The 44,365-nt window shown below is 64.8% G+C and carries 35 protein-coding genes and 1 pseudogene (1 of these 36 only partly in view); 28 read left to right on the forward strand and 8 right to left on the reverse strand.

What is annotated here, in order from left to right; translation table 11 throughout:
• Together dapD and dapC are read right to left on the reverse strand one after the other, a co-directional pair.
• Positions 1-439, reverse strand: partial view of a 2,3,4,5-tetrahydropyridine-2,6-dicarboxylate N-succinyltransferase gene (gene dapD / locus C9I57_RS16275; RefSeq protein ID WP_107151670.1) — the 5' portion only. It extends 389 nt beyond the left edge of the window; the window shows 439 of its 828 coding nt (coding positions 1-439); it begins with the start codon at positions 437-439; the stop codon falls past the left edge of the window.
• A gap of 81 nt (positions 440-520) precedes the next feature.
• On the reverse strand, positions 521-1,720 hold the full coding sequence (gene dapC / locus C9I57_RS16280) for a succinyldiaminopimelate transaminase (protein ID WP_107151747.1): 1,200 nt from the start codon (positions 1,718-1,720) through the stop codon (positions 521-523).
• A 199-nt stretch (positions 1,721-1,919) separates the two neighbouring features.
• Here dapC and smc point away from each other — a divergent pair, with 199 nt between their 5' ends.
• The 4 genes from smc to def all read left to right on the forward strand — a co-directional run bounded on the left by smc (position 1,920) and on the right by def (position 9,424).
• A complete protein-coding gene (smc, locus tag C9I57_RS16285) occupies positions 1,920-5,438 on the forward strand; it encodes a chromosome segregation protein SMC (RefSeq protein ID WP_107151748.1) in 3,519 nt (1,172 codons plus the stop codon).
• An 88-nt stretch (positions 5,439-5,526) separates the two neighbouring features.
• On the forward strand, positions 5,527-6,765 hold the full coding sequence (locus C9I57_RS16290; protein ID WP_107151671.1) for a cell division protein ZipA C-terminal FtsZ-binding domain-containing protein: 1,239 nt from the start codon (positions 5,527-5,529) through the stop codon (positions 6,763-6,765).
• Positions 6,766-6,845: 80 nt separating this feature from the next.
• Positions 6,846-8,894 carry an NAD-dependent DNA ligase LigA gene (gene ligA / locus C9I57_RS16295; protein ID WP_107151672.1) on the forward strand — a complete coding sequence of 683 codons (2,049 nt, stop codon included), beginning with the start codon at positions 6,846-6,848 and terminating at the stop codon, positions 8,892-8,894.
• Positions 8,891-9,424: a peptide deformylase gene (def, locus tag C9I57_RS16300; RefSeq protein ID WP_026230327.1), complete on the forward strand. Its 534-nt coding sequence runs from the start codon at positions 8,891-8,893 to the stop codon at positions 9,422-9,424. The genes ligA and def overlap by 4 nt, the downstream gene beginning before the upstream one ends.
• Positions 9,425-9,562: 138 nt before the next feature.
• On the opposite strand, the gene C9I57_RS16305 is transcribed toward def, so the two are convergent.
• From C9I57_RS16305 to map, 3 genes are all read right to left on the reverse strand, one after another.
• Positions 9,563-11,179, reverse strand: coding sequence for a pseudouridine synthase (locus C9I57_RS16305; protein ID WP_107151673.1), 1,617 nt, complete (start codon positions 11,177-11,179; stop codon positions 9,563-9,565).
• A 73-nt stretch (positions 11,180-11,252) separates the two neighbouring features.
• Positions 11,253-13,823, reverse strand: a complete 2,571-nt coding sequence (locus C9I57_RS16310) for a [protein-PII] uridylyltransferase (protein ID WP_107151674.1) — start codon at positions 13,821-13,823, stop codon at positions 11,253-11,255.
• A gap of 8 nt (positions 13,824-13,831) precedes the next feature.
• The gene (gene map, locus C9I57_RS16315) at positions 13,832-14,638 is read right to left on the reverse strand and encodes a type I methionyl aminopeptidase (protein ID WP_107151675.1); all 807 of its coding nucleotides are present in this window, start codon (positions 14,636-14,638) and stop codon (positions 13,832-13,834) included.
• A gap of 417 nt (positions 14,639-15,055) precedes the next feature.
• On the opposite strand from map, the gene rpsB reads away from it, so the two are divergent.
• The 16 genes and pseudogenes from rpsB (at position 15,056) to C9I57_RS16395 (ending at position 31,156) form a co-directional block, all read left to right on the forward strand.
• On the forward strand, positions 15,056-15,805 hold the full coding sequence (gene rpsB, locus C9I57_RS16320; protein WP_018444198.1) for a 30S ribosomal protein S2: 750 nt from the start codon (positions 15,056-15,058) through the stop codon (positions 15,803-15,805).
• 83 nt (positions 15,806-15,888) lie between these two features.
• Complete coding sequence (gene tsf / locus C9I57_RS16325; RefSeq protein ID WP_107151676.1) at positions 15,889-16,770, forward strand: translation elongation factor Ts; 882 nt, start codon at positions 15,889-15,891, stop codon at positions 16,768-16,770.
• Between the two features lie 293 nt (positions 16,771-17,063).
• Entirely contained in the window at positions 17,064-17,777 is a 714-nt protein-coding gene (gene pyrH / locus C9I57_RS16330; RefSeq protein ID WP_107151677.1) for a UMP kinase, read from the forward strand.
• Positions 17,778-17,870: 93 nt separating this feature from the next.
• Complete coding sequence (gene frr, locus C9I57_RS16335; protein ID WP_026230331.1) at positions 17,871-18,431, forward strand: ribosome recycling factor; 561 nt, start codon at positions 17,871-17,873, stop codon at positions 18,429-18,431.
• A 67-nt stretch (positions 18,432-18,498) separates the two neighbouring features.
• Complete coding sequence (uppS, locus tag C9I57_RS16340) at positions 18,499-19,281, forward strand: polyprenyl diphosphate synthase (RefSeq protein WP_107151678.1); 783 nt, start codon at positions 18,499-18,501, stop codon at positions 19,279-19,281.
• On the forward strand, positions 19,275-20,096 hold the full coding sequence (locus C9I57_RS16345) for a phosphatidate cytidylyltransferase (RefSeq protein ID WP_107151679.1): 822 nt from the start codon (positions 19,275-19,277) through the stop codon (positions 20,094-20,096). The genes uppS and C9I57_RS16345 overlap by 7 nt, the downstream gene beginning before the upstream one ends.
• A gap of 66 nt (positions 20,097-20,162) precedes the next feature.
• Positions 20,163-21,401, forward strand: coding sequence for a 1-deoxy-D-xylulose-5-phosphate reductoisomerase (locus tag C9I57_RS16350; protein WP_107151680.1), 1,239 nt, complete (start codon positions 20,163-20,165; stop codon positions 21,399-21,401).
• 7 nt (positions 21,402-21,408) lie between these two features.
• The gene (gene rseP, locus C9I57_RS16355; RefSeq protein ID WP_107151681.1) at positions 21,409-22,785 is read left to right on the forward strand and encodes an RIP metalloprotease RseP; all 1,377 of its coding nucleotides are present in this window, start codon (positions 21,409-21,411) and stop codon (positions 22,783-22,785) included.
• A gap of 71 nt (positions 22,786-22,856) precedes the next feature.
• Entirely contained in the window at positions 22,857-25,160 is a 2,304-nt protein-coding gene (gene bamA / locus C9I57_RS16360; RefSeq protein WP_107151682.1) for an outer membrane protein assembly factor BamA, read from the forward strand.
• A gap of 34 nt (positions 25,161-25,194) precedes the next feature.
• Positions 25,195-25,734, forward strand: a complete 540-nt coding sequence (locus tag C9I57_RS16365) for an OmpH family outer membrane protein (RefSeq protein ID WP_181321858.1) — start codon at positions 25,195-25,197, stop codon at positions 25,732-25,734.
• A gap of 20 nt (positions 25,735-25,754) precedes the next feature.
• Entirely contained in the window at positions 25,755-26,828 is a 1,074-nt protein-coding gene (lpxD, locus tag C9I57_RS16370) for a UDP-3-O-(3-hydroxymyristoyl)glucosamine N-acyltransferase (protein ID WP_107151684.1), read from the forward strand.
• An 81-nt stretch (positions 26,829-26,909) separates the two neighbouring features.
• Complete coding sequence (fabZ, locus tag C9I57_RS16375) at positions 26,910-27,371, forward strand: 3-hydroxyacyl-ACP dehydratase FabZ (protein WP_018444209.1); 462 nt, start codon at positions 26,910-26,912, stop codon at positions 27,369-27,371.
• Between the two features lie 16 nt (positions 27,372-27,387).
• Positions 27,388-28,176: an acyl-ACP--UDP-N-acetylglucosamine O-acyltransferase gene (lpxA, locus tag C9I57_RS16380; protein ID WP_107151685.1), complete on the forward strand. Its 789-nt coding sequence runs from the start codon at positions 27,388-27,390 to the stop codon at positions 28,174-28,176.
• Positions 28,177-29,346 carry a lipid-A-disaccharide synthase gene (lpxB, locus tag C9I57_RS16385; protein WP_107151686.1) on the forward strand — a complete coding sequence of 390 codons (1,170 nt, stop codon included), beginning with the start codon at positions 28,177-28,179 and terminating at the stop codon, positions 29,344-29,346.
• 128 nt (positions 29,347-29,474) lie between these two features.
• Positions 29,475-30,191 (forward strand): annotated as a pseudogene (gene rnhB / locus C9I57_RS16390) (ribonuclease HII); the annotation flags it as partial.
• Positions 30,192-30,376: 185 nt separating this feature from the next.
• The gene (locus C9I57_RS16395; protein WP_107151687.1) at positions 30,377-31,156 is read left to right on the forward strand and encodes a TrmH family RNA methyltransferase; all 780 of its coding nucleotides are present in this window, start codon (positions 30,377-30,379) and stop codon (positions 31,154-31,156) included.
• A gap of 31 nt (positions 31,157-31,187) precedes the next feature.
• On the opposite strand, the gene ppsR is transcribed toward C9I57_RS16395, so the two are convergent.
• Positions 31,188-32,006, reverse strand: coding sequence for a posphoenolpyruvate synthetase regulatory kinase/phosphorylase PpsR (ppsR, locus tag C9I57_RS16400; protein WP_107151688.1), 819 nt, complete (start codon positions 32,004-32,006; stop codon positions 31,188-31,190).
• Positions 32,007-32,261: 255 nt separating this feature from the next.
• Between ppsR and ppsA the strand changes: the two genes are divergently transcribed.
• The 3 genes from ppsA to C9I57_RS16415 all read left to right on the forward strand — a co-directional run bounded on the left by ppsA (position 32,262) and on the right by C9I57_RS16415 (position 36,253).
• A complete protein-coding gene (gene ppsA, locus C9I57_RS16405; protein ID WP_107151689.1) occupies positions 32,262-34,670 on the forward strand; it encodes a phosphoenolpyruvate synthase in 2,409 nt (802 codons plus the stop codon).
• A gap of 168 nt (positions 34,671-34,838) precedes the next feature.
• Positions 34,839-35,309, forward strand: a complete 471-nt coding sequence (locus C9I57_RS16410; RefSeq protein ID WP_107151690.1) for an NfeD family protein — start codon at positions 34,839-34,841, stop codon at positions 35,307-35,309.
• 5 nt (positions 35,310-35,314) lie between these two features.
• The gene (locus C9I57_RS16415; RefSeq protein ID WP_107151691.1) at positions 35,315-36,253 is read left to right on the forward strand and encodes an SPFH domain-containing protein; all 939 of its coding nucleotides are present in this window, start codon (positions 35,315-35,317) and stop codon (positions 36,251-36,253) included.
• A 60-nt stretch (positions 36,254-36,313) separates the two neighbouring features.
• Here C9I57_RS16415 and smpB read toward each other — a convergent pair whose 3' ends face one another.
• Positions 36,314-36,760 (reverse strand): SsrA-binding protein SmpB, encoded by a 447-nt coding sequence (gene smpB, locus C9I57_RS16420; protein ID WP_018444218.1) that lies wholly within the window; start codon positions 36,758-36,760, stop codon positions 36,314-36,316.
• A gap of 101 nt (positions 36,761-36,861) precedes the next feature.
• On the opposite strand from smpB, the gene C9I57_RS16425 reads away from it, so the two are divergent.
• Both C9I57_RS16425 and C9I57_RS16430 read left to right on the forward strand, forming a co-directional pair.
• Complete coding sequence (locus tag C9I57_RS16425; protein WP_107151692.1) at positions 36,862-37,299, forward strand: type II toxin-antitoxin system RatA family toxin; 438 nt, start codon at positions 36,862-36,864, stop codon at positions 37,297-37,299.
• The gene (locus C9I57_RS16430) at positions 37,296-37,628 is read left to right on the forward strand and encodes an RnfH family protein (RefSeq protein WP_107151693.1); all 333 of its coding nucleotides are present in this window, start codon (positions 37,296-37,298) and stop codon (positions 37,626-37,628) included. The genes C9I57_RS16425 and C9I57_RS16430 overlap by 4 nt, the downstream gene beginning before the upstream one ends.
• On the opposite strand, the gene C9I57_RS16435 is transcribed toward C9I57_RS16430, so the two are convergent.
• Positions 37,620-38,696: a DMT family transporter gene (locus tag C9I57_RS16435; RefSeq protein WP_258187672.1), complete on the reverse strand. Its 1,077-nt coding sequence runs from the start codon at positions 38,694-38,696 to the stop codon at positions 37,620-37,622. The two genes, C9I57_RS16430 and C9I57_RS16435, sit on opposite strands and share 9 nt — an antisense overlap.
• 263 nt (positions 38,697-38,959) lie before the next feature.
• On the opposite strand from C9I57_RS16435, the gene guaB reads away from it, so the two are divergent.
• From guaB to C9I57_RS16450, 3 genes are all read left to right on the forward strand, one after another.
• Positions 38,960-40,420 carry an IMP dehydrogenase gene (gene guaB / locus C9I57_RS16440; protein ID WP_107151695.1) on the forward strand — a complete coding sequence of 487 codons (1,461 nt, stop codon included), beginning with the start codon at positions 38,960-38,962 and terminating at the stop codon, positions 40,418-40,420.
• A 221-nt stretch (positions 40,421-40,641) separates the two neighbouring features.
• Positions 40,642-42,225 (forward strand): glutamine-hydrolyzing GMP synthase, encoded by a 1,584-nt coding sequence (guaA, locus tag C9I57_RS16445; protein WP_107151696.1) that lies wholly within the window; start codon positions 40,642-40,644, stop codon positions 42,223-42,225.
• A 223-nt stretch (positions 42,226-42,448) separates the two neighbouring features.
• The gene (locus C9I57_RS16450; protein ID WP_107151697.1) at positions 42,449-43,753 is read left to right on the forward strand and encodes a tyrosine-type recombinase/integrase; all 1,305 of its coding nucleotides are present in this window, start codon (positions 42,449-42,451) and stop codon (positions 43,751-43,753) included.
• Positions 43,754-44,365 lie beyond the last annotated feature (612 nt).

Below are 44,365 nucleotides of genomic sequence, written 5' to 3' on the forward strand. Positions count from 1 at the left end.
TCGCCCACGTATCGACCATCGTGCCCTCGTCGACGTAGGCGCCGATGTTCGTATACGACGGCATCAGCACGACGTTCCTCGCGATGAACGAGCCGCGCCGCGCGATGGCGGGCGGGACGACGCGGAAGCCGCCGGCCGCGAAGTCCTCGGCGGTGTAGTTCGCGAATTTGGACGGGACTTTGTCGTAGAACTGCGAGTAGCCGCCCGCAGGCAGCGGCACGTTGTCCTCGAGACGGAACGACAGCAGCACGGCCTTTTTCAGCCATTGATTGACGACCCATTGGCCGTCCTTCTTCTCGGCGACGCGCAGGGCGCCTTTGTCGAGCTGCTCGAGCGCGTGCTCGACCGCGTCGCGCACCTCGGCCGGCGCCGCCTTGGGCGAGAGCTCGGCGCGGTTTTCCCAGGCGTTATCGATGATCTGCTGTAGTTGTTGCGACATGTTCGTGGTCTGGCGGATTGGATATCGGTGGATCGAACTCGAGCGCGACGCGTGCGCGCCGCGCGCGTGCTGGCGCGAGAGTCACAGCGCGCGGCAGAAATCGACGATGCGGCGTGCGCCTTCGACGCATTCGCTCACATCGGCGACGAGCGCAATGCGGACGAAATCGCGGCCCGGGTTCGTGCCGTGAGCGGATCGTGCAAGATACGAGCCCGGCAAAACGGTCACATTATAGTCGGCGTAGAGACCCCGGGCGAACTCGGTATCCGAGAGGCCCGTGCGCGCTACATTGGCCCAGAGGTAGAACGCCGCGTCGGGCATCCTCACGTCGAGCACGTCCGACAGCATCGGCGTGACAGTCGAAAATTTCTGAACGTACTTCGCGCGGTTCTCGCGTACGTGCGTTTCGTCGTTCCATGCCGCAATGCTGGCCGCCTGGTAGACCGTCGAGAGCGCAGCGCCATGATACGTGCGGTAGAGCAGGAACTTCTTCAGCAGCGCGGCATCGCCGGCCACGAAGCCGGAGCGCATGCCGGGCACGTTCGAGCGCTTCGACAGGCTCGAGAGCATGACGAGCCGCTCGAAGCCGCGGCCGAGCCGGTGGGCCGCCTCGAGGCCGCCGAGCGGCGGCGTCGCCTCGTCGAAATAAATCTCCGAATAGCATTCGTCCGATGCGATCACGAATCCGTGGCGGTCCGAGAGCGCGAAGAGTTCGCGCCAGTCGTCGAGCGTCAGCACGGCCCCCGTCGGGTTGCCCGGCGAGCAGACGTAGAGGAGCTGCGTGCGCGCCCAGACGTCGTCGGGCACGGCGCCGTAATCGCAGGCGAAGTTGCGCGCGGGGTCGCTGTTCGCGAAGTAGGGCTGAGCACCGGCAAGAAGTGCCGCGCCCTCGTAGATCTGATAGAACGGGTTCGGGCAGAGCACGACAGCGCCTTCGCGCGTCCCGTCGACGACGGTCTGCGCGAGCGCGAAAAGCGCTTCGCGCGAGCCCGAGACCGGCAGCACGTCGGTGGCCGGATCGAGCGCGGGCAAACCGTAGCGGTTCGTCGTCCAGCGCGCGATGGCCTCGCGCAGCGCGCTCGAGCCGGCGGTGGCCGGGTAGCTCGAGAGCGCGTCGAGCGAAGCGACGATCGCCTCGCGGATCAGCGTCGGCGTGGCATGCTTCGGCTCGCCGATGCCGAAACTGATGTGCGGCAAGGTGGCGGGCGGCGTCGCCTCTTTCAGCAGCGCGCGCAGCTTTTCGAACGGATAGGGCTGAAGCAGATCGAGGCGAGGGTTCAGTGCGTTCACGTTGAGCTCGGCGGTGCGGAACGGGATGCGCGATGCCGGCCGGCGCGTCGAAACGCACGGGTGCCGGCGCTGGGCGCGCCAAAAAATCACGAATCGTCGGAAGCGGGCAATTATAGCCCCGCGGGGCGACTCGACGGCGCCGGACCCGATGGTATGATTGCCGATCTTATTCAAAAACAGCGAAATCGCCGTGCGTCTCACCTCGATCAAACTCGCTGGCTTCAAGTCCTTCGTCGATCCCACGCATTTTCAGGTACCCGGCCAGCTGGTCGGGGTCGTCGGGCCCAACGGCTGCGGTAAGTCGAACATCATCGATGCCGTCCGCTGGGTGCTCGGCGAATCGCGCGCGTCCGAGCTGCGCGGCGAATCGATGCAAGACGTGATCTTCAACGGATCGACGGCGCGCAAGCCCGGCAGCCGGGCGAGCGTCGAGCTCGTGTTCGACAACTCGGACGGCCGCGCGGCGGGCCAATGGGGCCAGTACGCCGAGATCGCGGTCAAGCGCGTGCTGACGCGAGACGGCACCTCGAGCTACTACATCAACAATCTGCCGGCGCGCCGGCGCGACATTCAGGACATCTTCCTCGGGACGGGCCTCGGGCCGCGCGCCTACGCCATCATCGGCCAGGGCATGATCGCGCGCATCATCGAGGCGAAGCCCGAAGAGCTGCGCGTGTTTCTCGAAGAGGCCGCCGGCGTGTCGAAGTACAAGGAACGCCGGCGCGAAACGGAGAACCGCCTGCACGACACGCGCGAGAATCTGACGCGCGTCGAGGATATCGTGCGCGAGCTCGGCACGAATCTCGAGAAGCTCGAAGCGCAGGCCGTGGTGGCGACGAAGTTCAAGGCGCTGCAGGCCGAGGGCGAGGAGAAGCAGCGCCTGCTCTGGCTGCTGCGCAAGAACGAGGCGGCCGCCGAGCAGGCCCGCCAGCAGCGTGCGATCTCCGAGGCGCAGATCGATCTCGAAGCGCAGACGGCCAAGCTGCGCGAGGTCGAGGCGGAGCTCGAAACGCTGCGTGTCGCGCACTACGCGGCGAGCGATGCGATGCAGGGCGCGCAAGGCGCGCTCTACGAGGCCAACGCCGAAGTGAGCCGGCTCGAGGCCGAGATCAAGTTCATCATTGAATCGCGCAACCGCGTCCAGGCGCAGATCGCCGCGCTGACGGCGCAGCGCGAGCAGTGGCAGATGCAGGCCGAAAAGGCGCGCGGCGATCTCGAGGATACCGAGGCGCAGCTTGCCATCGCGGAAGAGAAAGCCGCGATCGCCGAAGAAGAGGCGGCCGCCAGGCACGACGCGCTGCCGGCGCTCGAGGCGCGCTGGCGCGATGCGCAGGCGCAACTGAACGACGAGCGCGCCGCGATCGCGCAGACGGAGCAGGCGCTCAAGCTCGAGGCCGCGCACCAGCGCAATGCCGATCAGCAGCTGCAGCAGCTGCAGCAGCGCCAGGAGCGCCTTCAGACGGAGGCGAGCGGCCTCGACGCTCCCGACGAAGCGCAGCTCGAGGAGCAGCGAATCCAGCTCGCGGAGCACGAAGAGATTCTGCGCGAGGCTCAAGCGCGGCTTGCCGACGCCCAGGAGGCGCTGCCGGTGCACGACGCCGAGCGTCGCGCGGCCCACGAGCGCGTGCAGTCCGAGGGCGCCCAGATTCACCAGCTCGAGGCGCGTCTCGTCGCGCTCAAGCAGCTCCAGGAGAATGTGCAGACCGAGGGCAAGATCCAGCCTTGGCTCGACAAGCACGAGCTCGGCAGCCTGCCCCGGCTATGGAAGAAGCTTCATATCGAGGCGGGCTGGGAAACGGCGCTCGAGTCGGTCCTGCGCGAGCGGTTGGCCGCGCTCGAGATCTCGAACCTCGACTGGGTGAAGGCGTTCGCAAGCGATGCGCCGCCCGCCAAGCTGGCTTTCTACGCGCCGCCGTCGGCGGCGACCCCGCGCGAAACGCCGGCCGGGCTGGCGACGCTGCTCTCGCTCGTACGCATCGACGATGCGGGCTTGCGCGCCGTACTCTCGGATTGGCTCGGCACGGTCTATATCGCCGACGATCTGCCGCAAGCGCTCGCGATGCGCTCGCAGCTGCCCGAGGGCGCCGCGCTCGTCGTCAAGGCGGGGCATATCGTCACGCGCGTCGGCGTGCAGCTCTATGCGGCCGATTCGGAGCAGGCCGGCATGCTCGCGCGCCAGCAGGAAATCGAGAATCTCACGCGCCAGCTTCGCGCGCAGACGCTCTTGGCCGACGAGGCGAAGACCGCGGCGATCCGCGCCGAGGCCGCCTATACGCAGGCTTCGCAATCGCTCGCCGATGAGCGTGCGCAAGCCGAGCGCGCGACACAGCGCGTCCATGCGCTGCAGTTGGAGGTGCTGAAGCTCGCGCAAGCCCACGAGCGCTACACGCAGCGCAGCACGCAGATTCGCGAGGAGCTCGAGGAAATCAAGGCGCAGATCGAGGAGCAGCGTGCGCAGCGAGCGGAATCGGAGGGCAATTTCGAGCGCCACGACGGCGAGCTCGCCGAACTGCAGGCGCGCTTCGAGGAAAATCAGCTGTCGTTCGAGGCGCTCGACGAGGAGCTCGGCGCGGCGCGCACGCACGCGCGCGATCTCGAGCGCGCGGCGACCGATGCGCGCTTCGCCGCGCGCAACGTGGCGACGCGGATCGAGGAGCTGAAGCGGAACATCGAGGTCGCGCACGATCAGAGCGAGCGCGTTGCCGCCTCCCTCGACGATGCGCGAGCCGAGTTGGAGACGATCAACGAGCAGACCGCGCACACGGGCCTGCAAGATGCGCTCGAGGTTCGCGCGGCGAAGGAAGCCGCGCTCGGCGCGGCACGCATGGAGCTCGACGACCTGACGGCGAAGCTGCGCCAGGCGGACGAGCTGCGGCTCACGGCCGAGCGCTCGCTGCAGCCGCTGCGCGACCGGATCACCGAACTGCAATTGAAGGAGCAGGCCGCGCGAATCTCCGGGGAGCAGTTCGTCGAGCAGTTGAGCGAGGCCGGTGTCGACGAGGCGCAATTGCAGCAAAAGCTGACGCCGGACATGAAGCCGTCCTACCTGCAGGGCGAAGTGACACGCATCAACAATGCGATCAACGCACTCGGCCCCGTCAACATGGCGGCGCTCGAGGAGCTGGCCGCGGCGAGCGAGCGCAAGACGTTCCTCGATGCGCAATCGGCCGATCTCACGCGCGCCATCGAGACGCTCGAGGACGCGATTCGCAAGATCGATCAGGAAACGCGCACATTGCTGCAGGGTACGTTCGACGAGGTCAACCGGCATTTCGGCGAGCTGTTCCCGCGCCTTTTTGGCGGCGGCCAGGCGAAGCTGATCATGACGGGCGATGAAATTCTCGATGCGGGCGTGCAGGTAATGGCGCAGCCGCCCGGCAAAAAGAACTCCACGATTCATTTGCTTTCGGGCGGCGAAAAAGCGCTGACCGCGACCGCGCTCGTCTTCGCGATGTTCCAGTTGAATCCGGCGCCATTCTGTCTGCTCGACGAGGTCGACGCCCCGCTCGACGACGCCAACACCGAGCGCTTCGCGAACCTCGTTCGGGCGATGTCGGACAAAACACAGTTCCTCTTCATCTCGCACAACAAGATCGCAATGGAAATGGCGCAGCAGCTTATCGGCGTGACGATGCAGGAGCAAGGCGTCTCGCGTATCGTTGCCGTCGACATGGAAACGGCCGCGGGTTTCGCCCAGAATACGGCTTGACATTGAACGGTCCGCCGAGGCGGCGCGCATTGGCGCGATGCGCCGGCCCCAGCCGGCGGCCCACAGAAGAATGCTTGATGGAGCGTGCATGGACGAGTTGACACTCGGATTGATCGGCGCGGGTGCCGTGGTGGTAGGGGGAGTGGTCGTGTACAACGCTTGGGCCGCGGCGAAGGTCCGTCGCCGGATGCCGAGACCGATGCCGCCCGATACCGTCGATCCGCATACGCGCCACGATCACGAGGAAGAGCGGCCGTTCATCGAGCCGGCGCGTCCGACCGCGCGGCGCGAGCCGGACGTGGGGGAGGCCCCGCGCCAAGGGACGGGCGGGCGCGTCGAGCCGAGCTTCGGCGCCGCCGCGCCGCTTGACACCCCGGCCGACATCCAGGCAGAAAGCACGATACCGAACGGCTATCCGGACGAAGCGGAGCCCTCGATCGACGAGAGTGGCGCCGCGAAGCCCGAGGAGCCGATCGCTCCGGCCGCGACGACGATCTCGGCCGCGCCGCCGCACGTCGTCGATCGGCGCATCGACTGCGTGGTGCCGATTCGCCTCGGCGGTCCCATTGCCGGCGACAAGGCGATGCCGTTTGCGCAAAGGCTGCGGCGCGCGGGCAGCAAGCCCGTCTATATCGAAGGCAAGCCCGAAGGCGGGGCCGGCTGGGAGCTGCTGCAAAGCGGGCATCGCTACGAAGAGCTGCGGGCGGCCGTGCAGCTCGCGAATCGATCGGGCGCCCTGAACGAGCTCGAGTTTTCCGAATTCGTCTCGGGCGTGCAGCAGTTTGCCGACGCGGTAGACGGCGGGCCGGAGTTTCCCGACATGCTCGAGACGGTCTCGATGGCGCGCGAGCTCGACGCATTCTCGGCGCAGTGCGATGCGCAGCTCTCGATCAACGTGCTTTCCGACGGCGCGCCATGGTCGGCGAACTACGTGCAGGCCGTCGCTTCTCAAGACGGCCTGCTGCTCTCGCGCGACGGCACGCGCTTCGTGAAGCTCGATGCCAAGCAAAGCCCCGTCTTCATGCTGCAGTTCGGCGATACGAACTTTCTGCGCGACGACCTCACCTACAAGGGCGGGCAGACGATCACGCTGATTCTCGACGTGCCCGTCGCCGACGAAGACATCTTGCCGTTCAGGCTCATGTGCGATTACGCCAAGTCGCTCGCCGAGCGCATCGGGGGACGCGTCGTCGACGATCAGCGGCGGCCGCTGCCCGAAGCGGCCTTGCTCGCGATCGAGAAGCAGCTCATGACGCTCTATGCGAAGCTCGAGGAGGCCGGCATTCCGGCGGGCTCGGCGGCAACGCGTCGGCTATTCAGCCAGTGATCCTGCCCCGGTGAACGCAAGCCCGGGCTTGCCTGCCATAATGCGGGATCACCTGAAAAGCGAAGTCGAACGCCGACAGCATGGCCCTGAACACCGTTGAACCGCCCGCAGACAAGCCGGCCGAGCGCGCAGCGTGGCTGCGCGCCGAGATCGAACGCGCGAACCATGCGTATTACGTGCTCGATCAGCCGGAGATTCCCGATGCCGAATACGATCGGATGTTCCTCGAGCTGCAGCGCATCGAAAGCGAGCATCCCGATCTGATCACGCCTGAATCGCCGACGCAGCGCGTCGGCGGCCAGGCTGCGAGCGGTTTTTTGCCCGTCGTGCACGCCGTGCCGATGCTCTCGCTCAACAATGGCTTCTCCGACGAAGACATCATCGCATTCGACCGCCGCAGCGCCGAGGCGCTCGGGCACGCGCCGATCGAATATGCGTGTGAACTCAAGTTCGACGGCCTCGCGATCGCGCTGCGCTACGAGGACGGCCGCCTCGTGCGGGCCGCGACGCGCGGCGATGGCGCAACGGGCGAGGACGTGACGCAAAACGTTCGAACGATCCGCGCGATCCCGTTGAAGCTGAAAGGCGCAAACGTGCCGCGCGTGGTCGAAGTGCGCGGTGAAGTGCTGATGTTCAGACGCGACTTCGAGCGGATGAACGAGCGTCAGCGCGAAGCCGGGCAGCGCGAGTTCGCTAATCCGCGCAACGCCGCGGCCGGCAGTCTGCGCCAGCTCGATCCGAGAATGACGGCGCAGCGGCCGCTGTCGTTTTTTTCATATGGAATCGGCGAGCTCGAAGGTGTCGAGATGCCCGATACGCATAGCGGGCTGCTCGAGTGGTATGGCGAGCTGGGCCTTCCCGTTTGCGCGGAACAGGCCGTCGTCAAAGGCGCGCAAGGGCTGCTCGATTTCTTCCGGCGCATCGGCGAAAAGCGCAAGTCGCTCCCGTACGACATCGACGGCGTGGTGTACAAGGTCAATCGGCGCGACGAGCAGGACAAGCTCGGCTTCGTCTCGCGCGCGCCACGCTTCGCGCTTGCGCACAAGTTTCCCGCCGAGGAAGCGATGACGGAGCTCGTCGATATCTATGTGAATGTCGGCCGCACCGGGGCGATCACACCGGTGGCGCGGCTCAGTCCCGTGTTCGTCGGCGGCGTGACGGTCACCAATGCCACGTTGCACAACGAGGACGAAGTGCGCCGCAAGGACGCGCGGATCGGCGACACGGTGATCGTGCGGCGCGCGGGCGACGTGATTCCGGAGCTCGTATCGGTCGTGCTCGAGCGCCGGCCCGAGAATGCGCGCGAATTCGTCATGCCGACGAACTGCCCCGTTTGCGGCTCGCGCATCGAGCGGCTGCCCGACGAGGCCGTCGCGCGCTGCACGGGCGGGCTTTTTTGCCCGGCGCAGCGCAAGCAGGCGCTCTGGCACTTCGCGCAGCGGCGCGCGCTCGATATCGATGGGCTCGGCGAGAAAATCATCGATCAGCTCGTCGAGCAGAACCTCGTGCGCACGCCGGCGGATCTGTTCAATCTCGGTTTCTCGACATTGGCGGAACTCGACCGGTTCGCGGAGAAGTCGGCGCAAAATCTGCTTGATTCACTCGAAAAGGCGAAGAAGACGACGCTCGCGCGCTTCATTTACGCGCTCGGCATCCGCCATGTCGGCGAATCGACCGCCAAGGACCTCGCTCGCCATTTCGGCTCGCTCGATCCGCTGATGAATGCGTCGCTCGACGAACTGCTCGAAGTCAAGGACGTCGGGCCAGTCGTCGCCGAGGCGATACATCAGTTCTTTGCCGAGGAACACAACCGCACGGTGATCGAGCAATTGCGTGCGCCGGGTAAGGTGACGTGGCCCGAGGGGCCACCCGCGCCGCGGGCGCCGCAGGGTGTGCTGGCCGGCAAGACGGTCGTGCTGACCGGCACGTTGCCATCGCTATCGCGCGAAGAGGCCAAGGAAATGCTCGAGGCGGCCGGCGCGAAGGTGGCCGGCTCGGTATCGAAAAAGACCGATTACGTGGTCGCGGGCACAGAGGCCGGCAGTAAGCTGGCGAAGGCCGAGGAACTCGGCATCCCTGTACTCGACGAAGACGGTATGCGCAAGCTCCTGGAGGGCGACAATTCATGATCCGAGAAATCCTCAAGATGGGCGATGAGCGCCTTTTGCGCATCGCCCAACCCGTCGACCATTTCGATACGCCGGAGCTGCACGAGCTCATCGCCGACATGTTCGAGACGATGCACGCGGTAAACGGCGCGGGGCTTGCGGCGCCGCAGATCGGCGTCGATCTTCAGGTGGTCATCTTCGGCTTCGGGCACAACGAACGGTACCCGGAGGCACCGGCGGTGCCGGAGACGGTCCTCATCAATCCAACCGTGACACCTGTCTCGCAGGACATGGAAGAGGGTTGGGAAGGGTGCTTGTCGGTGCCTGGGATGCGCGGCGTCGTCAGCCGGTTTTCGATGATCCGCTATCACGGCTTCGATCAGCACGGTCAGCCGATCGATCGCGTGGCGGAAGGATTTCACGCGCGCGTCGTGCAGCACGAGTGCGATCACCTGATCGGCAAGCTTTATCCGATGCGGATTACGGATTTCTCGAAGTTCGGCTTTACCGAGGTGCTGTTTCCCGGCCTCGACCCGAACAGCGACGATTGATCTACAGCGCGGGTGCCAGGCGGCCGTGGCCGCGGCATCGCATATGATGCAGCAGCGCCTGCTTGCGCCTGGCTTGGAGCACGCGGGTGACGGTGGCCGCCGAGCGCCGAGTACGCTCGAGCGCCGGCGGTGCCCCGATCAAAACGCCTCGTTCGGCAGCAGATAGCGCCATTTCCCCGGCGGCAGGGCGCCGAGCGTCACACTGCCCATCCGCACGCGCTTCAATCCCACCACCTGCAGGCCGACCAGTTCGCACATGCGGCGGATCTGCCGCTTTTTGCCTTCGCGAAGCACGAAGCGCAGCTGCTCTGCGTTTTGCCAGCTGACTTTGGCCGGCTTGAGCTGGCTGCCGTCGAGCGAGAGGCCGTACCGCAACAGCGCGAGCTTGTCCGCCGGAAAGTGCTGCGCGACGTCGGCCGTGCGCTCGCCATAGGCGACGCGCACGAGATACTCCTTTTCCACGCTCGAATGCTCGCCGATGAGCAGCTTGGCGATACGGCCATCCTGCGTCAGTACGAGGAGCCCTGTCGAATCGATGTCGAGCCGGCCCGCCGGCGCCAGGCCGCGCAGGTGACTTGCCGAAAACCGCAGCGGCGAGCGATCGCCATCCCAGCGATTCGCCGCGGTGACGAGCGTGACCGCGGGTTCGTAGCCGTCTTCGGCCTGGCCCGAAACGTAGCCGACAGGCTTGTGCAGCAGGACCGTCACCTGGCGCGCCTGCACCGCGCGCGCATCGGCGCTGACTTCGATACGCTGGTCGGGACGCACGCGCGCGCCGAGCGTATCGACGCGGACGCCATCGACGCTCACCCAGCCGTTCTCGATCCACTCGTCGGCCTCGCGCCGCGAGCAAAGGCCGAGTTCGGACATCCGCTTCGATAGGCGCAGGGTGCCGGACGTGTCGCCGTCGTGCTGCTCGTGTTCCGTGCGTTCAGCGTGCGTGGAGCGTCGCGCGGCTCGCTCGCCGCTAGCGGGTTTAACCGATTGAGGCCGGCGCTGCTCGCGTTCGCCACGTTCCCCACGTTCGGAGTGCGTTGCGCGCGCGGCGTGCTCGCCGCTGGCGCGTTTGACGGGTTGAGGCCGGCGCTGCTCGCGTTCCCCACGTTCTGTGTGCGTTGCGCGCGCGGCCCGCTCGCCGCTCGCGCGTGTGGCCGATTGCGGCCTGCGCTCTCCGCCTTCCCTGCGATCGGTCAGCGTCGACCGTACGGCCCGCTCGCCAATCGAGCGCTTGGCGGGTAGCGGCTTGCGCGCTTCGCGTTCCCGACCTTCTGGCTGCGTCGATCGCGCGGCTCGCTCGCCGCTCACGCGTTTGACCGCCTGCGGTCTGCGCTCGTCGCGGTCCCGGCGTTCGGTGGGCGCCGATCGGGCAGCGAACCCGTCGCCCGAGCGCTTGACTGGACTGCCGGTCTTCCGTGCGCCGTTTCCAGCCTCGGCTTCGCTCCGGCGCGCGGCCGGCGCCACTTTGCGGCCGGCCGGTTTCGCCTTCGCGGGTTGTTTTGCCGAATCGGTCGCACGCGGCGCCTTCGTGGCCGGTGCGCGATCGGGGCGAGCGCTATTGCTCGGCTTCGGCTTCGGCGCGGCGCCCGGCGCCTTGGCCGGCGAGCGGTCCTGTCGGACTCCGGACGCCACCGCTCCCGCCGGCTTGGCGGGGGCGGCGGCGCGAACCGGTTTTCGTGCGGATGGGCTGCCGGCACGGACAGGCGCGCGATCCGGCGCGGCCGGTCGCGGATGCTTGGCTGTCAACTTGACGCGCATAAATTCTCGAAAAAGATGCAATAACAGCGGAAGCCCGATTATCGACGGCTGAGAAGCCGCCCGGGCTTACGGCTCAAAGGGCGATCGCGCGCAGCAGCTCCGTTTCGACCTGAATCTGCAGCCGATTGTCGGAAAGCCCTCGACCGTCTAGCAGGAACACGTCTTCGACGCGCTCGCCGAGCGTGTTGATGCGCGCCGCATGCACCCCGACGCGATGCTCCGCGAGCACACGCGAGATGGCGTAGAGCAGACCGAGGCGGTCGTTCGCCGAAATCGACAGGATGTAGTACTGCCCGCGCTCGTCGGCTCGCAGGTCGACGCGAGGGGTGATCGGAAACGTTCGCGAGAGCCGCGAGAGGCGGCCCTTCGACGGTTCCGGCAGCGGGGCCTCGGAGCCGAGCCACGCCGCGAGCTGCTGCTCGACGAGATTGGCGATGTTACGGTACTGCACGTCCTCTTCGGTATGGGCGACGATGAAATTATCGAGCGCATAGCCGTGACGCGTCGTGTTCACGCGCGCGTCGAGCACCGAGAGGCCGTTGCGGTCGAAATAGGCGCAAATGCCGGCGAAGAGATCGGGCCGATCGCGCGTATAGACCAGCACTTGCAACGCCTCGCCGATCGGCGAGGGCCGCGCGCGGACGATCGGCGCGTCCGCCGCAACATGGCGGTAGAGCACGCGCGTCTGCCAGGCGATGTCGGCGGCATCGTGCCGCAGGAAGTAGCCGACGTCGAGCTGATCCCACAGTGCGCGGTGCGCGTTTTCAGGCACGGTCTCGAGGCGCAACAGCGCGATCGCTTCCTCCTGGCGCATCTTGAGCTCCGAATGCTGGTCCGGATGCGCGCCCCCGAGCACGGCGAGCGTCGTGCGATAGAGATCCTCGAGCAGCTTGCCCTTCCAGGTGTTCCAGACTTTCGGGCTCGTGCCGCGAATGTCGGCCACGGTGAGCAGGTAGAGCGCCGTCAGGCGCCGCTCGCTGCCGACGAGCTCGGCAAACTGCTTGATGACCGCCGGATCGCTCGTGTCCTGCTTTTGCGCGACCTGGCTCATCGTCAAATGATGCTGAACGAGCCAGACGACGAGCGCCGCGTCGTCGCCCGTAATGCCGTGCTCGCGGCAAAAGCGGCGCGCGTCGGCCATGCCGAGCGTCGAATGATCGCCGCCGCGGCCTTTCGCGATGTCGTGAAAGAGCGCCGCGACATAGAGCACCCATTGGCGCTCGAAGTTCGCCATGAGCTGGCTGCAGAACGGATACTCGTGCGCATGCTCCGCGAGCGCGAAGCGGCGCAGATTGCGCAGCACCATCAGGATGTGCTGATCGACCGTGTAGACATGATAGAGGTCGTGCTGCATTTGCCCGACGATGCGCCGGAAATTCAGCAGATAGCGCCCGAGCACGCTCGTCTGATTCATGAGCCGCAGCGCATGCGTGATGCCATGCGGCTGCTTGAGGATCTCCATGAAAAGGCGCCGGTTCTCGGGGTTCTTGCGCCAAGGGGCATCCATCGCGTCGCGCACGTTGTAGAGCGCGCGCAGCGTGCGCGCCGACAGGCCTTTCGTGCCCGGCGTGGCCTCGTAGAGCAGGAACGCCTCGAGGATGGCCGTGGGCGTGCGCTCGAAAACGTCGTCGCTGACGATTTCGATCATGCCCTGCTTTTCGACGAAACGCTCGGACAGCACGCGCGTCACGCCGCTCGTGCGCGGAAAGAGCTGGGCCTCGATGTTCTGGATCAGGATCGTGGCGAGCTGCGTCACCGCCTTGGCCGCCCAGTAGTAGCGGCGCATGAGCTGCTCGCTCGCACGGCGCGCCGCTGTCGCCTTGTAGCCGAAGCTTTCGGCCGCCGCCGTCTGCAGATCGAAGACGAGCATGTCCTGGCGCCGCCCCGCGATCAGGTGCAGGCGCGCGCGCAATGCCTTCAGGAACGCCTCGTTGCGGCGCAGCTCGCGCGCTTCGCGCGCCGTGATGAGCCCGCGCTCGTCGAGCTCGCGCCAGCTGCTGCCGAATCCCGCCGCGCGGGTGATCCAGAGGATCAGCTGCAAATCGCGCAGCCCGCCGGGGCTTTCCTTGACGTTCGGCTCGAGGCTGTACGGCGAGTCCTGAAATTTCGCGTGACGCTGGCGCATCTCGAGGACTTTCGCCTGGAAGAACGCGCGCGCATCGAGCGTTTCGTTCAGGCGCAACGCGAAACGCTGAAAGAGCGTCGTGCTGCCGACGATGCGCCGCGCTTCGATGAGCGAGGTGCGCACCGTGATGTCGCGCTCCGCCTCCTCGAGGCATTCGCCGACCGTGCGCACGCTGCTGCCGATCTCGAGCCCGAGATCCCAGGCGAGGCCGATGAACCGCTCGATGCGCGCCTCGAGCGCGGGCTCGGGCGATTCGGGCAGCAACACCAGGATGTCGATGTCGGAGAACGGAGCGAGCTCGCCGCGCCCATAGCCGCCGACGGCGACGAGCGCGAGCGAGGCGGGCATCTCGCAGCCGACCCAGGCGCGCCGCAAGGCGTCGTCGGTTGCGCGCGCGAGCGCGCGCATCGCCGTGTCGACGTTGCTCGCGGTCTTGAAGCGCTCGAGCAACGCGGTTTTGGCGACCCGATAATCGGCTTTCAGCGAAAGGGGATCGGGCAGGGCGGCGGCGACGCTCATCTCCCCGCTCATGCGGCGACGGGCAAGCGCGGCCGCTCGGGCGTTCCCGCCGAGACGGTCAGCACGTCGAAACCGGAATCGGTGACGAGCACCGTATGCTCCCACTGTGCCGAGAGGCTGCGGTCGCGCGTCTTGACGGTCCACTGATCGGGCATCGTACGGATCTCGCGGCGTCCGGCATTGATCATCGGCTCGATCGTGAAAATCATGCCCGGCTGCAGCTCCAGGCCGGCGCCCGGGCGGCCGTAATGGAGGATCTGCGGATCCTCGTGGAACACAGTGCCGATCCCGTGTCCGCAGTACTCGCGCACGACGCTGTAGCCGCTCGCCTCGGCGTGCCGCTGGATCGCGTGGCCGATGTCGCCGAGGTGCGCGCCCGGGCGCACCTGCTCGATGCCGAGCCACATGCACTCGTAGGTGACCTGCACGAGCCGCTTCGCGAGGATCGAGCCTTCGCCGGCGATGAACATTCGGCTCGTGTCGCCGAAATAGCCGTCCTTGATCACGGTGATGTCGATGTTGAGCGCATCGCCGTTCTTGATGATCTTGTCGCCCGGAATGCCGTGGCAAATCACGTCGTTGACGGAAATGCACGTGGCCTTCGGGTAGGGCGGATAACCGGGCGGCTGATAGTTGAGCGGCGCGGGGACCGTGCCTTGCACGTCGAGCATGTAGTTGTGGCAGAGGCGGTCGAGCTCGCCCGTCGTCACCCCTGGCTTGACGTGCGGCGTGATGTAATCGAGCACTTCGCTCGCAAGCCGGCACGCGACGCGCATTTTGGCGATGTCGTGTTCGTTTTTGATCGTAATGGCCATGGATTCGTGCCTGAAACGTGGATTCGGCGATTATCGCACCATATTCGGCCGCTGGCAGGGCCTATGCCCGGCCGCGCGCCTTCGCCGCACCGGTTTCGAGTACGGTGACGGCAAGGTTGGCACTCCCAGTCTGGCCTTGAGGCACCTCGGGCCTTGAGGCACCTCGGGCGGGCGTGCTATACTCTCGGGCTAGTCGTCGAGTGGAAGTTCGACCCGATTCAATTCGGATTTGAATGGATTGGATGGAGTCGGGACATTCTGTCGGCGGCTGATTCGCAAGCCGGGGCATCCAAGGGTGCCGGTTGCGACGAGCGCGTAGTCCGCTGCGAGCGGGCGGGCTTTCCCGATGCGGGAGGCAGCGCGCGAGCGCGACCGGTGCGGCAGCCGGCTTAAGTCCCAACCCTCGTGGAGAATTTCATGGCAGTCACCATGCGTCAGATGCTGGAAGCCGGCGTCCATTTCGGACACCAGACGCGCTTCTGGAACCCCAAGATGGCCCCGTTCATTTTCGGCCATCGCAACAAGATTCACATCATCAACCTCGAAAAGACGCTGCCGATGTACAACGACGCACTGAAGTACGTGCGTCAGCTGGCGGCGAATCGCGGCACGATCCTCTTCGTCGGCACGAAGCGTCAGTCGCGCGACACGATCGCGGAAGAGGCGGCGCGCGCCGGCATGCCGTACGTGAACCAGCGCTGGCTCGGCGGCATGCTGACCAACTTCAAGACGCTCAAGCAGTCCATCAAGCGTCTGAAGGACATGGAAACCGCGGTCGAGGCGGGTGAGCTCGAGCGCATGAGCAAGAAGGAAGCGTTGCTGTTCGAACGCGAAATCGCCAAGCTGCAGAAGTCGATCGGCGGTGTGAAGGACATGGGCGGGATTCCGGACGCGATCTTCGTGGTCGACGTCGGCTATCACAAGATCGCCGTGACCGAAGCAAACAAGCTCGGCGTGCCGGTGATTGCCGTTGTCGATACGAACCACTCCCCCGAGGGCGTCGACTACGTGATCCCGGGCAACGACGATGCAAGCAAGGCCGTGGCGCTTTACGCGCAAGGCGTGGCCGATGCGATCCTCGAAGGCCGTGCGAACGCGGTGAATGAAGTCGTGCAAGCCGTGCGCGGCGACGGCGACGAGTTCGTCGAGGTCAACGGGGAAGCGTAACGCAATCCCTCAGCCGGCAAAAAAGGGGGCTTCTCAAAGGCCCCCTTTTTTTAAGTTACGAGACAAGTCTCAAGGAGCGAATGATGGCGGCAATTACCGCAAGCATGGTGGCAGAACTGCGCGCGAAAACCGACGCGCCGATGATGGAATGCAAGAAGGCGCTGACCGAAGCGGACGGCGACATGGGGCGTGCCGAAGAGCTGCTGCGCGTGAAGCTCGGCAACAAGGCGAGCAAGGCCGCTTCGCGCGTGACGGCGGAAGGCGTCATCGCTGCGTTCGTGAGCGGCGGCAAGGGCGCGCTCGTCGAGCTCAACTGCGAAACGGACTTCGTGGCGAAGAACGACGATTTCAACGCGTTCGCCAAGCAAGTGGCCGAGCTCGTGGTCCAGCAAAACCCGGCCGACGTCGCGGCGCTGTCGGCGCTGACGCTCGACGGCCAGCCCGTCGACGCCGTGCGCCTGGCGCTCGTCGGCAAGATCGGCGAAAACCTGTCGATCCGTCGTTTCGTGCGCTACGAGACCGCGAACAAGCTGGCGACCTACCTGCACGGCACGCGTATCGGCGTGATCGTCGAGTACACGGGCGCGGAAGAGCAGGTCGGCAAGGACGTCGCGATGCACGTGGCCGCGATGAAGCCGGTCTCGGTGTCGGCCGACGACGTTCCGGCCGAGCTCATTGCCAAGGAGCGCAGCATCGCCGAGCAGAAGGCGGCCGAATCGGGCAAGCCGGCCGAAATCGTCGCGAAGATGGTCGAAGGCAGCGTGCAGAAGTACCTGAAGGAAGTGTCGCTGTTGAACCAAACGTTCGTGAAGAATGACAAACAGACAGTCGAGCAGATGCTGAAGGCGGCTGGCTCGTCGGTTCAGCGGTTCGCGCTCTTCGTCGTCGGCGAAGGGATCGAAAAGCGGCAGGACGATTTCGCCGCCGAAGTGGCCGCGCAGGTCGCCGCGGCGCGTCAACAGTAAAGCAGGACGGCGGCGGGCGCCAGGCCGGGAGCAGTGCTTGCGCGGCTTTCGCCAGCCGCGCCTAAGCGGCCTGGCGCTCGCCCGGGACATCACGCGGGCGGGCGTTCGTGGTTGCCGTTACGGGTTAACCCGAGTGTCCGGCGGCGAAACGTGCGTTTCGGCGCCTCTCGCGCGGGACCACGCGGCACACGGCAAGGCGGGCATGCAGGAGGCGCCGGCGCTTGCTCCAATTCAGGTTTCACCCCTACAGTTCCACATTGTTGTCATCTCCTTCGGCGCGATCGGATACCGCTATGCCCACAGCCTACAAACGCGTTCTTCTCAAACTCTCCGGTGAAGCTTTGATGGGCGAAGATGCCTTCGGCATCAACCGCGCGACGATCGAAAGAATGGTGACGGATATCGCCGAGGTGGTGCACCTCGGCACGCAGCTGGCGGTGGTGATCGGCGGCGGCAACATCTTTCGCGGCGTAGCGGGCGGTGCGGCCGGCATGGACCGCGCGACGGCCGATTACATGGGCATGCTGGCGACGATGATGAACGCGCTCGCGCTGCAGGATGCCATGCGTCATGCGGGCATCGAGGCGCGCGTCCAATCGGCGCTGCGCATGGATCAGGTCGTCGAGCCGTACATCCGCCCGCGAGCGATTCGCCAGCTCGAGGAAGGCAAGGTCGTGATCTTCGCGGCCGGCACGGGCAACCCGTTCTTCACGACCGATACGGCGGCGGCGTTGCGCGGCTCGGAGATCGGCGCGGAAGTCGTTCTGAAAGCAACCAAAGTGGACGGCGTATACTCCGCGGACCCGAACAAGGACCCGACGGCCACACGCTATTCCACGATCAGCTTCGACGAAGCGATCGGCCGCAACCTGCAGGTCATGGATGCGACCGCGTTTGCGCTGTGCCGCGATCAAAAGCTGCCGATCCGTGTGTTTTCGATCGTTAAACCCGGCGCATTGAAGCGCATCGTACAAGGTGAGGACGAGGGTACGCTCGTCCACGTGTAAACTCTCGCAGGGACGCGGGCGCGCCTCGCGCCAGCGGCGTTTGAGGCCGCTGGCGCGGCCGGCCCGTACTGCCATGAAGGTTCGGAGGTCCAAATGAGTGTCGCAGAGATAAAGAAGAGCGTCGATCAGAAAATGCAGCGCTCGATCGAGGCGTTCAAGAGCGATCTGGCCAAGATTCGCACGGGGCGCGCGCATACCGGGCTCCTCGATCACATCCAGGTCGATTATTACGGCTCGAACGTGCCGATTTCCCAGGTCGCGAATCTGACGCTCATCGACGCGCGCACGATCGGCGTGCAGCCGTGGGAGAAGAAGATGGTCGCCGTCGTCGAGAAGGCGATTCGCGAATCGGATCTCGGTCTGAATCCGGCCACGCAGGGCGATTTGATCCGCGTGCCGATGCCGGCGCTCACCGAGGAGCGTCGCCGCGAGCTGACGAAAGTCGTGAAGAGCGAGGGCGAAACGGCTAAAGTCGCCGTGCGCAATCTGCGCCGCGACGCGAACGAGCAGCTGAAGAAGCTCGTGAAGGACAAGGAAATCTCGGAAGACGACGAGCGCCGCGCCGGCGATGAAGTCCAGAAGCTGACCGACAAATACGTCGCGGAAATCGACAAGCTCGTTCATACGAAGGAAGCCGAGATCATGACCGTCTGAGGTCCCTCCGGGTCTCGACCGACTCGTCGGATCTCACTCTTTCCAGCAGTTTTTCGTATCGGCGGCCATGACATATACCAGCTCAACTGTTCGCGTGCCTGATGTCGCGGCGGTCCCGCGCCACATCGCGATCATCATGGATGGCAACGGGCGCTGGGCAACGCAGCGCCGCTTGCCGCGCGTGGCCGGCCATACGCGCGGCGTCGATGCCGTGCGCGCCTGCGTCGAAGCATGCGCGCGAGCCGGCGTCGAATATCTGACGCTCTTCGCGTTCAGCTCCGAAAACTGGCGCCGGCCCGTCGAAGAGGTCTCGTTCCTCATGCGTCTCTTCGTGACGGCGCTCGAGCGCGAAGTCGGGAAGTTGCACGCGAACGGCATCCGCCTGCGCGTGATCGGCGACCTCTCGCAATTCGATTCGCGCATTCAGGACCTCATTCGCCGGGCCGAAACGAAAACGGCCGGCAATAAGCGCCTCACGCTGACGATCGCGGCGAACTACGGCGGTCGCTGGGACATTCTGCAGGCGGCCCGGAAAGTCGCCGAGCAGGCCGCGCGCGAAGGCAGCGCCGGCGTCATCGACGAGCAGGCATTCGCCGAGCACCTGGCGATGGCCTACGCGCCCGAGCCGGACCTTTTCATCCGTACCGGCGGCGAAACGCGCATCAGCAACTTTTTGCTCTGGCAACTGGCTTACACGGAACTCTACTTCACCGACACGTTCTGGCCCGATTTCAACGCCGATACGTTGGCCGACGCCATCGCCTCCTTCGGGCGGCGCGAGCGCCGGTTCGGCCGGACGAGCGCTCAGCTCGAGCCGCAATCGCAGGACGCCGATTCGCTCCCATGCTGAAGACCCGTGTCGTCACAGCCGTCGTGCTGCTGGCGGTGTTCGTTCCGGTGACGCTCTATGCGCCGGCGGCCGGGTTCGGCGCGCTGATTGGGCTCGTGGTCGTACTGGCGGCCTGGGAATGGGCACGTCTTTTGAATCTCACCGGCATGACGGCGGTGGGCTATGCCGCGCTTGCAGCGCTCGCGGTACTCGCGAGCACGAGGCTCGGCCCCGGGATGCGCGCCGCGCGGCCTCTATTCGAGGCGGCGGCGGTATTCTGGCTGCTGACGGGGCCGTTCGTGCTCGCACGCAAGCCGCGGCTCGCGCACGGCGCATGGCGCGTCTTTTTGTTTGTGGCCGGGATCGTCGTGTTCACGGCGTGCTGGCATGCGCTCGTCGTGGCGCGCGCGATCGGCGTATCGTTTGTCCTGTCGATACTGATCGTCGTCTGGCTCGCCGACATCGGCGCATACTTTTCGGGCAAGGCATTCGGAAAACACAAGCTGGCGCCCGCGATCAGCCCCGGCAAGACGTGGGAGGGGGCCTTCGGCGGCTGGATCGCCGTTATCGTCGTAGGGGTGGCCGCGCTCGCCACGCATGCGCTCGCGCCAACGCTTTTCACGACGCTCGGCGCACGCCTCGGATGGGCGCGCGCGGTGCTCGTGCTGACGCTCATCGTCGCGTTCAGCATCGTCGGCGACCTGTTCGAATCGATGCTGAAGCGTCAGGCCGGCGTAAAGGACTCGAGCGGCCTGCTACCGGGGCACGGTGGCGTGCTGGACCGTGTCGATGCATTGCTGCCGGCGCTGCCGCTCGCGATGCTCTTCATCGGCTAGCGCGCTGCGTCGGAGGATGAGGGTTAGGGCTTCAGTCAAGCTGCGCTGAGGCCTCGGGAAAGAGATATGAAAAAACGTTTGACACTGCTCGGTTCCACGGGCTCGATCGGCGACAGCACGCTCGACGTCGTCGCCCGCCACCCGGAACGCTTCGAGGTCCACGCGCTGACGGCCCATCGCAACGGCGAGAAGCTCGTCGCGCAATGCCTGAAATTCCAGCCCGATGTCGCGGTGGTCGGCGATGCCGATACGGCGGCGAGCGTCGAGGTGCAACTGCGCGCCGCCGGCTCGGCCACGCAAGTGGCCTACGGCCAGGAGGCGCTCGTCGAGGTGGCGAAAAGCGCCGCCTGCGATACGGTGGTGGCGGCGATCGTCGGCGCCGCGGGTCTCGCGCCGACGCTCGCGGCGGCCATGGCGGGCAAGCGGATTCTGCTCGCGAACAAGGAAGCGCTCGTCATGTCGGGCGCGATCTTCATGGATGCCGTGCACGATCACGGCGCGACGCTTTTGCCCGTCGACAGCGAGCACAACGCCATTTTCCAATGCTTGCCGCGCGAGGTGGCGTCGGGCGGCGCTCCGCTGCACGGCGGTGTCGCGAAGATCATTTTGACTGCGTCGGGCGGGCCGTTTCGGACGCGCGATCCGGCGACACTCACCGACGTGACGCCCGACGAGGCCTGCAAGCACCCGAACTGGGTCATGGGCCGCAAGATTTCGGTCGATTCGGCGACGATGATGAACAAGGGCCTCGAAGTCATCGAGGCGCACTGGCTGTTCGATTTGCCCGGCGAGCGTATCGACGTGCTGATCCATCCGCAGAGCGTGATTCATTCGCTCGTCTCCTATGCGGACGGCTCGGTCCTCGCCCAACTCGGCAATCCCGACATGCGCACGCCGATCGCTCACGCGCTTGCGTTTCCGGAACGCGTCGATTCAGGCGTCCCGCAGCTCGACCTGGCCCAGGTCGCATCGCTCTCGTTCGAGAAGCCCGACTATGAGCGCTTTCCGTGTCTCGCGCTCGCGATGCAGGCGCTAGCCGCCGGCGGCGTCGCGAGCGCGGCGCTCAATGCCGCGAACGAGGTGGCCGTCGAGGCGTTCCTCACGCGGCGCATCGCGTTCACGACGATCGCGGAGACGGTTGCCGCCGTGCTCGACGCGCTGCCGAACCGCACCCCGAACGGTCTTCCGGACGTGCTCGACGCCGACGCCGCGGCGCGGCGCGCGGCGCTCGATTTCATCGCGGCGCGATCGGCCGCCGGCCGTCGACCCAACAGCGCCGGCTCCGCCGATCGCGCGGTGCAGTGAGGCATCGATGAACGTGCTGATCGAAATCGCCGCATTCGCCGTCGCGATCGGCGTGCTGGTGGTCGTACACGAGTACGGGCACTTCAGCGTCGCGCGACTGTGCGGCGTCAAGGTGCTGCGGTTTTCGATCGGCTTCGGCAGCCCGCTCGTGCGCTGGGTCGGCAAAAAGAGCGGGACGGAGTGGACGATTTCGGCGTTGCCGCTAGGCGGGTACGTGAAGATGCTCGACGAGCGCGACCCTGGTCCGGGCATCGACGAGAAGGATCTGCCGTTCGCGTTCAACCGCCAATCCGTGGTGAAGCGCATCGCGATCGTGCTGGCCGGTCCGCTTGCGAACTTCGTGCTGGCGATCGTGCTGTTCGCGGTCGTCTTCGCGACGGGCGTCGTCGAGCCGACGGCGACGCTGGCGACGCCGCCGGCCGGCACCGTCGCCGCGCGCGCGGGTTTCGAAGGCGGCGAGACGATCCTCTCGATCGGCGACGAAAACGGCGCGGATATCGAGCCCGTGCGGTCGTGGTCGGACTTGCGCTGGAAGCTGCTCGATGCCGCCTTCGATCACCGGCGCGTGGTCATGCGGGCGCGCGACGGGCACGGCGTCTACGACTTTCAGGTCGACCTCAGCAAGGTTTCCGATCGCGACGTCGACGACGATTTCATGTCGAAACTCGGCTTCGACGAAGGCGGGACGCTCTCGGTCGCCGCCGTCGAGCCCGGCAGCGCGGCCGCGCGCGCAGGCCTTGCGCCGGGGGATTCGCTGCGCGGCGTCGATGGCCGGCGCGTCGATGGGGCTCAGGCGTTCATTGCCTATGTCAAGTCGCACGCCGGGCGCCCGATCGTCCTCAGGATCGAGCGTGGCGGCGCAACGAAGGAACCGATCGCCGTGACGATCACGCCCGAAGCGCGCCGCGATCGCGAGACGGGCCTCGAGGTCGGCCGCATCGGCGCCGCGCTCGCGACCAAAGTGTCGACGGTCGACGTCCGCTATGGCCCGCTGGAGAGCGTCGCGCGCGGCGCGCGGCGCACCTGGGAGATCGGCGTGTACTCGCTGCGGATGTTCGGGCGGATGCTGACGGGCGAGGCCTCGATCAAGAATCTGTCGGGTCCCGTGACGATCGCCGACTATGCAGGCAAGAGCGCGCGCCTCGGATGGGAGCCTTTCCTGTCCTTTCTTTCGCTCGTGAGCATCAGCCTCGGCGTGTTGAACTTATTGCCGATTCCGGTATTGGACGGGGGGCATCTGTTATATTATTTGGTTGAAGCCGCGACCGGCAAGGCTGTATCGGAACGCTGGCAGCTCGTTTTGCAAAGAGCCGGCCTCGTTTGCATCGTCGCCTTGTCGGCCATCGCGCTATTCAACGATCTGGCTCGGTTAATCCACTTCTAATGCGTCCGGCGGCTCCTGTCCTCGGCAGGCCGCTCAAGGATGGTTGCAGCTAAAAATACTGGGGATGCACGTTGTTGAAACCTCATCGCTTTGCTCGTAATACCGTCGCGGCCGCGGCGCTCGCCGCTCATGGGCTCGTCGCTCATGCAACGACGCCTTTCGTGGTGAAAGACATCCGAATCGAAGGGCTGCAACGGATCGAACCCGGCACGGTGTTCGCCTACCTGCCGATCAAGCAAGGCGATACGTTCACGGACGACAAGGCATCGGAGGCCATTCGCGCACTCTATGCGACGGGTTTCTTCAACGACGTACGCATTTCGACCGAAGGCCAGATCGTCGTCGTGAACGTGATCGAGCGGCCCGCTATCGCCTCGATCGACTTCTCGGGGCTGCACGAGTTCGAGAAGGATGCGCTGTTGAAGGCGTTGAAGACCGTCGGCTTGTCGCAGGGGCGCTATTACGACAAGTCGCTCGTCGATCGCGCGGAGCAGGAGTTGAAGCGCCAATATTTGACGCGCGGCTTTTACGCGGCCGAAGTGACGACGACGGTCACGCCGCTCGACCAGAACCGTGTGTCGGTTCTGTTCTCCGTGGCCGAAGGGCCGAAAGCCAAGATTCGCCAGGTCAACTTCGTCGGCAACCACGCATTCAGCACGAGCACGCTGCGCGACGAAATGCAGCTCTCCACGCCGAACTGGTTCTCGTGGTACACGAAGAACGACCTCTATGCGAAGGACAAGCTGACGACCGACCTCGAAAACGTCCGCAAGTACTATCTGAACCGCGGCTACCTCGAGTTCAACATCGAGTCGACGCAGGTCTCGATCTCGCCCGACAAGAAAGACATGTACCTCACGCTGACGGTGCATGAGGGCGAGCCCTATACGATTTCGAGCATCAAGCTCGCCGGCAATCTGCTCGATCGCGGGCCGGAGCTGCAAAAGCTCATCAAGATCAAGCCGGGCGAGCGTTTCTCGGCCGACAAGCTGCAGGCCACCACGAAGGCGATCGTCGACAAGCTGGGCGAGTACGGCTATGCGTTCGCGACCGTCAATGCGCAGCCCGATATCGATCAGCAGCACCACAAAGTGGCCCTGACGCTGCAGGTCGACCCGAGCCGGCGCGTCTATGTGCGGCGCGTCAACATCACCGGCAACACGCGCACGCGCGACGAGGTGATCCGCCGCGAGATGCGCCAGCTCGAAAGCTCGTGGTTCGATTCGAGCCGCCTCGCGCTCTCGAAAGACCGCATCAACCGGCTCGGCTACTTCACCGATGTCGACGTGACCACGGTGCCCGTCGAGGGCACGGCGGACCAGGTCGACGTCGACGTGAAGGTGGCCGAGAAGCCGACGGGCGCGATCACGCTCGGTGCCGGCTTCTCGTCGACGGATAAGGTCGTGCTGTCGGCCGGCGTCTCGCAGGACAACGTGTTCGGCTCGGGCACGAGCCTCTCGGTCAACGTCAATACGGCGCGCACTTACCGGACGCTGACGGTCACGCAAGTCGATCCGTACTTCACGGTGGACGGCATCAAGCGAATCACGGATGTCTACTACCGCACCACCGAGCCGCTCTATTACTCGACGACTTCGAGCTTTCGGATCATCACGGCGGGCGGCGACCTGAAATTCGGCATACCGTTCTCCGAAGTGGATACCGTCTACTTCGGCGCGGGCTTCGAGCAGAACCGGCTCGATACGGATTCCAACACGCCGCAAAGCTATAAGGACTACGTGAGCTCGTTCGGGCGCGTCTCGAACAACATTCCGCTGACCGTCGGCTGGTCCCGGGACGCGCGCGACAGCGCGCTCGTGCCGAGCCGCGGCTACTACACGCAGGCGAACGCCGAATACGGCACGCCGATCGGCGCGACCGAGTACTACAAGGCCGACGTGCAGGCGCAGTACTACTACTCGTTCGCGCGCGGCTTCGTGCTCGGCCTGAACCTCCAGGGCGGCTACGGCAACGGCCTCGGCGGCAAGCCTTTCCCGATCTTCAAGAACTACTTCGCGGGCGGTATCGGCTCGGTGCGGGGCTACGAGCCGAGTTCGCTCGGTCCGCGCGACCAAACGACGGGCGACCCGATCGGCGGCTCGCGGATGGTCGTCGGCAACATCGAGCTGACGTTCCCGCTGCCGGGCACCGGCTACGACCGCACGCTGCGCGTCTTCACGTTCCTGGACGGCGGCAACGTCTGGGGCAGCTTGGGCAACAGCACGGGGGCGAACGGCCTGCGGTACGGCTATGGTGTCGGTCTTGCCTGGATCTCGCCGATCGGCCCGCTGAAGCTGAGCCTCGGCTTCCCGCTCCAGAAACATACGGGCGACCAATACCAGAAGTTCCAGTTCCAGATCGGGACGGCGTTCTGATCGCGTCGGCTCAAACAGCATCGAGAGGAAGATTTTGCTAACCGGTTCGTTTTCGAAACGCTTGATGTGCGCCGCGACGTTGATCGCCGCGCTCGGTGCGGGCAGCGCGCAGGCGGTCGGCCAGGAAGCGCGCATCGCGGCCGTCAACTCCGATCGCATCCTGCGCGAATCGGCTGCCGCGCAAGTTGCGCAGAAGAAGCTCGAGGCCGAGTTCGCGAAGCGGGACAAGGATCTGCGCGATATGGCGCAGCGGCTGAAGACGATGTCGGATGCGCTCGATAAGAACGGCGCGTCGTTGTCGCCGGCCGAGCGGGCGGACAAGCAGCGCGACCTGTCGAATCTCGATAGCGATTTTCAGCGTAAGCGCCGCGAGTTCAACGAGGATCTGAACCAGCGCCGCAACGAAGAGCTCGCCGCCGTGCTCGACAAGGCCAACAAGGTCATCAAGCAGATCGCCGAGCAGCAGCATTACGATCTGATCGTGCAGGAAGCCGTCTACGTGAGCCCGCGCATCGACATCACCGATCAGGTGCTGAAGGCGCTCGCGGCATCGCAGCCGGCCGCAACGAACTGAACCGCGGGAGTCGCAGGGCAATGGCATTGACGCTGGAAGAAATCGCTCAGCGTTTCGGCGGTGAGATCGTAGGCGACGCCACGGTGCGCGTCGGCGGGCTGGCGCCGCTCGATCAGGCGCAACCGCATCAGCTCGCGTTTCTCGCCAATCCGAAGTACCTCGCGCAAGTGGAAGCGACGCGCGCGGGCGCGGTGCTCATCGCGCCGGCCGATCTCGAGAAGCTCTCGTCGCACGAAGGGCGTAGCTTCATCGTCACACCGAATCCTTACGCTTACTTCGCTCGCGTCGCGCAGATGTTCATCGATCTCGCGGCGCCGGCATTGCCGCACGGTGTGCATCCGAGCGCCGTCGTCGATCCTTCCGCGCAGGTGGCGAAAGGCGCCGTCATCGGTCCGCATGTCGTGATCGAAGCCGGTGCGATCGTCGACGAGGGCGTGCGGCTCGACGCGAACGTATTCGTCGGACGCGGCACGAGGATCGGCGAAGGCTCGCATCTTTACCCGAACGTGACCGTCTATCACGGCTGCAAGATCGGGCCGCGCGCGATCGTCCATGCGGGCGCCGTCATCGGCTCCGACGGGTTCGGTTTCGCTCCCGACTTCACCGGTGCCGGCGACGCGCGTACCGGCACCTGGGTCAAGATTCCTCAGGTCGGCGGCGTGACGATCGCGGCCGATGTCGAAATCGGCGCGAACACGACGATCGATCGCGGCGCGATGGCCGATACCGTCATCGAGGAGTGCGTCAAGATCGACAACCTCGTCCAGATCGGCCACAACTGCCGCATTGGGGCCTACACGGTGATCGCGGGCTGTGCCGGCATCGCGGGCAGCACGACGATCGGCAAGCACTGCATGATCGGCGGCGCGGTCGGCATCGCGGGGCACGTGACGCTCGGCGATTACGTGATCGTCACGGCGAAGTCCGGTGTATCCAAATCGTTGCCGAAGGCGGGCATCTACACGAGCGCTTTCCCGGCCGTCGAGCACGCGGAATGGAACAAGAGTGCCGCGCTGATGCGCAATCTCGACAAGCTGCGCGAGCGAATCAAGGCATTGGAGGCGGCAGTCGAAAAGCGCGACGGCGGCGCGTAGCCCAGTCATCGGCGGCGCGCGCACTTCGCCTGAAGTATCCGCAGTTATCATCCGCGCAGTCAGGCGTGGAGCAGACAGACCATGAGCACCGAAAAAATCAATCTCGACATTCACAAGATTCTTACCCTGCTGCCGCATCGCTATCCGATCTTGCTCGTCGATCGGGTGCTCGAGCTGGAGCCGCACAAGAGCATCAAGGCGCTCAAGAACGTGTCGATCAACGAGCCCTATTTCATGGGGCATTTCCCGCAACGACCGGTGATGCCGGGCGTGTTGATCCTCGAGGCGCTCGCTCAGACAGCGGCGCTGCTGACTTTCGCCGAGGAGCCGCACGATCCCACGAAGACGCTTTATTACTTCGTCGGCATCGACGGCGCGCGCTTCAAGCGTGTCGTCGAGCCGGGCGACCAGCTCATCCTGCATGCGTCGTTCGAGCGCTACATGCGCGGTATCTGGAAATTCAAGGCGCGCGCGGAAGTGGACGGCGTGACCGCCGCGGAAGCGGACCTCATGTGCACCGTGAAGCACACAGGCGATCAATAAGGAAGGGCCAAGCCGCATGAGCAAGATTCATCCCACCGCAATCGTGGAGGCCGGCGCCGAACTCGCCGACAATGTCGAGATCGGTCCGTACTCCATCGTCGGCGCGCATGTCGTGATCGGAGCAGGCACCGTCGTCGGCTCGCACAGCGTGATCGAAGGCCATACGACCCTCGGCGCGGCCAACCGGATCGGCCACTACGCGTCGATCGGCGGCCGGCCGCAGGACATGAAGTATCAGGGCGAGCCGACGCGCCTCGTCATCGGCGATCGCAATACGATCCGCGAGTTCACGACGATTCACACGGGCACGACGCAGGACGGCGGCGTGACGACGGTCGGCGACGACAACTGGATCATGGCGTATGTCCATATCGCGCACGACTGCCGTGTCGGCAGTCATGTGATCCTCTCGAACAACGCTCAGATGGCCGGACACGTGACTGTCGGCGATTGGGCGATCGTCGGTGCGATGTCGGGCGTCCATCAGTTCGTCAAGATCGGCGATCACGCCATGCTCGGTGGCGCGTCGGCCGTCGTGCAGGACGTGCCGCCGTTCGTCATGGCGGCCGGCAACAAGGCGGAGCCGCACGGCATCAACGTCGAAGGCTTGCGCCGCCGCGGCTTTTCGGCGGATTCGATCTCGGCGTTGCGCACGGCCTATCGTTTGCTCTACAAGAACGGCCTTTCGCTCGAAGACGCGAAGGCCCAGCTTGCCGAACTCGCGTCGGCGGGCGGCGATGGCGACGAGCATGTGCGCAAGCTGATTGCGTTCATCGAGACGTCGCAGCGCGGCATCATTCGCTAAATGCCGTTGGAGACGAGTCCGCTGCGCATCGCCCTGGTGGCGGGCGAGCCGTCGGGCGACTTGCTCGGGGGCGCGCTGCTGGGCGGCCTGGCGCGACGCTTGCCCGAAGAGACGCGCTACTACGGTATCGGCGGTCCGCGCATGATCGCTCACGGCTTCGAGGCGCATTGGCCGATGGAGAAGCTGACCGTACGCGGCTATGTCGAGGCGTTGCGGCACATCCCCGAAATCCTCGGCATTCGCGGCGAGCTCAAGCGTCAGCTGCTCGCCGAGCGGCCGAATGCGTTCATCGGTGTCGATGCCCCCGATTTCAATTTCGGACTCGAAGAGGCGCTACGCGCGGCAGGCATTCCCACGATCCACTTCGTCTGCCCATCGATCTGGGCCTGGCGCGGCGGCCGCATCAAGAAGATCGTCAAGGCCGTCGATCACATGCTCTGCGTGTTTCCATTCGAGATCGAACTGCTAGAGAAGGCGGGCGTGGCGGCCACCTATGTCGGCCATCCGCTTGCCGACGAAATTCCGCTCGAGCCCGATATGGCCGGCGCGCGCCGGGCGCTGGGCTTGCCCGAAGGCGGCGCCGTCATCGCCGTGCTGCCCGGCAGTCGGCGCTCCGAAATCGCGCTGATCGGTCCGACTTTCTTCGACACGATGGCGCTGATCCAGCAGCGTGAGCCGGGCGTTCGTTTCGTGATGCCGGCCGCGACCCCGGCGTTGCGCGCGTTGTTGCAGCCGCTCGTCGACGCGCACCCCGGGCTGGCGCTGACCCTCACCGATGGCGATGCGCAGCGCGCGATGACGGCCGCCGACGCGGTGCTCGTCAAGAGCGGCACAGTGACGCTGGAGGCCGCGCTGCTCAAAAAGCCAATGGTGATTTCGTACAAGGTGCCCTGGCTGACGGGGCAGATCATGCGGCGGCAGGGCTATCTGCCGTACGTCGGCCTGCCGAACATTCTCGCCGGGCGCTTCGTCGTGCCCGAGATCCTGCAGCACTTCGCGACACCGGAAGCGCTCGCCGACGCGACGCTGACGCAGTTGCACGACGAGGCGAATCGGCGCACGCTCGTCGACGTATTCACGCAGATGCACCACACGCTGCGGCGAAACACGGCGCAAAGCGCGGCCGAGGCCGTCGAGCGCGTGATCGAGGCAAGGAAGCTGCGCAGATGACGGCATCGGCAACGAAGCGGCGCACCGGCGTATCAGCCGCCGGCAAAGCGCCGGCGCGCAGCGCGGCGAAGCACGCGAAGGCGGATTCGAACCCGTCCGCCAGGTCCCCGGCATCGGCGAAGACGGCGATGAAAGCGACGACGAAAACAGGCAAGGCGGCAACCGTGAGAGCGGCCAAGCCCGCTCAGACCGCGCTCGATTTCGAGTCGCCGCTCGATATCGTCTGCGGCGTCGACGAAGCCGGCCGCGGGCCGCTGGCGGGACCGGTCGTCGCGGCGGCGGTGATTCTCGACCCAAAACGCCGCATTCGCGGGCTCGACGATTCGAAGGTCCTCAATGCGAAGACGCGCGAGGCGCTCTACAAGAAGATCGTCGAGCGCTCGATCGCCTATTGCGTCGCTTCCGCGAGCGTCGAGGAAATCGATACGCTCAACATCCTGCATGCGACGATGCTCGCAATGAAGCGCGCGGTAGAAGGGTTGGGCGTCACGCCGACGCTGGCCAAGATCGACGGCAACCGTTGTCCCACGCTGTCCGTGCGCAGCGAGGCGATCATCGGCGGCGATGCGCTTGTGCCCGCGATTTCGGCAGCGTCGATTCTGGCCAAGGTCACGCGCGATCGGATGTTGGCCGAGCTGCATGAGCAGTTTCCGGTCTACGGGTTCGATTCGCACGTCGGCTACAGCACGCCCCAGCATCTGGCCGCGCTGCTCGCGCACGGCCCCTGCGAGCATCATCGGCGCTCTTTCGCGCCCGTGCGCGAGGCGTACGAGCGGCTCGGCATTCGAGTGGAGCTGCCGCGGGGCGTCGCCGTCGTCGCACCGGCGACGATCGAGGAAGCGTTCGACCTCGTCGATGCCGATGCCGATGCCGACGCCGAGGCGGAGGCTGACGCCGCCGAGTTTGCGCGAGAGGCCGGCGCGTCCGACGCGGCACCTTTCGCGGATCTGGCCGCCGACGATACGGGCGGCGGCGCGGCCGTGGCCGGCAGCGACGCCGCGGCCACCGATCGCGACGCCGAGCGCCGCCCGTGAAAGCGATCACCTCGCGCGACAACCCCCTCTACAAGCGCTTGAAGGCGCTCGCCGGCTCGACGCACCAGCAGCGCAAGAGCGGCCACGCGTTGCTCGAGGGCTTTCATCTTGCGAGCGCTTATCTCGACGTAGCCGGCGAGCCCGAGACCTGCGTCGTGACCGACGAGGCCATGCGGCATGCGGAGGCACAGGCGATCGTCGGCCGCGTCGATCCATCGCGCGTCGTTACGCTGCCGGAGGCGCTTTTCGGCCAGGTTTCGAACGTGGTCAACGGCGTTGGGTTGCTTTTCGTCGTACCGAAGCTTGCGCCGGCATTGCCGGAGCGGATCGAGACGACCTGCGTCGTGCTCGATGGGGTGCAAGACGCCGGCAACGTCGGCTCCATTCTGCGCAGCGCGGCCGCGGCCGGCGTAAAGCAGGTGTTTTGCGGACCGGGGACCGCTTACGCGTGGTCGTCGAAAGTCTTGCGCTCGGGCATGGGCGCGCACTTTCTGCTCGACGTGCACGAGGACATCGAACCGCACACTTTGGTCGAGCGGCTGGCGGTGCCCGTGGCGATCACTGATTCTCACGCCGATGCGGCGCTTTACGACTGCGATCTGTCCGGGCCGGTTGCCTGGGTGTTCGGCAACGAAGGGGCGGGCGTCTCGCTCGCCTGGCGTGAAGCGGTGAGCTACCGGCTCACGATTCCGCAGCCGGGCGGCATGGAGTCGCTGAACGTGGCGGCGGCCGCGGCCGTCTGTCTTTTCGAGCAGTGCCGCCAGCGGCGCGGCTGAGCACTGCGCGTGTCCTGGTGTCCTGTCCCGCTCAATAAGCCGACCGATCGAGCTTGATTTCCTGCAAGATCGTGGTTGCGATTTCCTCGATCGATTTGTGCGTCGACGAAAGCCACTTGACGCCTTCGCGCCGCATCATCACCTCGGCCTCGTTGATCTCGTAGCGGCAATTCTCGAGCGCGGCGTACTTGCTGCCGGGGCGCCGCTCGTTGCGGATCTCGGACAGGCGTTGCGCGTCGATCGAGAGCCCGAACAGCTTGTCGCGGTGTTGCAAAAGCGGCGTCGGCAGCTTGCCGCGCTCGAAATCCTCGGGGATCAACGGATAGTTCGCCGCCTTCACGCCGTATTGCATCGCCAGATAGAGGCTCGTCGGCGTTTTGCCGCTGCGCGAGACGCCGATCAGGATGACGTCGGCTTCGGCAAGGTTCCGGTTCGATTGACCGTCGTCGTGGGCCAACGAGAAATTGATTGCCTCGATCCGCTTCTTGTACTCCTCCGTATCGGCGTTCTGGTGCCCGCGCCCGACGGCGTGCGTCGATTTCATGTCGAGTTCGAGCTCGAGCGGTTCGACGAACTGCTGGAAGATATCGAGCACGAGCGCGTTCGAGTTCTTCACGATCGAGTTCGACGAGCTATCGACGAGGGTCGTGAAGACGATCGGCCGGCGGCCGTCCAGCACGGCCGATTCGCTGATCTTTTCGACAGTCGCAAAGGCTTTGTCGGCCGAATCGACGAACGGCACGCGCACGAGGCGGAATTTTTGGTCGAACTGGGACAGGATCGAGTGCGCGAACGTTTCGGCAGTGATTCCAGTACCGTCGGAGACGATGAATACGGTGGGCGGCGGCATCGACAAAAGCTCGAGTGGGGAAGGCCGATCGGCCTTTTCAAAGATGAAGCGCGGCAATTATCGCGCCGCCGCCACCGTTTGGCGAGTCGGCACGGTAAAATAGCGACGAACCTGTTCGATAAGCCATTGCTATCAAAAGTCGCTGGCGATTGCTTATCGAACAGGTTGCGCACGATGCGCGGAGCCGGTTGCCCGGATTCCCGCATCCAAGCCCGCGTGCGCAGCCGAGAATTTTTTTCACACTTAGGGGCTTGTATGTCTAACGCAGCAAACGTCGTAAAGGACCAGGCGTATGTAATTCCGTTCGAGCAGTTGCGAATGACTGATGTCGAGATCGTCGGCGGCAAGAATGCGTCGCTCGGCGAGATGATCAGCCAGCTGGCCGAGGCGGGCGTTCGCGTGCCGACCGGCTTCGCAACGACCGCGCTCGCCTTTCGCGATTTCCTCGAGCATAACCAGTTGACCGAGCGGATCGCCGCACGGCTCGAATCGCTCGACATCGACGACGTGAAGGCGCTCGCGGCCGCGGGAAAGGAAATCCGGCAATGGATCGTGGACGCGCCGCTGCAGCCGCGCCTCGAAGCCGAGATTCGCGCCAATTTCGAGACGTTGCAAAAGAGCTCGCCCGAAGGGCTGTCCTTTGCCGTGCGCTCGTCGGCGACGGCCGAAGACTTGCCGGACGCGTCTTTCGCGGGCCAGCAGGAAACCTATCTGAACGTGGTCGGCATCGAGGAAGTGCTCGATCGCATGAAGCACGTCTTCGCGTCGCTCTATAACGACCGCGCGATCTCCTACCGCGTGCACAAAGGCTTTACGCATGCCGAGGTCGCGCTTTCGGCCGGCGTGCAGCGCATGGTGCGCTCCGATGTCGGCGCGGCCGGTGTGATGTTCACGCTCGATACCGAATCGGGCTTCAAGGATGCCGTCTTCATCACGTCGAGCTACGGTCTTGGCGAAACCGTGGTGCAAGGCGCGGTGAACCCGGACGAGTTCTACGTCTTCAAGACGACGCTGGCGCAGGGCAAGTACCCGATCATCCGGCGCTCGATCGGCTCGAAGCTGATCAAGATGGAGTTCACGCAGCCGGGCGAGCCGGGCCGCGTGAAGACGGTCGACGTGGCGCACGAGCAGCGCAATCGATTCTCGATCACCGACGACGATGTGATCGAGCTCGCGAAGTACGCCGTCATCATCGAGCAGCACTACAAGCGCCCGATGGACATCGAGTGGGGCAAGGACGGCCGCGACGGCAAGATCTTCATTTTGCAGGCACGTCCCGAGACCGTGAAGAGCCAGAACGCGGGCAAGGTCGAGCAGCGCTTCAAGCTGAAGGGGCAGTCGCAGGTGCTCGCAACGGGCCGCGCGATCGGCCAGAAGATCGGTGCGGGGCGCGTCTGCGTCATTCGCGACCCGTCTGAAATGGATCGCGTGCAACCGGGCGACGTGCTCGTCGCCGACATGACGGACCCGAACTGGGAGCCCGTCATGAAGCGGGCATCGGCGATCGTGACGAATCGCGGCGGGCGTACCTGCCATGCGGCAATCATCGCGCGAGAGCTCGGCGTGCCGGCCGTGGTCGGCTGCGGCGATGCCACCGACGTCCTGAAGGACGGCACGCTCGTGACGGTCTCATGCGCCGAGGGCGACGAGGGCAAGATCTACGACGGCCTGCTCGAAACGGAAGTGACCGAGATCGACCGCGGCGATCTGCCGCCGATTCCGGTCAAGATCGCGATGAACGTCGGCAATCCGCAGCTCGCGTTCGATTTCGCGCAGTTGCCGAGCGCCGGGGTCGGCCTCGCGCGGCTCGAGTTCATCATCAACAACAACATCGGCGTGCACCCGAAGGCGATCCTCGAGTATCCAAACGTCGATCCGGACTTGAAGAAGGCCGTCGAGAGCGTGGCGCGCGGCCATGCGTCGCCGCGCGCGTTCTATGTCGACAAGCTCGCCGAGGGCGTGGCGACGATCGCGGCCGCATTCTATCCGCGTCCCGTCATCGTGCGCCTGTCGGACTTCAAGTCGAACGAGTACAAGAAGCTGATCGGCGGCTCGCGTTATGAGCCGGACGAGGAAAACCCGATGCTCGGTTTCCGCGGCGCTTCGCGCTACGTCGCACAGGAGTTCGCTCAAGCGTTCGAGATGGAGTGCATCGCGCTCAAGCGTGTGCGCGAAGACATGGGGCTCACGAACGTCGAGATCATGGTGCCGTTCGTGCGGACGCTGAAGCAGGCCGAGCGCGTGATCGGGCTGCTCGCGAAGTTCGGCCTGAAGCGTGGCGTGAACGGCCTGCGCCTCATCATGATGTGCGAGATTCCGTCGAATGCGATTCTGGCCGAGCGGTTCCTCGAGCACTTCGACGGCTTCTCGATCGGCTCGAACGACCTGACGCAGCTGACGCTCGGGCTCGACCGCGATTCCGGCATGGAGCTGCTGGCCGCGGATTTCGACGAGCGCGACGATGCGGTCAAGTTCCTGTTGAAGCGCGCGATCGAAGCATGCCGGAGCCAGAACAAGTACGTCGGCATCTGCGGTCAGGGTCCTTCCGATCACCCGGACTTCGCGCAGTGGTTGACGGACGAGGGTATTTCGTCGATCTCGCTGAACCCGGACACGGTCATCGAGACATGGCAGGCGCTCGCAAAGGCTACGGCAACCAGTTGATCGGAATCGTCTGATTTCCTGCTTGCACGTCATCGGTGCAACGGCTTCATGCTATAACGCCTCGGTAGTAGGACCGGGGCGTTTTTTTATGGTGTGGCCGGCATCGACGAGCCGCGGCGGGGGCGTCCGCGGCCGCCTCCCGCCGCATCGGAAAAAGGGGAGACCGCTATGTCGCCGAGCGACTTTATCTGGTGGGTTGGCGCGGGGGCGCTGATCGTCGCCGAGCTGCTGACGGGGACGTTCTACCTGCTCATGATCGCGCTCGGCTTCATCGCCGGCGCGATCGCACACTGGGCGGGCGCGAGCGCGGCCGAGCAATACCTGGCCGCCGCGCTCGTCGCGCTGGCGGCCGTGATCGTGCTGCGGCGCTCTCGATTCGGGCGCCGCAAGGCGCGGCGCGACGCGTCGACGAATCCCGACGTCAATCCCGATATCGGCGCCACGCTCGAGGTTCATGCCTGGCACGACGGCCGTGCCCGCGTCCCATACCGTGGGGCCGAATGGGACGTGGAGCTCGCGCCCGGCGCGAGTGCCGATGCGCGCGTCTACGAGATCGCCGCCGTGCGGGCGAACCGCCTGATCGTCGTGGAGAAGAAGCCGGCGCGATCCGACCATCCTCTGTCAACAACGAAGGAGTAAAAAGAATGGACATAACCATCGTCGCGCCCGTGCTGCTCGTGGTCGTGATCGTGATCGCCGCGCAGACGATCAAGATCGTGCCGCAGCAGCATGCGTGGGTCGTCGAGCGGTTCGGCCGCTATCATGCGACGCTCGCGCCCGGCTTGAACCTCGTGCTGCCGTTCGTGGACCGCGTAGCCTACCGGCACGTTCTCAAGGAGATCCCGCTCGATGTGCCGGCGCAGGTCTGCATCACGCGTGACAACACGCAGCTGCAGGTGGACGGGGTGCTGTACTTCCAGGTCACGGACCCGATGAAGGCGTCGTATGGCTCGAGCAACTTCGTGCTCGCGATTACGCAGCTCGCGCAGACGACGCTGCGCTCGGTCATCGGCCGGCTCGAGCTCGACAAGACGTTCGAGGAGCGCGATCTCATCAACCGCAGTATCGTCGCGGCTCTCGACGAAGCCGCCGAGAGCTGGGGCGTGAAGGTACTGCGCTACGAGATCAAGGACCTGACGCCGCCGAAGGAAATTCTTCATGCGATGCAGGCGCAGATCACGGCCGAGCGCGAGAAGCGCGCGCTGATCGCCGCCTCCGAAGGCCGCAAGCAGGAGCAGATCAATATCGCGTCGGGCGGCCGCGAGGCGGCCATTCAGCGCTCGGAGGGCGACCGGCAGGCGGCGATCAATCAGGCGCAGGGCGAGGCCGCCGCGATTCTCGCCGTGGCCGAAGCGAACGCGCAGGCGATCAGGAAGATTGCCGAGGCGATTCAGTCGACGGGCGGCATGGACGCCGTGAACCTGAAAGTGGCGGAGCAGTATGTGAACGCGTTCGGGAATCTGGCCAAGGCGGGCAATTCGCTGATCGTCCCGGGCAATCTGTCGGATCTGAGCACGATGATCGCTTCGGCGCTCACGATCGTGAGCCGCGGCAAAAACGCGCAGGCTGCCGAAATCCGCTGAGTTCGGCGAAGGCCGGCGTTTCGGAGAAAGCTGGGCGCCGCGGCCGCGAGCGCCCCTTCGTCAGCCGGCGGTGCGCATGAGCCGCGCTTTTTCGCGCTCCCAGTCGCGCTTCTTTTCGGTTTCGCGCTTGTCGTGCAGCTTCTTTCCCTTGGCGAGACCGATTTCGCATTTCACGCGGCCCCCCTTGTAATGAAAGTTGAGCGGCACGAGCGTATAGCCACGCTGCTCGACCTTGCCGATGAGCTTCTTGATCTCGTCTGCGTGCAAAAGCAGCTTGCGCGTGCGCACGGGATCGGGGTTCACGTGCGTCGACGCTTCGGGCAGCGGACTGATGTGCGCGCCGATCAGAAAGAGCTCGGCGTCCTTCACCACCACGTAGCCCTCCTTGATCTGGGCGCGGCCGGCGCGCAGCGCCTTGACCTCCCATCCCTCTAGCACGAGCCCTGCCTCGTAGCGCTCTTCGATGAAGTAATCGAAGAAGGCTTTTCTGTTGTCGATGATGCTCATGAATGACCGGCGGCGAACTCGTTTAAAATCGCAATTTTAGCAAAGCGGTGCCTCGAGAGGCCGTAGCGCCGACTCACTTTCGCCTCGCGCGGTGCAATTTTATGGCAGATGTCCAGAAAACCGTATTGATCCGTCATTCGGCTGAGGAGATGTTCGACCTCGTCACGGACGTGAACGACTATCCGAACTTCCTGCCGTGGTGCGGAGGCGTGCAAATCCGGCACCAGGACGAGCACAGCATGGAGGCGCGGATCGACATCAATTTCAAGGGCATCAAGCAGCACTTTGCCACGCACAATACCCAGCAGCGGCCGACTCGCATCGACATGGAGTTCACGGACGGCCCGTTTCGCAAGTTCACGGGCTACTGGCGTTTCACGCCGCTGCGCACCGACGCCTGCAAGATCGAATTCGCGCTCCACTACGAGTTCGCGAGCGTCATCCTGGAGAAGATCATTGGGCCGGTCTTCCATCACATCGCGAATACATTCGTCGAATCGTTCGTGAAGCGCGCCAATCAACGCTACGGAAAGTCATGAGTGCGGAGTTGACGGTCGAGGTCTGTTACGCGCTCGCGAAGGCGCAGACGCTGATCGAAGTGCATGTGCCGGCCGGCTCGACCGTGCGGGACGCGCTCGATGCCAGCCGCATCGTCGAGCGCCATCCCGAGATCGATCTGGCGACGGCGAAGGTCGGCATCTACGGCAAGCTGAAGCCGCTCGATGCGCCGCTTGCCGATCATGACCGCGTCGAGATCTATCGCGCGCTCATCGTCGATCCGAAGGTCGCGCGGCAGCGGCGCGTCGACAAGACGCGCCGTGAAGGATCGATCGAAGGGCGCAAGTGGCTGCCCAAGGATTCACGCTGAAGGGCTGCGCGCCTCCTCCCGGGAAGGGGACGCGGCTTCGTGCGCCTGATGCGCATCCAGCACGGTAACGTCCTGCTCTGGACGCTTTCCCGCTTGCTCTCCGCTGTGCCGGCGCACCGCCCAGACGACGCCCGCGAGCAGCAGCAAGATCGCGGCCGCTTCGAGCGGTCTCGGCAGGCGACTATCGTAAATGAAGCCATAAAGCAGGGCGAACAGCGTTTCGAAGACGATCATCTGACCCGAAAGCGTCAGCGGCAGCCGCGTCGCGGCGGCATTCCAGAGGCCGTTGCCGAGCCACGAGGCACCGACGGCGAGACCCAGATTCAATAGCCAGAAGATCTGCCAGCGGGCGTCGCCCGCGCCGGCCGCCGCTATCGCGCCCGCGTTCGCGATGCCGCCCGGCCCGTCGGTCAGCGCGGAAGCGGGGAACCACAGCATCGCGCCGAAGAGGCCCGTCAGGATACCGAGCAGGACGGACCATTCGTTGCTGTCGAACTTCGTCTCGTGCGCATTGAGACGCCGCAGCGTGCGCGCGTTCTCGACGGCGAACCACGTCCAGCTCGCGAGTGCACCGAGCGCGCAGACGAGGCCAAGGAGCTTGCCCGGCACCGATTGGGCATCCGGCGTCGGCGCCGGGGCGTTCGCGAAGACGTCCACATTGATGCAGACGATACCGGCCATGACGAGCGCGAGTGGCCAAATCAGGCGGCCGAGCGGCACCGCGCCGTGATCGCGCCGGCCCGCGAGCGTCACCGTGACGGGCAATACACCGACGATCAGCGACGTGGGCCCGATGCCGACGTGATGCACGGCGGCAGTCAGGAACACGTAGTAGACGAGATTGCCGATAAAGGCGAGGCGGGCGAGCGCCACGAGATCGGCACGCGTGAGCTTGGCAGCGATGCGCCGGGCGATCGGCACGGCGGCGGCCAGCGAGACAATCCCGTACATCATGCAGCGCGCCGAGGCGAGCAGGGCCGGGGAGAAATCAGCCAGGAGCCGCGGCACGAGAAAGACCGTGCCCCAGAGCGCTCCCGCCATCATGCCGTACATCACCCCGCGTCGCATCGCCGCTTCCCCGTTTCTCGTATGGACCGGCTCGCAGTCTAGGCGGTCCGGAGCGGCGATGTCTTGTTCGATTCTGCAATCGCGACCCTTCGTTCTTTCCGGTTGCGCGGCCTGGCGCTCCGAAAAACGAACGAACATCGACCGAACGAAGAACCGAAAGCGAGGGCGCGAACCGGCCGCAAAAATCGCTAACTTGCTGTTCGCACAGTGAAAAACCAGGGAGGTATCGCGTATAATTCGGTTTTGCGCCTATAGGATTTGCCATGCGTCTGATCCAGAAAGCACTCACGTTCGATGACGTGCTACTCGTCCCGGCCTTCTCCGAGGTTTTGCCGCGCGACACCAGCCTCAAGACCCGGTTGACCCGCAATATCTCCCTGAATATCCCGCTTGTCTCCGCCGCGATGGATACGGTCACCGAGGGGCGCCTGGCGATCGCGATGGCGCAGCAGGGCGGTGTCGGCATCATTCACAAGAACCTGACCGCCGCCGAGCAGGCACGTGAAGTGGCGAAGGTTAAGCGCTTCGAATCGGGTGTCGTTCGCGATCCCATCACGATCCCGCCCGAAATGAAGGTGAGCGACGTCATCGCGCTGTCGCAGCAGCATGGCATTTCCGGCTTCCCGGTCGTCGAGGGCCCGAAACTGGTCGGGATCGTGACGAATCGTGACCTGCGCTTCGAAACGAGGCTCGACGAGCCCGTGCGCAGCATCATGACGCCGCGGGATCGACTCGTGACGGTCAAGGAGGGCACCTCGCTCGCCGATGCGAAGGCGCTCATGCATAGCCACCGCCTCGAGCGCGTGCTCGTCGTGAACGACGCCTTCGAGTTGCGCGGGCTCATGACCGTCAAGGACATCACGAAGCAGACCGAGCATCCGGCCGCCTGCAAGGACGAGCATGGCAAGCTGCGCGTCGGCGCGGCCGTCGGCGTCGGTCCCGATAACGAAGAGCGTGTGACGCTGCTCGCGGCCGCGGGCGTCGACGTGATCGTCGTCGATACGGCTCATGGCCACAGCAAGGGCGTGCTCGAGCGTGTGCGCTGGGTCAAGAAGAACTTCCCGCACGTGGAAGTCATCGGCGGCAACATCGCGACGGCGGATGCCGCGCGTGCGCTCGTCGAATACGGGGCGGACGGCGTGAAGGTCGGCATCGGGCCCGGCTCGATTTGCACGACGCGGATCGTGGCCGGTGTCGGCGTGCCGCAAATCACGGCGATCGCGAACGTCTCGGAAGCGCTGAAGGGATCGGGCGTGCCCGTCATCGGCGATGGCGGCGTGCGCTATTCGGGCGACGTCTCGAAGGCGATCGCGGCCGGCGCGGACGCGGTCATGATGGGCAGCATGCTGGCGGGCACGGAAGAGGCGCCCGGCGACGTCTTCCTTTATCAGGGCCGGCAGTACAAGTCGTATCGCGGCATGGGCTCGGTTGGCGCGATGAAGGATGGCGCCGCGGACCGGTACTTCCAGGACAACTCGGCGAATATCGACAAGCTCGTGCCCGAAGGCATCGAGGGCCGCGTGGCTTACAAAGGGTCCGTCAACGCGATCCTGTTCCAGCTCATCGGCGGTGTGCGCGCGAGCATGGGCTACTGCGGCTGCAAGACGATCGCAGAGATGCATGAGAAGGCGCAGTTCGTCGAAATCACGGCGGCCGGCATGCGCGAATCGCATGTCCACGATGTGCAGATCACGAAAGAAGCGCCGAATTACCACATCGATTGACGACGGCCACGAAGGCCGATGAGAGCGTCGCGGCGCGTGGGTATCTCGAACGATCGATGTTCCTGCCTCGCAGTCTTCGATGACGCACGCCGCGCGCCATCGGACGTTGCGCCTTTCAGCCGAAAGAGCTTCCGGCGAAAGGCGCAATTTGTTTATGTTCGGTCGCCGTGACGGCGGCCCCGAATTGAATTCCATTTGCCCATTTGAGTAACGCGCCCGCCATGCATGACAAGATCCTGATCCTCGATTTCGGCTCTCAAGTCACCCAACTGATTGCGCGCCGCATTCGCGAAGCGCACGTCTATTCGGAGATTCATCCGTACGACGTCGACGACGCGTTCGTCCGCGAGTTTGCGCCGAAGGGCGTGATCCTGTCGGGCGGGCCGAACTCCGTTACGGAGTCCGATACGCCGCGTGCGCCGCAAGCCGTTTTCGAGCTCGGCGTGCCCGTGCTGGGAATCTGCTACGGAATGCAGACGATGGCCGAGCAGCTCGGCGGCAAAGTCGACGGGGGGCACGTGCGTGAATTCGGCTATGCCGAAGTGCGGGCGCGCAATCATACGAGTCTGCTCGAAGGCATCGAGGACTTCCGCACGTCCGATGGGCACGGGATGCTGAAGGTCTGGATGAGCCACGGCGACAAGGTCACCGAGATGCCCGAGGGATTCAAGCTGATGGCGTCGACGGAGTCGTGTCCGATCGCGGCGATTGCCGACGAATCGCGCCATTTCTACGGCGTGCAGTGGCACCCGGAGGTCACGCATACGCTGCAAGGGCGCGCGATGCTCGAGCGCTTCGTGCTGTCGATCTGCGGCGCGAAGGCCGATTGGGAAATGGGGCATTACATCGACGAAGCCGTCGAAAAGATTCGCGCGCAAGTCGGCAGCGAGCATGTGATCCTGGGTCTGTCGGGCGGCGTCGATTCGTCGGTCGCGGCCGCGCTCCTGCATCGTGCGATCGGCGATCAGCTGACTTGCGTGTTCGTCGATCATGGTTTGCTCCGTTTGAACGAAGCGGAGCAGGTGATGGCCACGTTTGCCGATCACCTTGGCGTGCGCGTCATCCATGTCGATGCGAGCGAAGCGTTCCTTTCGAAGCTGGCCGGCGTGACCGATCCCGAGCAGAAGCGCAAGATCATCGGAGCAGAGTTTGTCGAGGTCTTCCAGGTCGAGGCGGGGAAGCTCAAGGATGCGAAGTGGCTCGCGCAGGGGACGATCTATCCGGACGTTATCGAATCGGCCGGCAAGGGCAAGAAGGCGGCCCATACGATCAAGAGCCACCACAACGTGGGCGGTCTGCCCGAGACGTTGAATCTGAAGCTGCTCGAGCCGCTGCGGGAGCTCTTCAAGGATGAGGTGCGCGAGCTCGGCGTGAAGCTCGGTTTGCCGCATGAGATGGTCTATCGGCATCCGTTCCCCGGGCCGGGGCTCGGTGTGCGGATTCTCGGGGAAGTGAAGCGCGAGTACGCCGATTTGTTGCGGCGTGCCGATGCGATCTTCATCGAGACGCTGCGCAACACCATCGACAAAGAGACGGGCAAGTCATGGTACGACCTCACGAGTCAGGCGTTCGCCGTGTTCTTGCCGGTGCGCAGCGTCGGCGTGATGGGCGATGGGCGGACTTATGAGTTTGTCGTCGCGCTCAGGGCGGTCCAGACGCTCGATTTCATGACGGCGCACTGGGCGCATTTGCCGCATGAATTGCTCGGGCATGTGTCGAATCGGATCATCAACGAAGTGCGTGGGATCAATCGCGTCGTTTATGACATCTCGGGGAAGCCGCCGGCGACGATCGAGTGGGAGTAATTTAGGATGCTCTGCAGTGGTCTGCAGAGGTCTGTAAATTCCTCGATTTCCCCTACGGAATCAAAGGTTTATCGTCTTTTTTGATCCGCTGATGTCCGGCGACAGCAGCGTGCGATCAACGGTATCGGTGACGGTATAGCATCTTTCTCTGCGGACGACCCAACTCGATACCGTCACCGGGCGTGACGGTATCGAGCGACGGTATCAGTTCACGGAGTATCGCATGCTTACGGACCTCGAATTGCGGGCGCTCAAGCCCACCGGCACTATCTACAAGGTGGCCGACCAACGCGGCCTGTATGTGGCCGTTACGTCGTCGGGGGCGGTCAGTTTCCGTTTCGACTATCGCCTCAACGGACGTCGCGAGACGCTCGTCATCGGTCGCTACGATCCGCGGCTACCTGCCCGCGGGGCGCGTGATGTCGAGGAGTTGAGCTTCGGTATGTCGCTGAGTCTTGCGGAAGCGAGGCTTCTGCTCGAGCGGGCCCGGCGGGAAGTAGAACAGGGAATCAGTCCGTCGAAAGCTAAGGTCGACAAGCGCGTTGAAGCGACCGAGGCGCTGACATTCGGGAAGTGGGCCGAGAAATACTTCTCGGAAGCCGCGCTGGCAGCGTCGACCCGTGCAATGAGGAAGTCCGTCTACGATCGGAATCTCGCGGCCGAATTTGGGCGGCTAAAGCTGGAAGAAATCACGCCCGCCCGACTCATGGCGAGATGCGAGAAGATCAAAGAGCGAGGCGCGGCCGCTCCCGCCGTTCAGGCTCGGGATATCGTGCTGCAAGTCTACCGTTTCGTACAGGCGCGGGGGCTAAAGGTCGTCAATCCGGCTGCGGACATCCGGCCGTCGGCTATCGCCACGTTCAAGCCACGCGACCGGGCACTGACGCCCGCGGAGATCCACATATTTTTTAAAGCGCTGGAGAGGACGCCCACCCTGCCGACGCTGCGTCTGGCGATCAAGTTCATGCTCCTGACAATGGTGCGCAAGTCGGAATTTATTTCGGCAAGGTGGGAGGAGGTGGACTTCAACGCCGCGACGTGGACCATTCCGAAAGAAAGGATGAAAGCGGGCCGGTCGCACAACGTCTATCTGAGTCAGCAGGCGCTGGATATCCTCGTTGCCTTCAAGACGTGCTTCGGCGCAAGTTCGTATCTCCACCCCGGTCGCTACGAGACGGAGTTGCCCATAAGTGCAGCCACCCTCAATCGCGTGATCGACAGCACAGTCAAGCTCATTCGCAACAGCGGTGCTGAAGACTTCGAGTCTTTCACAGTACACGATCTGCGGAGAACGGCCAGCACGCAATTGCACGAGGCTGGGTTCAACAGCGACTGGATAGAGAAATGTCTGGCGCATGAACAGCGCGGTGTACGGGCCGTGTATAACAAGGCCGAATATGCTGAGCAAAGGCGGACGATGCTTCAGGCATGGGCGGACATGCTTGACGGATGGGTAGCGAAAAACCCTGCGGCCAATGATGCTGCCCAATTGTGGCTTGCTGCACATGGTTTGACTCTCATCGCGTAGAAACCCGTGTCTTTTCGGCGCGCATTGTCTCTGCCGAACAGGGGGCAGGGCCGCGACCAAGATCGCCGCAGGCATTTAGGAGCTTATATGATCGCGTTCGGCGCCCCCAGAAGAGGACTGGAGTGTTTCAGCTACTGCTGAAAAATAAGCAGTTTATGTGCAAGAGTTTATGATCTATCGCTTTCGTCTACGCAAAAACGGCGGAAGGCAGCGGAGCTCCGACGGCGGCGCCCGGTCGCGGGCTACCCGCGCCAGTTGAGATTTGGTTTTAGCCTCTCAGCATCCCCGTTTCGTTTCGCGAGTTGCTTTCCGGCAGTTCAATACTGCTCTGGTTCATGTCCGGGCTCCTTATTTGATAATGGTTTGCGTCGAACGATTGACTGGAAACGCCTTCCAGCTACACATTTAGCTACGCGCTTAGCAATGGGTCGCTCGCTGTGCGATCGCGCAGCCATTTGACCGCTGCTTGGCATCGCGAGTCAGCGGTAAGCACCCGGTGAAGGCATCCTGGGCCCAAGGTGCGGGCAATCAAGCCGCAGCAGGCGCCCAACGATGCGGTAGAAGCGCGGCGATGTCGTCGGCTCGATGGGTGGGCAATCGATTGAGCACGTC

The organism is Trinickia symbiotica (genome assembly GCF_003028655.1).
Taxonomy (GTDB): Bacteria; Pseudomonadota; Gammaproteobacteria; order Burkholderiales; family Burkholderiaceae; genus Trinickia; species Trinickia symbiotica_A.

Bases quoted from the DNA above. Each gene is read 5' to 3' on its own strand.
- C9I57_RS16290 (WP_107151671.1), top strand. From the start codon at position 5,527: ATGGACGAGTTGACACTCGGATTGATCGGCGCGGGTGCCGTGGTGGTA.
- ligA (WP_107151672.1), top strand. From the start codon at position 6,846: ATGGCCCTGAACACCGTTGAACCGCCCGCAGACAAGCCGGCCGAGCGC.
- def (WP_026230327.1), top strand. From the start codon at position 8,891: ATGATCCGAGAAATCCTCAAGATGGGCGATGAGCGCCTTTTGCGCATC.
- C9I57_RS16305 (WP_107151673.1), bottom strand. From the start codon at position 11,179: ATGCGCGTCAAGTTGACAGCCAAGCATCCGCGACCGGCCGCGCCGGAT.
- C9I57_RS16310 (WP_107151674.1), bottom strand. From the start codon at position 13,823: ATGAGCGTCGCCGCCGCCCTGCCCGATCCCCTTTCGCTGAAAGCCGAT.
- map (WP_107151675.1), bottom strand. From the start codon at position 14,638: ATGGCCATTACGATCAAAAACGAACACGACATCGCCAAAATGCGCGTC.
- rpsB (WP_018444198.1), top strand. From the start codon at position 15,056: ATGGCAGTCACCATGCGTCAGATGCTGGAAGCCGGCGTCCATTTCGGA.
- tsf (WP_107151676.1), top strand. From the start codon at position 15,889: ATGGCGGCAATTACCGCAAGCATGGTGGCAGAACTGCGCGCGAAAACC.
- pyrH (WP_107151677.1), top strand. From the start codon at position 17,064: ATGCCCACAGCCTACAAACGCGTTCTTCTCAAACTCTCCGGTGAAGCT.
- frr (WP_026230331.1), top strand. From the start codon at position 17,871: ATGAGTGTCGCAGAGATAAAGAAGAGCGTCGATCAGAAAATGCAGCGC.
- uppS (WP_107151678.1), top strand. From the start codon at position 18,499: ATGACATATACCAGCTCAACTGTTCGCGTGCCTGATGTCGCGGCGGTC.
- C9I57_RS16345 (WP_107151679.1), top strand. From the start codon at position 19,275: ATGCTGAAGACCCGTGTCGTCACAGCCGTCGTGCTGCTGGCGGTGTTC.
- C9I57_RS16350 (WP_107151680.1), top strand. From the start codon at position 20,163: ATGAAAAAACGTTTGACACTGCTCGGTTCCACGGGCTCGATCGGCGAC.
- rseP (WP_107151681.1), top strand. From the start codon at position 21,409: ATGAACGTGCTGATCGAAATCGCCGCATTCGCCGTCGCGATCGGCGTG.
- lpxD (WP_107151684.1), top strand. From the start codon at position 25,755: ATGGCATTGACGCTGGAAGAAATCGCTCAGCGTTTCGGCGGTGAGATC.
- fabZ (WP_018444209.1), top strand. From the start codon at position 26,910: ATGAGCACCGAAAAAATCAATCTCGACATTCACAAGATTCTTACCCTG.
- lpxA (WP_107151685.1), top strand. From the start codon at position 27,388: ATGAGCAAGATTCATCCCACCGCAATCGTGGAGGCCGGCGCCGAACTC.
- lpxB (WP_107151686.1), top strand. From the start codon at position 28,177: ATGCCGTTGGAGACGAGTCCGCTGCGCATCGCCCTGGTGGCGGGCGAG.
- ppsR (WP_107151688.1), bottom strand. From the start codon at position 32,006: ATGCCGCCGCCCACCGTATTCATCGTCTCCGACGGTACTGGAATCACT.
- ppsA (WP_107151689.1), top strand. From the start codon at position 32,262: ATGTCTAACGCAGCAAACGTCGTAAAGGACCAGGCGTATGTAATTCCG.
- C9I57_RS16410 (WP_107151690.1), top strand. From the start codon at position 34,839: ATGTCGCCGAGCGACTTTATCTGGTGGGTTGGCGCGGGGGCGCTGATC.
- C9I57_RS16415 (WP_107151691.1), top strand. From the start codon at position 35,315: ATGGACATAACCATCGTCGCGCCCGTGCTGCTCGTGGTCGTGATCGTG.
- smpB (WP_018444218.1), bottom strand. From the start codon at position 36,760: ATGAGCATCATCGACAACAGAAAAGCCTTCTTCGATTACTTCATCGAA.
- C9I57_RS16425 (WP_107151692.1), top strand. From the start codon at position 36,862: ATGGCAGATGTCCAGAAAACCGTATTGATCCGTCATTCGGCTGAGGAG.
- C9I57_RS16430 (WP_107151693.1), top strand. From the start codon at position 37,296: ATGAGTGCGGAGTTGACGGTCGAGGTCTGTTACGCGCTCGCGAAGGCG.
- C9I57_RS16435 (WP_258187672.1), bottom strand. From the start codon at position 38,696: ATGCGACGCGGGGTGATGTACGGCATGATGGCGGGAGCGCTCTGGGGC.
- guaB (WP_107151695.1), top strand. From the start codon at position 38,960: ATGCGTCTGATCCAGAAAGCACTCACGTTCGATGACGTGCTACTCGTC.
- guaA (WP_107151696.1), top strand. From the start codon at position 40,642: ATGCATGACAAGATCCTGATCCTCGATTTCGGCTCTCAAGTCACCCAA.
- C9I57_RS16450 (WP_107151697.1), top strand. From the start codon at position 42,449: ATGCTTACGGACCTCGAATTGCGGGCGCTCAAGCCCACCGGCACTATC.